At 58.4% G+C, this 57,671-nt stretch carries 53 protein-coding genes (2 of these 53 only partly in view); 19 read left to right on the plus strand and 34 right to left on the minus strand.

Features of this window, described 5'->3' with window-relative positions; all coding sequences use genetic code 11:
* From petA to add, 4 genes are all read left to right on the plus strand, one after another.
* Positions 1-472, plus strand: the 3' portion of a protein-coding gene (gene petA / locus OIM99_RS19865) for a ubiquinol-cytochrome c reductase iron-sulfur subunit (protein ID WP_311852290.1). 149 nt of this gene lie to the left of the window's left edge; the window shows 472 of its 621 coding nt (coding positions 150-621); the start codon falls outside the window, past its left edge; the stop codon is at positions 470-472.
* Positions 473-611: 139 nt separating this feature from the next.
* The gene (locus tag OIM99_RS19870) at positions 612-1,400 is read left to right on the plus strand and encodes a hypothetical protein (RefSeq protein ID WP_311852187.1); all 789 of its coding nucleotides are present in this window, start codon (positions 612-614) and stop codon (positions 1,398-1,400) included.
* A gap of 99 nt (positions 1,401-1,499) precedes the next feature.
* Positions 1,500-1,937 (plus strand): hypothetical protein, encoded by a 438-nt coding sequence (locus OIM99_RS19875; RefSeq protein WP_311852188.1) that lies wholly within the window; start codon positions 1,500-1,502, stop codon positions 1,935-1,937.
* An 88-nt stretch (positions 1,938-2,025) separates the two neighbouring features.
* A complete protein-coding gene (add, locus tag OIM99_RS19880) occupies positions 2,026-3,132 on the plus strand; it encodes an adenosine deaminase (RefSeq protein ID WP_311852189.1) in 1,107 nt (368 codons plus the stop codon).
* A 64-nt stretch (positions 3,133-3,196) separates the two neighbouring features.
* Here add and OIM99_RS19885 read toward each other — a convergent pair whose 3' ends face one another.
* On the minus strand, positions 3,197-3,613 hold the full coding sequence (locus OIM99_RS19885; protein ID WP_311852190.1) for a DUF3597 domain-containing protein: 417 nt from the start codon (positions 3,611-3,613) through the stop codon (positions 3,197-3,199).
* Positions 3,614-3,975: 362 nt separating this feature from the next.
* Here OIM99_RS19885 and OIM99_RS19890 point away from each other — a divergent pair, with 362 nt between their 5' ends.
* A complete protein-coding gene (locus OIM99_RS19890; RefSeq protein ID WP_311852191.1) occupies positions 3,976-4,230 on the plus strand; it encodes a GlsB/YeaQ/YmgE family stress response membrane protein in 255 nt (84 codons plus the stop codon).
* Positions 4,231-4,379: 149 nt separating this feature from the next.
* On the plus strand, positions 4,380-4,883 hold the full coding sequence (locus OIM99_RS19895; protein WP_311852192.1) for a YidB family protein: 504 nt from the start codon (positions 4,380-4,382) through the stop codon (positions 4,881-4,883).
* Positions 4,884-4,934: 51 nt separating this feature from the next.
* Here the strand turns inward: OIM99_RS19895 and OIM99_RS19900 are convergent, their stop codons facing one another.
* Positions 4,935-7,583 (minus strand): autotransporter domain-containing protein, encoded by a 2,649-nt coding sequence (locus OIM99_RS19900; protein ID WP_311852193.1) that lies wholly within the window; start codon positions 7,581-7,583, stop codon positions 4,935-4,937.
* Between the two features lie 377 nt (positions 7,584-7,960).
* On the opposite strand from OIM99_RS19900, the gene OIM99_RS19905 reads away from it, so the two are divergent.
* Positions 7,961-8,497: an invasion associated locus B family protein gene (locus OIM99_RS19905; protein ID WP_311852194.1), complete on the plus strand. Its 537-nt coding sequence runs from the start codon at positions 7,961-7,963 to the stop codon at positions 8,495-8,497.
* Positions 8,498-8,502: 5 nt separating this feature from the next.
* Here the strand turns inward: OIM99_RS19905 and OIM99_RS19910 are convergent, their stop codons facing one another.
* Both OIM99_RS19910 and OIM99_RS19915 read right to left on the minus strand, forming a co-directional pair.
* Positions 8,503-8,724: a hypothetical protein gene (locus tag OIM99_RS19910; protein WP_311852195.1), complete on the minus strand. Its 222-nt coding sequence runs from the start codon at positions 8,722-8,724 to the stop codon at positions 8,503-8,505.
* Between the two features lie 48 nt (positions 8,725-8,772).
* Positions 8,773-10,053, minus strand: a complete 1,281-nt coding sequence (locus tag OIM99_RS19915) for a DUF2235 domain-containing protein (RefSeq protein WP_311852196.1) — start codon at positions 10,051-10,053, stop codon at positions 8,773-8,775.
* Between the two features lie 153 nt (positions 10,054-10,206).
* On the opposite strand from OIM99_RS19915, the gene OIM99_RS19920 reads away from it, so the two are divergent.
* From OIM99_RS19920 to OIM99_RS19930, 3 genes are all read left to right on the plus strand, one after another.
* Positions 10,207-11,127 carry a LysR family transcriptional regulator gene (locus OIM99_RS19920; protein WP_311852197.1) on the plus strand — a complete coding sequence of 307 codons (921 nt, stop codon included), beginning with the start codon at positions 10,207-10,209 and terminating at the stop codon, positions 11,125-11,127.
* 161 nt (positions 11,128-11,288) lie between these two features.
* Entirely contained in the window at positions 11,289-12,494 is a 1,206-nt protein-coding gene (locus tag OIM99_RS19925) for a Rieske 2Fe-2S domain-containing protein (protein ID WP_311852198.1), read from the plus strand.
* A gap of 79 nt (positions 12,495-12,573) precedes the next feature.
* Positions 12,574-13,542, plus strand: coding sequence for a tripartite tricarboxylate transporter substrate-binding protein (locus OIM99_RS19930; protein WP_311852199.1), 969 nt, complete (start codon positions 12,574-12,576; stop codon positions 13,540-13,542).
* Positions 13,543-13,768: 226 nt separating this feature from the next.
* Here OIM99_RS19930 and OIM99_RS19935 read toward each other — a convergent pair whose 3' ends face one another.
* A complete protein-coding gene (locus OIM99_RS19935; protein ID WP_311852200.1) occupies positions 13,769-15,205 on the minus strand; it encodes a porin in 1,437 nt (478 codons plus the stop codon).
* A 329-nt stretch (positions 15,206-15,534) separates the two neighbouring features.
* On the opposite strand from OIM99_RS19935, the gene OIM99_RS19940 reads away from it, so the two are divergent.
* Entirely contained in the window at positions 15,535-17,259 is a 1,725-nt protein-coding gene (locus tag OIM99_RS19940; RefSeq protein WP_311852201.1) for a tetratricopeptide repeat protein, read from the plus strand.
* A gap of 14 nt (positions 17,260-17,273) precedes the next feature.
* Here OIM99_RS19940 and OIM99_RS19945 read toward each other — a convergent pair whose 3' ends face one another.
* From OIM99_RS19945 to OIM99_RS19955, 3 genes are all read right to left on the minus strand, one after another.
* Complete coding sequence (locus OIM99_RS19945) at positions 17,274-18,080, minus strand: SDR family oxidoreductase (protein ID WP_311852202.1); 807 nt, start codon at positions 18,078-18,080, stop codon at positions 17,274-17,276.
* A gap of 166 nt (positions 18,081-18,246) precedes the next feature.
* On the minus strand, positions 18,247-19,107 hold the full coding sequence (locus OIM99_RS19950; protein ID WP_311852203.1) for a hypothetical protein: 861 nt from the start codon (positions 19,105-19,107) through the stop codon (positions 18,247-18,249).
* 134 nt (positions 19,108-19,241) lie between these two features.
* Complete coding sequence (locus OIM99_RS19955; RefSeq protein WP_311852204.1) at positions 19,242-20,000, minus strand: GntR family transcriptional regulator; 759 nt, start codon at positions 19,998-20,000, stop codon at positions 19,242-19,244.
* Between the two features lie 239 nt (positions 20,001-20,239).
* Between OIM99_RS19955 and OIM99_RS19960 the strand changes: the two genes are divergently transcribed.
* Complete coding sequence (locus tag OIM99_RS19960; protein ID WP_311852205.1) at positions 20,240-21,325, plus strand: aromatic ring-hydroxylating dioxygenase subunit alpha; 1,086 nt, start codon at positions 20,240-20,242, stop codon at positions 21,323-21,325.
* 199 nt (positions 21,326-21,524) lie between these two features.
* On the opposite strand, the gene OIM99_RS19965 is transcribed toward OIM99_RS19960, so the two are convergent.
* From OIM99_RS19965 to OIM99_RS19990, 6 genes are all read right to left on the minus strand, one after another.
* The gene (locus OIM99_RS19965) at positions 21,525-22,319 is read right to left on the minus strand and encodes an ABC transporter ATP-binding protein (RefSeq protein ID WP_311852206.1); all 795 of its coding nucleotides are present in this window, start codon (positions 22,317-22,319) and stop codon (positions 21,525-21,527) included.
* Positions 22,280-23,023 carry an ABC transporter permease gene (locus OIM99_RS19970; RefSeq protein ID WP_311852207.1) on the minus strand — a complete coding sequence of 248 codons (744 nt, stop codon included), beginning with the start codon at positions 23,021-23,023 and terminating at the stop codon, positions 22,280-22,282. The genes OIM99_RS19965 and OIM99_RS19970 overlap by 40 nt, the downstream gene beginning before the upstream one ends.
* Positions 23,024-23,077: 54 nt before the next feature.
* Positions 23,078-23,941 (minus strand): ABC transporter permease, encoded by an 864-nt coding sequence (locus OIM99_RS19975; protein ID WP_311852208.1) that lies wholly within the window; start codon positions 23,939-23,941, stop codon positions 23,078-23,080.
* A 41-nt stretch (positions 23,942-23,982) separates the two neighbouring features.
* Positions 23,983-25,056: an ABC transporter substrate-binding protein gene (locus OIM99_RS19980; protein WP_311852209.1), complete on the minus strand. Its 1,074-nt coding sequence runs from the start codon at positions 25,054-25,056 to the stop codon at positions 23,983-23,985.
* Positions 25,057-25,121: 65 nt separating this feature from the next.
* Positions 25,122-25,388, minus strand: a complete 267-nt coding sequence (locus OIM99_RS19985) for a ferredoxin family protein (protein ID WP_311852210.1) — start codon at positions 25,386-25,388, stop codon at positions 25,122-25,124.
* Positions 25,385-27,019, minus strand: coding sequence for an FAD-binding protein (locus tag OIM99_RS19990; protein WP_311852211.1), 1,635 nt, complete (start codon positions 27,017-27,019; stop codon positions 25,385-25,387). The genes OIM99_RS19985 and OIM99_RS19990 overlap by 4 nt, the downstream gene beginning before the upstream one ends.
* A 296-nt stretch (positions 27,020-27,315) precedes the next feature.
* On the opposite strand from OIM99_RS19990, the gene OIM99_RS19995 reads away from it, so the two are divergent.
* Positions 27,316-28,095 (plus strand): phytanoyl-CoA dioxygenase family protein, encoded by a 780-nt coding sequence (locus tag OIM99_RS19995; RefSeq protein ID WP_311852212.1) that lies wholly within the window; start codon positions 27,316-27,318, stop codon positions 28,093-28,095.
* Between the two features lie 46 nt (positions 28,096-28,141).
* On the opposite strand, the gene OIM99_RS20000 is transcribed toward OIM99_RS19995, so the two are convergent.
* Both OIM99_RS20000 and OIM99_RS20005 read right to left on the minus strand, forming a co-directional pair.
* Complete coding sequence (locus OIM99_RS20000; RefSeq protein ID WP_311852213.1) at positions 28,142-29,368, minus strand: MFS transporter; 1,227 nt, start codon at positions 29,366-29,368, stop codon at positions 28,142-28,144.
* Between the two features lie 189 nt (positions 29,369-29,557).
* A complete protein-coding gene (locus tag OIM99_RS20005; protein ID WP_311852214.1) occupies positions 29,558-31,075 on the minus strand; it encodes a 4-hydroxyphenylacetate 3-hydroxylase N-terminal domain-containing protein in 1,518 nt (505 codons plus the stop codon).
* 188 nt (positions 31,076-31,263) lie between these two features.
* Between OIM99_RS20005 and OIM99_RS20010 the strand changes: the two genes are divergently transcribed.
* Positions 31,264-31,860 (plus strand): MarR family transcriptional regulator, encoded by a 597-nt coding sequence (locus OIM99_RS20010; protein WP_311852215.1) that lies wholly within the window; start codon positions 31,264-31,266, stop codon positions 31,858-31,860.
* Between the two features lie 23 nt (positions 31,861-31,883).
* On the opposite strand, the gene OIM99_RS20015 is transcribed toward OIM99_RS20010, so the two are convergent.
* On the minus strand, positions 31,884-32,408 hold the full coding sequence (locus tag OIM99_RS20015; RefSeq protein WP_311852216.1) for a flavin reductase family protein: 525 nt from the start codon (positions 32,406-32,408) through the stop codon (positions 31,884-31,886).
* A 297-nt stretch (positions 32,409-32,705) separates the two neighbouring features.
* Between OIM99_RS20015 and OIM99_RS20020 the strand changes: the two genes are divergently transcribed.
* From OIM99_RS20020 to OIM99_RS20030, 3 genes are read left to right on the plus strand one after another with little or no spacing between them, the layout of a single operon-like run.
* A complete protein-coding gene (locus OIM99_RS20020) occupies positions 32,706-34,013 on the plus strand; it encodes an HlyD family secretion protein (RefSeq protein ID WP_311852217.1) in 1,308 nt (435 codons plus the stop codon).
* Complete coding sequence (locus tag OIM99_RS20025) at positions 34,006-35,547, plus strand: DHA2 family efflux MFS transporter permease subunit (RefSeq protein ID WP_311852218.1); 1,542 nt, start codon at positions 34,006-34,008, stop codon at positions 35,545-35,547. The genes OIM99_RS20020 and OIM99_RS20025 overlap by 8 nt, the downstream gene beginning before the upstream one ends.
* A gap of 30 nt (positions 35,548-35,577) precedes the next feature.
* On the plus strand, positions 35,578-36,288 hold the full coding sequence (locus OIM99_RS20030) for a TetR/AcrR family transcriptional regulator (RefSeq protein WP_311852219.1): 711 nt from the start codon (positions 35,578-35,580) through the stop codon (positions 36,286-36,288).
* Between the two features lie 253 nt (positions 36,289-36,541).
* Here OIM99_RS20030 and OIM99_RS20035 read toward each other — a convergent pair whose 3' ends face one another.
* From OIM99_RS20035 to OIM99_RS20115, 17 genes are all read right to left on the minus strand, one after another.
* Positions 36,542-36,838 (minus strand): hypothetical protein, encoded by a 297-nt coding sequence (locus tag OIM99_RS20035; protein ID WP_311852220.1) that lies wholly within the window; start codon positions 36,836-36,838, stop codon positions 36,542-36,544.
* A 232-nt stretch (positions 36,839-37,070) separates the two neighbouring features.
* Positions 37,071-38,027 carry a tripartite tricarboxylate transporter substrate binding protein gene (locus tag OIM99_RS20040; RefSeq protein ID WP_311852221.1) on the minus strand — a complete coding sequence of 319 codons (957 nt, stop codon included), beginning with the start codon at positions 38,025-38,027 and terminating at the stop codon, positions 37,071-37,073.
* A gap of 33 nt (positions 38,028-38,060) precedes the next feature.
* Positions 38,061-38,882, minus strand: coding sequence for an alpha/beta fold hydrolase (locus OIM99_RS20045; protein ID WP_311852222.1), 822 nt, complete (start codon positions 38,880-38,882; stop codon positions 38,061-38,063).
* A gap of 136 nt (positions 38,883-39,018) precedes the next feature.
* Positions 39,019-41,133, minus strand: a complete 2,115-nt coding sequence (locus tag OIM99_RS20050) for an acetate--CoA ligase family protein (RefSeq protein ID WP_311852223.1) — start codon at positions 41,131-41,133, stop codon at positions 39,019-39,021.
* A 1-nt stretch (position 41,134) separates the two neighbouring features.
* Positions 41,135-42,259, minus strand: a complete 1,125-nt coding sequence (locus tag OIM99_RS20055; protein ID WP_311852224.1) for an acyl-CoA dehydrogenase family protein — start codon at positions 42,257-42,259, stop codon at positions 41,135-41,137.
* A gap of 9 nt (positions 42,260-42,268) precedes the next feature.
* Positions 42,269-43,423: an acyl-CoA dehydrogenase family protein gene (locus OIM99_RS20060; RefSeq protein ID WP_311852225.1), complete on the minus strand. Its 1,155-nt coding sequence runs from the start codon at positions 43,421-43,423 to the stop codon at positions 42,269-42,271.
* A 5-nt stretch (positions 43,424-43,428) separates the two neighbouring features.
* Positions 43,429-44,202 (minus strand): enoyl-CoA hydratase-related protein, encoded by a 774-nt coding sequence (locus OIM99_RS20065; RefSeq protein WP_311852226.1) that lies wholly within the window; start codon positions 44,200-44,202, stop codon positions 43,429-43,431.
* Entirely contained in the window at positions 44,202-45,206 is a 1,005-nt protein-coding gene (locus OIM99_RS20070; RefSeq protein WP_311852227.1) for a nitronate monooxygenase family protein, read from the minus strand. The genes OIM99_RS20065 and OIM99_RS20070 overlap by 1 nt, the downstream gene beginning before the upstream one ends.
* Positions 45,203-46,105, minus strand: coding sequence for a MaoC/PaaZ C-terminal domain-containing protein (locus tag OIM99_RS20075; protein WP_311852228.1), 903 nt, complete (start codon positions 46,103-46,105; stop codon positions 45,203-45,205). The genes OIM99_RS20070 and OIM99_RS20075 overlap by 4 nt, the downstream gene beginning before the upstream one ends.
* A gap of 13 nt (positions 46,106-46,118) precedes the next feature.
* Positions 46,119-47,042 (minus strand): SDR family oxidoreductase, encoded by a 924-nt coding sequence (locus OIM99_RS20080; protein ID WP_311852229.1) that lies wholly within the window; start codon positions 47,040-47,042, stop codon positions 46,119-46,121.
* Positions 47,043-47,058: 16 nt separating this feature from the next.
* Entirely contained in the window at positions 47,059-48,216 is a 1,158-nt protein-coding gene (locus OIM99_RS20085) for an acetyl-CoA acetyltransferase (protein WP_311852230.1), read from the minus strand.
* Positions 48,216-48,608, minus strand: a complete 393-nt coding sequence (locus OIM99_RS20090; protein WP_311852231.1) for an OB-fold domain-containing protein — start codon at positions 48,606-48,608, stop codon at positions 48,216-48,218. The genes OIM99_RS20085 and OIM99_RS20090 overlap by 1 nt, the downstream gene beginning before the upstream one ends.
* Before the next feature lie 135 nt (positions 48,609-48,743).
* Positions 48,744-49,523, minus strand: coding sequence for an alpha/beta hydrolase (locus OIM99_RS20095; protein ID WP_311852232.1), 780 nt, complete (start codon positions 49,521-49,523; stop codon positions 48,744-48,746).
* Positions 49,524-49,668: 145 nt separating this feature from the next.
* Positions 49,669-51,165, minus strand: a complete 1,497-nt coding sequence (locus tag OIM99_RS20100; protein ID WP_311852233.1) for a tripartite tricarboxylate transporter permease — start codon at positions 51,163-51,165, stop codon at positions 49,669-49,671.
* Between the two features lie 4 nt (positions 51,166-51,169).
* Positions 51,170-51,640, minus strand: coding sequence for a tripartite tricarboxylate transporter TctB family protein (locus OIM99_RS20105; RefSeq protein WP_311852234.1), 471 nt, complete (start codon positions 51,638-51,640; stop codon positions 51,170-51,172).
* 68 nt (positions 51,641-51,708) lie between these two features.
* Positions 51,709-53,826: an acetate--CoA ligase family protein gene (locus OIM99_RS20110; protein WP_311852235.1), complete on the minus strand. Its 2,118-nt coding sequence runs from the start codon at positions 53,824-53,826 to the stop codon at positions 51,709-51,711.
* The gene (locus tag OIM99_RS20115; protein ID WP_311852236.1) at positions 53,823-54,989 is read right to left on the minus strand and encodes an acyl-CoA dehydrogenase; all 1,167 of its coding nucleotides are present in this window, start codon (positions 54,987-54,989) and stop codon (positions 53,823-53,825) included. The genes OIM99_RS20110 and OIM99_RS20115 overlap by 4 nt, the downstream gene beginning before the upstream one ends.
* A 100-nt stretch (positions 54,990-55,089) precedes the next feature.
* Between OIM99_RS20115 and OIM99_RS20120 the strand changes: the two genes are divergently transcribed.
* Positions 55,090-56,010 carry a LysR substrate-binding domain-containing protein gene (locus OIM99_RS20120; RefSeq protein ID WP_311852237.1) on the plus strand — a complete coding sequence of 307 codons (921 nt, stop codon included), beginning with the start codon at positions 55,090-55,092 and terminating at the stop codon, positions 56,008-56,010.
* 96 nt (positions 56,011-56,106) lie between these two features.
* A protein-coding gene (locus OIM99_RS20125) for an FUSC family protein (RefSeq protein ID WP_311852238.1) crosses the window boundary here: on the plus strand, positions 56,107-57,671 show its 5' portion. It continues 526 nt past the right edge of the window; only the first 1,565 of its 2,091 coding nucleotides appear in the window; its start codon is at positions 56,107-56,109; its stop codon lies beyond the right edge, outside the window.

A 57,671-nucleotide genomic window follows, 5' to 3' on the forward strand; every position in this document is an offset into this window, starting at 1 on the left:
GCCGGACGCTTCCGTCATTGCTGCGGGCGTACCCATCGACATCGATATCAGTCAGCTTGAACCAGGACAGCAAATGCGAGCCATATGGCGTGGCATGGCACTCGCAAGTCTGCAAAACCCTCAGCTTCTCGCCATGCTGCGCGATCCTCAATCCAGCCAACTACAACAACCGCCCTACGCGGTGAATTGGCACCGATCGATCAAGCCTGAATTTCTCGTCCTGGTCGGCATCTGTACCCATCTTGGCTGCCTGCCCGAATTCAAGCCGGACGGCAGCGTCGGTGGTTACGACGGCTATTTCTGCCCGTGTCACGGCTCCAAATATGATCTCGCAGGCCGCGTCTTTTCCGGCGTTCCCGCGCCCTATAATCTGCCCGTGCCTCCACACCGCTACGTCAACGATAAAGTGCTGCGCATCGGCGAAAATCCGGACGGCCAGACCTTCGATTTCGGCACGATAGAACAGGTCTAGCGCGGCCTTAGCTAACCACTGATCGCGCAAAAATTGTGAACGTTGTATGCGCGCACGTTAAGGCCCGAGCGATCGGGCGGAACTTCATCGGCACTGGCACGTTTTTACATCGACATCCTGAGGTGACGGCCGGGTTGCGATGCTGATGAGACTGCTGCCATCAATGCTTAGCCAGCCCCTCTCTGGAGGATGGCTCGCAGCATGCTTGCTCTGTACGTCCGCTGTAGCTGGTGTCCCAGCCGACGCGAGCAAGAAGATCGACGCGCTTTACGAAAAATTTGAGCAGCGGATCAGGGCCCGGCAAGCCGAAGGCACCATGCCAACACTCGCAACGCCAGCCGATGCGGAACTTCTCAATACATTTTGGAATCCAGCTCTCGTCGGCGAAGCTCCTTATGGAGCGGCGGACAGCGAATCTCTGATGACCATTCTCGCCAGGCAACGCAGCGTACTCAGCGCCTATGTCTTCTTTTCTCACGGCTCGTCGGAACGCCCACCGCTCGCCAGTAATATTCTCACATTTCAGGACGAAATCGTTCGTGCTCAAATTGTACAATTGAAGATCGTTGGTGCCCTGGCGGCAGTCGCCACAGATGTCTCCGTCTTGATCCAAGATCGACAGATGGACGACGTCAAGCGCTTCGGCATCTCCTCATTCAAAGTTGCCTACGCACCATTTCTGCAGAACGTGAATGAAATTATCGCACTGCCAGGATTGCGGATGCCCAATCGTTCCGCTCTTGCAAAAACATTGGCTGAGAATCTGGCTCGGATTGCGCCGGCTTTGGCCCAACGCGACCGGCTAAAGATCGCCACGCAACTCAAGTCCTCGCAATCCCTCCTACCCGAGAGCGACCGGCCGGAAATCGATACCGCCCTCGAGCAATTCCTTGCCCAGCCCTGCACCGGCATTTGCGCCATGCGCTGATCAAAATTCAATCATATCTTGATAAATTAGTTGACATAATATCAAGTATTAATTAAATTCGCTCGTCTGCGAATATTCGCAGCTAGTGGGGAGCAGGCAGTGGCGGGTCCAAAAGGAAAGCCTATCAAATCTGCCGCTTTGAGCACTCGACATCCTCCACCTCCCATCCCGTCCGCCCCAAAACGAGACCTCGAGCGCTTCACCTTCGTCATTCAGGCGGATCGGCGCGGCTGTGTCAGTGTCACTGAATTCGATTGTCACGCCACTCAGGCCGAAATCGCCCAGGCGCTCTGCGATAGCAACCTCCCCGATTGCCCCGTTCTCCACATTCTGGAGGGCCATATCGGGGATATGCTGCGCGATGTGACTGAAGACGTCGCCCGTGAGATCGGCCGGATGGCCGAGCGCGCCGCGCAAGATCATTGGACGATCCAGACCTGTGCGGCCCAGCTTCTTCGGCGCTTCGACCTCTTCGACGCCTGCGAACACCACCTCATGATCGAATATCTGAACCAACCGCTCATGGATATCGGTTAAACTCGTCCCTTTGCACGGTTGCGTTTGCCCATTGATCGGACCAAATATCTTTCCAAACAGCGGTTGTCGAAGCGTTGAGTGAAGCATCATGAGAAGTCCAGGCAATGTCCCGCCGGCACAAACAGGCATCGTCATCACTGATGCGCATCGCGCATTTTTTAACGCGATCCCGAAAGTCGAACTGCATTGCCATCTGCTTGGCGCGGTGAGGCGGGATACATTTTTCGACCTTGCCAGACGCAAACCCATCCCCATCACCACCGAGGAGATGGAAGCGTTTTATACGCGGGACGAAAAGCCGGTCGGCGTTCTACGTGTTTTGCGTGCCCTCGATGAATACATTTTAACCGAGGCAGATGACCTGCATCGTCTGACCTATGAATATCTTGAGGATGCCGCGCGCCATAATGTGCGCCATGCGGAATTTTTCTGGAATCCGACCGGTACCGTACGTGTTTCTGGAATTCCTTATGCCAACGCCCAGCGCGCTATCGTCACCGCGATCGAAGATGCCGGCAGAGACTTCGGCCTTACCGCAAAACTCATTCCCAGTATCGACCGCGAGGCAGACCCTGACGAGGCCGTCGCGCTCGTCGAATGGATGAAGCAGAATCGCTCTGACCATGTCGCCGGCATTGGGATCGATTATCGCGAAAACGATCGCCCGCCCGAATTATTCTGGAAAGCCTATCGCGACGCCCGCAAAGCGGGTTTCCGAACGACTGCACATGCGGGCGAATTCGGCATGCCTTGGCGCAATGTCGAAACGGCGATCGATCTGCTAGAAGTCGATCGCATCGATCATGGCTACACGATTGTCGACAATCCCGAGTTGGCCGCACATTATGCCACTCGCGGCCTCGTCTTCACCGTCGTGCCCACCAATTCCTATTATATGCGTACGCTCCCGCCCGATCAGTGGGCGGAACGGCATCCGATCCGACGCATGCCGGCTCTCGGACTGAAGATCCACCCGAATACGGATGACCCCACGCTTCACAAAGTCAACCCAAGCGAAGCTTGGGAATTGATGTTCAGCCATTTGGGCTTCACCACCGAATATCTCAAGCATTTCATGATCAATGGCATCGATGGCGCATGGATTGACGAACAGACAAAGGCGCAATGGCGTAAGTCATGGCCAACCGAGTTTGACGCCTTAGCACAAACATTATCGGCCAGCTTACCTACCTGAAGGAAAACAGCCGGCGTTGAAAACGCCGGCCGCAAATTTTCCAAGTCGCAAGAGCGACGTTGGCTTATTTCAGGCTGTCAGGCACAACCCCGCCCGATGCCATCAGCTTTTCCATTACCTGCTTGTGCAGCCACAGGTTCATTTCGGCCGAACCATCAAGCGCCCCTTTGTAGCCGAGCTCCTGAGCCAGTTCCTTGCGCGCGCCGAGGCTTGAATCCAGGTTGAGCAGCTTCATCAGGTCGACGATGGACTGTTTCCAATTGTAGTTCGAGTGGCCAGAGCTTTCGGCGATCTTGGCGATCAGCGCCTCGACCTGCTCGCGCGTCATCGGCGTGGCCGCTGCGGCCGCGCCAGCGGCGGCACCACCAGCTTGAGCAACAGTCGTCGAGCCGGCGGATGCGCCTGCTGCGGCCGGAGCGGCTTCATCCGCTTTAGCGGGAGAACCGAAAATGGCGGAAGCGATACGGCTGAAGATACCCATGTCTTACTCCTTAAAAGGCATTGCATCATCGCAAGCGCCACGAGCGGCGGCAAGGGACGATAGGATTATCTCGCGGCCAGATCAATAAAACGCACAGGCATGGTCGCTGAATCCGCCCACACGATCAGCAAAACCCGTGACAAAGCCAAAACAAACTCGTGACGAAAGTCACATACCCATGGCTTCGGAACTATAATAACCATGTCACGTTGTTTCCGGCCGCTCAGCGCGTCTCGGTTGTCGCTTCGCCTTTACGGCAGCATTTTAGCTGCCGACTAGCGGGCCACTTTCGCAGGCGCAGCAAGCATGCCACCTTGTGATCGGCGCACCTGCCGCATCCGGGTGCCAAATGGGAGTCTCTTATGGGCATTATCTGGACCATCATCATCGGCTTCATCGCCGGCGTGATCGCCAAATTCATCGTCCCCGGCCCGAACGACCCGCAGGGCTTCATCCTGACCACCATCCTGGGCATTGTCGGCGCCTTCGCCGCCACCTTCATCGGACAAGCCATGGGCTATTATCAGGCAGGGCAAGGCGCCGGCCTCATCGGCGCCATTGTTGGCGCGATTATTGTTCTCTTCCTGTGGGGCATGATCGCCGGTCGGCGCGCCTGACCCAGTCACAGAAATGTCGCGCGACAGCGACATGTCTGCATGTCATGCGCCGAAGCTCGATCGATCTTCGCTGCGACAGGCGCAGGAATTATAGTTTCGGCAGAGCAGATCGAGCACGTAAACCGAGCACGTAAACAAGGAGTTTGACGATGGCGTCCCGTGGCTTTCCCTCCCTCACCGCTTTGCTCGGCCTGCTGGCCGTAGCCGGTTATCAAAACCGCGATAAGATCGCTGAAATCATCAACAGCCTCGGCAAGGGCGGCGCACCCGGTCAGCAGCCGCAAAGCCTCCCGTCCGGACAAACGGCGAGCGTGCCCGGCCAAACCAATGCCGGTCCTTTGTCGGGCCTCGATAAGTTGTTGGCCGGTCTCGGCGGCGCCGGCGCAGGCGGTCTCCTGACGGGTGGCCTCGGTGAACTGCTTGAGCAGTTCAAGAATAATGGTCAGGGCAAAGTGGCCGACTCGTGGGTCGGCTCAGGCCAGAACGAAGAAATTTCGACGCCCAGTCTGCAAAGCGCGCTGGGCCCGGAAATCCTCCAGGCCATTGCCCAAGCCACAGGCATGTCGGAACAGGAAATCTTGCAACGCCTGTCCAGCGTTCTGCCGTCCGCGGTCGATCAATACACCCCGGGCGGGCGCTTGCCGCAGAGCTGAACGCTCACATCATCTAAGATCGGAGGGCGGCAGCAAGGCCGCCCTTTTCTTTTACCAGCTGACGCGCAGCCCAATCGTACCGCCGTAGCTGCGGCGATAGGTGCCGCCACCGCCACCTCGATAATCGGCGGTCGCAAAAGCGCTGACCATTTTATTCATCCGTAGAACAAAGCCGCCACCAACCTCGGCCGAGGTACCACCACGCCGTGTCGGAATGGCATCCACGCCGTCGAACACCAGCATATCCGTGCCGCGGAAATCATGCCGCAAGCCGACACGCAGATAAGGCATGAGGAGGGCGGACCCGATGTTCCATTGTCCTTGCAGGCGCATCCCCAACCTACCCATGGCGGCATCGACCGGCTTCTGTGTGATGTAAGACACGGTATCGCGTGTTGCATCGAACTGCAGCCGTTGCCACACAAACTGCGCCTGCGGCTCGAGCGTCAGATTGCCAGGTAAAGCGATGGGATAGCCCGTCTCGATGGATGCTGTGAGGCCGCGCCCATTCGTATGAGCAGCCATACCGCGATAAGAGGACTGATCGCCGCTATACCATGATCCCATTAAGACGCCGTCGACATACCAACCGCCAGGACCGATATGGGTCCAATAGGCACCGACGCTGCTCATTTCGAGTCCAAGACGCCCCACCGGCAGGCCGACGAAGCCAGTCGCAAAACCGCGCACGCCGCCCGAAGCCCGTGCGTAACCAGCGAAAGCACCAAACACATCTCGATGGCCGCCATGATCGAAGCCGAGAAGCTGCAATCCGGTCTGAAAGCCACTGATCCGCCCGTCGAACTGCGGCAGCGTCGCTCCCGACCACCGCAGATTGGTGCGCTCACCGAAAACACGCGCCCATACGGTCGGTAGAGTGAGGCCCGTGCCCGTGACGGTGCCCGTACCCACCAAAGCCTGTTCGCCATGGCGCTGATGGAAAGTGCTGAGCATGGCGAGACCCATCTCCCGCGCCACTTGCGATACCGCCGAATAGAGCGCCACCTCAGGACGGTACAATGGAACAGGAGCCGAGCCAGGCGGCGGTGCCGGTGGTAATGGCGGGGTACCCGGAGCAGGTTCAGGCGCCGGCGTTGGAGGAATCGACGGATCTGGAGATGGCGGTGGTGCCACCAATGTCGAGCGCAAATACCAATTCTGCGCACTGCCAGCTGATACACCACCCCGGAAGAGGTAATATTCGTACGCACCGGCGGAGACCGATCCGCCATTCAGCGAGAAGGCGCCCGCCGCCGTCGAGCCACCGTTCGTCGCCTGCACCAGCATAATGCCGTCGCTGAGCGTTGCAGCGCCACCGCCGTTGAAGTTGGCCACGGATATACCGGTGGAACCAGACGCTGTGCCGCCCGAAATCATCAGCCGGTCCGATGCCGCCCCATCGCCGGCAAGAACGGTACGCAGGTTGAGCCTGCCGCCCTGTCCGACATAGTTGCCGTTGATGGTCAGGCTGTTGGCAGTCGGCGAACCGCCATTGGTCAGATCGATGGTGCCGGCGTTGGTCACCGTAATCGGTGGCGCGCCTGGCGCCGGCCCGATCGACGGATTGAAGCCGTTGCCGGCAAGAAGCTGCGTTCCGGCAGCGATGGTCATGTTGCCGGTGATATTGCTTTCCAAGGTGAGCGCACCGGAATTGATGAAGACATCACGGAAATCGCCGGTGCCAGCCCAAGTCCAGGCGCTGCCATTCATCCGCATCGTGCCAAAATTCGTGAAGGGATTGTCGACCCGGCCTGTCCCTTCCAGCTCCACCACATTGTTGCCGGTGCCACCATTGGCGGCGCCCACGACGCGCGAGCCGGTCTGCAAGCGGAACGTGATATTGCCATTGCCGCCGTGAATTGATTCCAAACCGCTGATCAGACCGGCATTGATGATGGTGGTAGGCCCGTTAAGAGTGCGGATTGCCGGCCCCAGCGCGCTGATGATCTGCGCACCTGAATTATTTTCGATCAGCGCCGAGAAATTAGAACCTGCGGTGTTGGAAAACACACCGTCGGCATTGGCACCGCGCGCTTCGATCGTCCCATTGTTGATGAGATGGTTCGCGCTGCCTTGCATGTAAACGGTGTTATTGACCGAACCGCCACCGTTCGAACCCGTCGTCAACAGCGTGCCATTGTTGGTGATCAAGGCCCGTGCGCCAGCCGAATAAATGGCGCGCGCGCCACCACCATTGGTGGTAATCGTACCATTATTGACGAAGACGCTGTCGTTACCACTCTGCACGTACATGCCGTGCGATTGCGTCCCCTGGGTCGTGATCGAATTATTATTCGTCAACGCATTACGATCACTACTGTCACCCGGGTTGAGGATCAACACGGCGAGACCACGCGATTGGCCGTTCTGCGTAGTGATCATGCCGCTGTTGACCAGCACATTGTCATTGCCGATCACCCCAACCGCATTGACATTCGCACTCGATGTCTGAATGAGGCCGCCGGCCGCATTCGTCAGTTGATTGCCGTTGCCTTCGGCGTAAATGCCGGTGCTGCCATTGCCGCTGATCGTCAACGTCCCGCTGTTCGTCGCGATGCTCGACGTAAACAGACCGATCGCATTGGCACCGTTCACCGTCAGTTGCGCGCCTGACAGCACATTGACCGTGACGTTGTTACTGCCAGCTGCGGCCTGAACGGGGGTGGTGGACGGATTGGGCGCCGACGTGTCGCAGGTCACCGTCGTCCCGCTGGTCGGAGCCGTCGAGCTACAGGCAGCTATCGCCTCGCCAGACCATACAAAGGACGCCCCCAGGAGAGGCATAGAAACGACACAGAGTCGCCATAGTCTCGAAAAGTGGCGCGCGTCCAACCTTGCCCCCAAGCTTGATTTTCAGCTTACGATCGATTCGGACGTGAGCGTAACAATAGCGCACGGTATCGATAAGTATACCCACACATCCCAAGGCCATGTGATTGCGCATTTGGTTTAACAACGGTAGCAATAGCAGCTAAAGCTCGAGTAATATTCGAATCATAAGCTAGAGAATGCGTAAACTCCCGATTTTATTCAAAAATTTATAAATGGAAGGCAAAAGACTACCAGGGGGACTACGCATGCAAACAAAAACACGAAACGTTATCCGTTCTGTATCGATCGCCGCGCTGTTGGCTGCGGGTGCAATGTCGCAGTCGTCGTCGACGATCTTCGCGGCTCTGGCCCAATCGCTCAACGAAACCTTCGACAATTGGCAGGTGGTTTGCTCCTCGCAGACTGGGCCCCGCCGTTGTGTCGCTTCCCAGCAACAAACCGCGCCCAACCGTCAGCGCCTCCTCGCCCTTGAGCTGATCCCAGCCCCCGGCAACTCTCTGACAGGCACTCTCGCCCTCCCCATTGGTCTGATCGCCGACGCCGGCGTGACCCTACTGGTCGACGAGCGGCCGGTTGGCCGCTCTCTCCGCCCGCGGAATTGTGGCCCCGCTGGTTGTCTCGTATCGCTGCAGCTGGATTCTGCCACCACGGATAAATTGCGGATGGGGACGACGTTGAAGATCCTCGTCACACGCGCCGAGAACGGCGTGCCACAGGTCTATTCCCTCTCGCTGGAGGGTCTCGCCGCCGCAATCAGCCGGGTTGGCGCTCTCACGCGATAGCCACTTCAACCAATCGACGCCCCACGAGCTGCGGGTCGCCAGCCAACAACCTTCGCATCGATGGGCAAGCCGGTTCTCTCGTTGATCCAGCGCCCCTCAACAAATACGCAGACGAACGGCAACATATAAGTACCGACGTGGTCTTCACAAAGCAGTTGGCATGGCACCGTGTCTGGCGGCGTGCCTTCTGTAATGAAGTCGGCTAGCCTTTGCTCGCGTGTTGCCATTCAGCTTTTATCTCCTGGGATCGCAATCAGCGCATTCCCGTGGCATCTTCAAGGCGTTTCTTCAGTCTCATCCGTTCCCGCCGTGAATGTGTCGGGAACGGGATCCTCCTCGATTTCATGACTGTCATTCCAGTTTTCCGGACGATAGTTTGGCATCAGGCGCCGCCTTTCAAGAACCGAGCGATGGATCAAGGCTCCATCGGGAATCACCCGCGGCTCAGCCTGCGGGAAATACAGCCCCGCGAACACCGAACGAAGCGGCCATTCCCGCCAGCGCACGTTCTTCGGCCAGTACTCCAGCAATCGCCATGCCAAAGTCATCGAATCGTGCAGAACACCGGTGGCGGATGGTGGAACATAAACGTGGTTGCTGCCCTTGCGTGGACGGCCCAACACCAGATGATTGACCATAGCGCGATTGATGATGACGCCCGCCGCCGCGCCCTGCTCGATCATCCATAGCAACGGAAATTTGGAAAGGCCGCTTTCGATCTCGCGATAACCGCCGCCAACATCCGCATGGACACCGGCGAACCAAACCTGACGGATATCTTGGGCAATTTCGGAATTTGCATCGAACGGATTAGGACGAAACATCTGCGGGCTGGTCCAGCTATTGAGACGAAACATACGCCGCCGCTCGTCGATCGCAATCGCCTGGCGGAAAGTCTTCACGCGAGGATTGGTGCGCGTATAGCGAAGAGCCTGCAAACCGAGCGACAGACGCTCCCAGCGCGGCACGATAATCGAGGCTACCGTGTCCCATACGCCGATAAATTCAATCGGCACCGCATAACCTCCTGCGACTCGGCTGAAGTGCCACGCGGCGGCGAGCGCTGGATCAACAGCAGGAGAAGACACATCACTCTGGGCATCATCGCTCGCATCACCATTCGGCCCAATGATGCTTTCGCGCGAACTGGAATTCTTATAAGCAGAGAAGGCATAGGTTGCGAGATTGAGTTGGTCGGAGCGCAGCAATCCAATGACGTTGATGAAACCCGCCAAAACCCGAATCGTATAAGCGCCGCGACTGAAACCAAAGAGGTAGATCTTGTCTCCGCTTTCGTAGTTCGCGCAGAGAAAGCGATAGGCCGCCAGCACGTCATCATCGAGCCCGTAACCTGTCGCGAGACCAAAAACACCGTGGGTCTGCTGCTTGAAGCGCTGCCAGGCGTTCTGCTGGCCAATCGTCCCGACACCAGGATTATAATAGACGCGTTGCTTCGCGCTCTTGGTCAGAATGCGAAATAACTTCAACACGTTTGACATCGTCTCACCGATCTCATTGCCGGTGCCGTCGCAACAGATGACGATGTTCTTACCCATAAGCTCTCCGCCGGTCGTAACGTATCGGTCACGACAAACAATGAAACACGGTTTTGCGGCATAACGTCAACGGCAGAACCGCAACCTGTCTTGACGACATCGACGGCAGACCGAAAGATTGAACTCGAAATGGTGGGCAAAGGGAGCATTACTGTGCATTTCAAGCAGCGGCTGACGATGAAACATCTCCGCCTGATCAGCGTTCTCGCCCAAGAACTCAGCATCGCTCGGTGCGCGACGATTCTCTATACATCCCAATCGGCGGTTTCTCGTGCTCTCGCGGAGATAGAAACCCTGCTGGGCGCAAAACTGTTCGAACGCACCACCAGGCAATTTAGACCGACGCCACTGGGGCAGAATCTAGCCCGGCATGCGGAGCAGGTTCTAAGCCAATTGGACAAGGCGGAAGCGGAGTTCAACGCCATCGCCAGCGGCGATCTGGGATCATTGAACGTCGGCATTATCGGCGCGTTTTCACCACGTATTCTTGCGAAAGCCACCAATCAGGCGCAGGCTATCGCACCTAAGCTCGTGGTTCATTTCCATAGTAACTTTGCCGATGCCCTCATCGTTGACCTCATGCGTGGCCGTTGCGATTTGGTCCTCACCCATCTGGACGTCAGACAGTTTGGCGAGGATCTTATCGCCGAATCTCTATACGAAGAACACATTTCAGTTCTTTCTGCCGCAAACCATCCGCTGGCACGCCGCAAACGACTTAGCTGGAAAGAACTTTCCAACTATCCATGGGTCGTAACTCCTGTCCAAACATCAACGCGCCGCACAGTCGAGCGCAATTTGCGTATCAGTGCCGGACAACTCAATCCCGTCGTCGTCGAAACAATGGAATTGCATTACGTCATCGAGTTTTTAAAAAGCGGAAAGTATCTCACAGCCATGTCTTCTCGATTGGCAAAGTGGTTCGAACAATCGACACGAGACATTAAGATACTGCCGGTCAGCGGCGACAATATTTCCTCGACTGTCTGCGTCGCACGGCTTGCTTCTCGAAAACTGTCGGAGCTCGAGACAGTCTTCATCGACAACCTCAAAGCAGCAGCCAAAAGCACCTGAGCGAACACCTCAACCCTCGATCTAGGGGTTCAGCCGTCAGCATTTAATTTATGACAATTCTGATAAGAATGACGCCATAAATAGCAAGGCGCTCTCGCTTCTCAAGGTCGCTCCTCTCCCTATACTTCGACCAATTCAAAACGCCGACACGGGAGCGGATCGTGCAAGCTGAGAGCCGACAACTGCGAGACGACAGTGGAACAAGTAAGCCCATCGGCCATAAGTCCAGATTGATGGACTTCGCTTCAGCCGGCCCAGGCACTCCTGGCGGCGAATTTCTTCGTCGCTTCTGGCAGCCCGTTTATGCGTCGCGCGATCTTCCGATCGGTACGGCCAAACCTATCCACATCATGGGCGAGCGTTTCACGCTCTATCGCGGTGAAGCCGGTAGTCCATATATCGTTGGGTATCGTTGCGCTCATCGCTGCACGCAAATGTCGACTGGCTGGGTGCGCGGCGAAGAGATTCAGTGCTTTTACCATGGCTGGAAATACAACGGCACAGGCGCATGCACCGAACGGCCGGCGGAGAATCCGCCAGGCCCGCACAAAGATATCAGCATCGGCGGCCATCCGGCCCGAGAATATCACGGTTTGATCTATGGCTATTTCGGCCCCGGTGATCCGCCGGCTTTCCCGCCCTATCCATTCTCAGACGGAGGTATCATCGAAAATCTTGTGACCGAATTTCCATGTAATTGGTTTCAGACCTATGAGAACTTCGCCGATGAAGTCCATCTCGCATTCGTCCATAGCGGCGGCGGCTCGCATGACGACCTCAAGCGCACACTCGAATTGCCGAAACTTTCCGCTCAGGAAACCGACTATGGCATGTCGCGTATCACGTCCATCTCGGGTGGCCCTGAGCGGGCAGCGCATCTCATTTTTCCCAATACCATGCGCATATTTCTCCCGCCCCAGCGTGCACCGAACGGCAAAGAAATTGGTGGTTGGCGCGACAGCTATCTAACGCTGGTGCCTACCGACGACGAAAATCACATCTTGTTTTCGACGCGCCAAGTGCATGTGCCGGCAAATCAGCTCGACGACTATTGGGCCACTCGTGAACGGATCCGACAATTCGTAAAATCGGCCCCCTCGATCCGTGAAGTGGCAGAAGCCGTCCTCGCTGGAAAGAAAACTTTGACGGATTACAAAGATCATCCCCGCTTCGTCTTCATCGAAGACGCCATCGCGCAGCTCGGGCAAGGTGCGATAGCCGATCGTAGTCAAGAACGCCTCGGGGCATCCGACGTCTGCATCGCGATTCTGCGCCGTCTCTTCACACGAGAGTTGACCGCCATCATGGAGAACAAGCCCGTCAAGGCGTGGTCCTATGATGGCAGGCCGCCGCAGCGCGGCTTCTAAAAGCAACGTCGCGAGCCGGTTGAGAGGGACCGGCTCGGCACGAACAATAAAACCAACATGCGAGAGAGGGAGTTTGATCATGATCGATCGCCGCACATTTTTAAAGGTTTCGACGTCGAGCACAATAGGACTTGCTGCATCTGCATGGGCGCAGGAAGCGCCCCCCTCACGCACAATCCGCTTCATCGTGCCTTTTGGCCCAGGCGGCCCGACGGACGTCTTGGCGCGAATTGTCGCCGATGCGATGCGAAGCAAATGGCCCGCGGGAACAATTGTCGAAAACCGAGCAGGTGCCGGCTCGATGATCGGCACCAGTGTGGTTGCTAGGTCTGAAGCAGATGGCACGACGATCGGGGTCGTGACCAGTTCCTATATGATCAATCCCGCCGTACGCGAGAAAATGCCCTTCGATACGACGACCGATCTCCGCGGCTTAACCCAAATCGCCTCATCTTATTTGGTCCTTGCCGCCCATCCCAGTTTCTCCGCCAGCGACATCCCTAGTCTTTTGAAGGTGGCACGGGCGACGTCAGAACCGTTGGCATACGCTACTCCGGGCATAGCCACCGCGCCTCATATGGCAGCGGAACTTTTACAGCGCGCCGGCCAGATCAAATTGCAGCATGTTCCGTATAACGGAGCGACCGAGGCCTTGAGCGACGTTCTGGCTGGCCGCATACCGCTGATGTTTGACCTATGGCATTCGGTTCGTGCTTACGTCGATGACAAAACTCTTAAAATTCTGGGTGTCATCAACGGACAGCGCATTCCAAGCGCGTCTCACTATCCTTGCATAGGCGAAACTCTACCGGGCTACGAAGTCAGCTCCATCCTCGGTCTCATTGTTCCCAAGCAGACGCCGGTTGCCCTGGTGGAAAGAATGGCAGCGGATGTCACCGCATTCGTCAAATCCGATGAATTCAAGAAGAAAGCCGAGCAGTTCGGAATGCAGCCGATCGGCTCATCTCCAAAAGAATTCGATCAGTTTATTACAGCCGATATTGTCAGATGGAAGCAAATTGCTTTGACGGCCGGCATTCGCTTGTAAAGCGGAAACATTTCCAAGCTACCTTTAAGGCGAAAACGCCGACAAAAAGAGCCCCGACGCTGCTTGTCGCCGGGGCTGAAGTCCCTCCCATTTCCTCATTTGTCCCGGATCTGCTGCTCAGAGGGAGCGGACTGACGGAGGCTAATCAATCTAGCCGATGTCCAGGTATCACGAGGAGAGGCCTGACCGGCCGGGCAATTGCGGAAAAGCCCGGCCGGAAAGTCGATCAGAACGTGCGTTGGACACGCATACGTCCAGTCCAGTTGTTCGGGCTCACCGAGGCTAAGGTGCCAAGACCAACAGGCACGGAAAGCGGCAGGCTCTGGTTCAAGCGGGCGTAAGAGAGTTCGACACCGATGTCGAAGTTACGCACCGGGGACCAAACCAGGCTACCCATGACATTCCAGACGGTCGCGCGCGACAGGCCGCCGTTAGCCCAAGCGGTCGATCGGGTCACGTTGCCCGGCGTGATCTGCACGTAAGAACCGATCAGGTGCGAACGCAGCGACGGTGTCCAGTAGTGGGTGAAAATACCCGCAAGGCTGAACGCGCGGGTCTGTTCGACGCCACCGACCGAGCAAGCCGCATTGACGCAGAACATCGTCAGATCACGATCCGCGCGCAGGAAGCCGCCCAGAAAACTGCCCGACACCGGCGGATTGGTATTGATACCCGAGTTGGTCACGTAGCTCAGCGCACCGACGCCATAAGCCGCCCACGCTTGAATGCTGTCTCCAGCAGCCAGCATCGGCAGATTAATGCGCAGACCACCGCTAACGGCCCAACCGGTACGACGCACCAGCGGCCCCGCATTGCCGACAACCGCCAAAGGCGCATTACCGAAGGTGGCCGTATTCTCGACGATGGCGCCCGAAACCATCGCGGAACCCCAAGGCTGGTCAACCCGCAGATTGGCGACGATCGCGGGCAGACGCTGCGGTCCACCCGCAGCGGTTGCCGCCGTCGCGGTAAACGGATTGGCGCCCAGCGTATTCGGCCGCTGCCCGTTGGAGAGTTCGGCCCGGTTTTCCAGCGCAAGCGTCGCTGAGAAACCACCGCCAAACGTCGCGGTATAAGCGAGCTGACGAATGCCGTTCGGGAAGCCTGCCGTCCACATCGTGTGATATTGGAAAGGCGGCAGGAACGTGAAATTCGACGCCGCCTGACCGACCGTGAATCCGGCAAAGCGAATATAAGCGGCTTCGATGCTGGCGCTGCTGGCATTCCCCGCCGCGAACACGCTGCCTGTATAGCCCGGTGGAGTATTTCCCAGGCCCGACGCGGACATCAAACGCAGAGCAAAAACCGTCTGTACTGTGCCCCAGGCGGATTGGGTGCGTGCATCCATATTGATGATGCCACGCGCATACCAGCCGTATTGGTCAACAGCATTCGAACTCACGAAGCTATTCGCCGCTATGCCCGCACCAGCCGTCGAGCGATGTACGACCGCATTCTTGGCCGGCGTGTACCAAGTATCGACTCGAACACGACCACCGACCTTCAGGCAGGTGTCCGTGCCGGGAATCCAATAGAAGCCTGCTCCATAGGTATCGCAAACCCGCACATATTCTACCGGCGCCGCTTTGCGCGACGGTAAATCTGCCGCCGTTGCGACACACACGCCCGCAATTGCGCATGCGAATGTAGCGGCGCCGCCCACCAGCGCCCTTTTAAATGAATCCACCTTGCTCTCCTCTGGCCCCCACCCGCTCCCACGCGGGCTTCGTTCGGCTTGTTGTCCGATCGCGTCACGCGCCCGGAGGCCCGTGGCCTTCGCCAACGGGTTGGTGGAGAGCTTGTGGAGGGGAGGTTCAGCGGCGGTAGGCTATAACTAGTTGTAACCTGCGTTGAAACCCGTTAGTCCCTTTTGTTTCAGTATGTTATTGGCTCACCTAAGCTATAGCCAAACTATCGTGCCACGCTGACCTCTGATACTGTTGGACGACTCCGGAACGACCTTCCCGAGCCAAATCGACGGGGGGATGGTTATTGGATTCGCGGGCAAGCTCAGAAAAAGCGCGCATTTATGATGCGCTCGATGAAGTTTTGAGCGACCCTGTCTTCACAGCCTCGGACAGCCTCTCGCGCTTTCTGCGATATGTCGTAACGGAAACGTTGGAGGGGCGTTCGGCCCGGCTGAAGGCCTACACGATCGCCCTCAGCGTTTTTGGTCGCAACGAGAATTTCAACCCGCAAACCAACTCCCTAGTGCGCGTGGAGGCTGCCCGCCTGCGCCGACTCCTCGCCCTCCATTACAACCGAAACCCCGGCGCCAGTCCGATCGAGATTCAACTTCCGAAGGGGTCTTACGTGCCCCAATTCACGCCCCGGCAAAGCCCCCCTCATCCTTCTCGAGATTCACCGCCGACAAATCGGCCGGCGATCCGCAACCGCTGGAAAGTTCCTCAATCGGCTTTCGCGGCCTTGGGAGCCGTTTTCCTGATAGGCATTGCCAGCTTAGCGATAGCGCCCCTGCTTTCCCGCTTACCGGCCGACGACGAAGCGGAAACGGGCACGATGGCCTGGGAGCGGCCACCATCGATTTCGATCACCCCCCTGCAGTACGACGCCAGACTCGTCCAGGCCGCTCAAGCCCGAGCACTGGATGTCGAAATCCTCGCCGCTCTCGCCGGATTTGACTTTCTGCGCGTCTATGATTTCGGCTCCGAAGCGCAGCAGCGACGTACCGATTATCGTCTCGAAGCCCATGCCAGCCAAGTGGATGGACAATTGGCGATCCATTATCGCCTGCTGCACACCGCAACTGACCAAGTCATCTGGTCGCAGGCTTTTCCGCATCTGCCGTTTGATTTCACCGGCAATGCCCGCCGTCCCCTCGTATCGAAGGTGGCCAGCATTCTCGGGCGCACATATGGCATTGTGTTCACGGATCGCTATGCGCGCATGCCCCCCTCCGATACGACCACCATCGGCTTTGCTTGCATTGTCGACGGCTATCAATACTTCAATACACCATCGCTCAAGACCTTCCAGCAGGTCCTCGATTGCGCCAATCGCACGGTCACCGCCACCCCTAAGTCAAGCCTGGGTCAAGCCCTCAAAGCGTCGATGCTGATTGACGGTCATCTCAAAGGTTATGCCATCGGCAGCATGAGCGAAGGCGCCCTGGAGGATGCCTTGCAGGCGGCCAGCTCCGCGGTCGAGCTCAACCAACATTCTTCGCAGGCCTATAGAGCCCTGTTTCTGGCCCGCTTCTACGATGGTCGATTTGATGAAGCCTTTGCAGCCGCGAAACATGCGTTAGCACTCAATCCTCATTCGATGGAAATCCGCAGCCGCGTTGGCAGCGCCTATATCCTGCGCGGCGATTTCAAATCCGGTATGAAGCTGCTGAATGAGGTCTCCACCATTGCTGACAACCACGCCGCTTGGCTCGAATTCTATTATTTCTTGAACGCCTATCACAGCGGCGACCAGTCCGAAGCCAAGCGTCACGCCTTTCGCGCCTCGGTCACTAAAACGCCTCTTGGTGCCATCGCGCGGATCATCGCTCTCCATCAACGCGGTAACGACCCTGCCGCCAAGAAATGGGTCAGCTATCTCGAAAGCGAATTCCCCGAATTCGCCATCGATGTACGTGCTGCTTTGGGTCGCATGCAAATGTTGCCAGCGGTAGCCGAACGCCTGACCGACGACCTTGAGGCCGCCGGTTTATCGGCGAAACGGCTGAACACCGCCCACGGTATCAGATGAGAGCCGAAGACCTCTCAGCCGGCCGGCACATAAGGATGATGGGCAACGCCAAGCAGACCACCATCGACTAAAATGTCCGTGCCGTTGATATAGGCGGCCATTGGAGACGCCAGAAAGACGGCAACGCTGGCGATTTCCTCGCATGACGCTTCTCTGCCCATGGGAATCTTACGTAGAAGCGCCTCGCCGACAGCCGTTTGTTGCGGGTCTTCTCCAGACCAGAAACGCGCCGTTGCCGGCGATCGAACAACGCCAGGGCTCAAGCTGATCGCACGAATGCCGTGGACCGCACCTTCGGCGGCCAGCATGCGCGTAAGGCCGAGCAGCCCGGCTTTGGTCGCCCCGTGAGCACAACTCCGCAATGGCATCAGTTCCACATGCGCCGAAATCGAGCCCGTATTGATGATAAGACCATGATGCTGCCGCACGAAATGCGGCCATGCCGCCCGGCTGCAGACAAAAGGCATGGTCAGCTCATACTGTAGGGTGAGATTCCAGTCCTCCATCGAGGTCTCGGCAAACGGTCCCTTGGCACGCATCTGACCGGCATTGTTATAGAGCACGTCAATCCTGCCCCATGTCTCCACAGCCCTATCGATCCAGCCCTTGGCCACTTCGGGTGCCGAGACATCGATCGGGTGAAAACTCTCCATCGTGCCCCCGGCCCGTCGCACCATATCGACAGTTTCCTCCGCCTCGATGGCTTTCACATCGCATCCCAGAACGCGAGCACCCGCTGCAGCGAACTGCAATGCTGCCGCTCGCCCCTGACCACCCGCCGTTCCCGAGATCAGCACAACAGTGCCATCCAAGCTTAACATCGCAGCGCTCCTCCATGTTCTTGTCTTCGATAATAACGGCCAGACTATAGCTTGTCCGCAAGCTCGGCTAGTTCCGCTCAAATGAGCGGGAAGCGCTCAACAAGAAGACGCCGCCTCGCGAGGGAGGCGGCGTCGTCCTTCTTCGATAACATACGAAATATTGGTGCTAGTTTTGCGCCAATTTCATCGCTTTGCCGGTCGCGACTTCCAGCACCGAGCCGTTTTCGAGGTCGATGCGATAGATTTCACGCAACACGTTACCGGCGAAAGCAAGCTCAACGATCGAAACCGTTGTAAAAGCCGTTTCGATACCCTCGGGCAGAACCTGATTGAAATTCTTGGCCGTTTCGTTCATCGCAGCTTGAATGGCAGGTGTGAAGGAGGCCATGCTATAAACGAGCGTGTTATGCGGATTATGCACTGACGTCACCTTACCATCCTGCATGATGTTGACGCCGCTCACGCCCATGGTCTTGACCAGGGACTTCGCCGCATCGCCCATCTTAGCATAGACAGGGCCCGTGACGCGCGGCAACGGACCGTCACGCAGCGGCGCCAGCGCCGCCGTCGCCGTCACATTAAACGCCATCATCTTCTCGTAGCCCTTGCCTTCCTTGACGATACCAAGATCGAGCCACCACGGCCGGCCAGCGTCCTTAGCCGCCTCCGTCGTGTAGAAAGTCTTTAGCGTCAGATCGATCCGGCCAGGCAGCGACGGCAACACCTTCAACATTTTCTCAGGCGTCGTCGGATCAGCGTTATGGATGTGCACGACGGTGACATGCGGAATGTTGAACATCAACGCTTCTGTCGCGAGACCTGCCTTCAGCAGATCCTCACGCAGCATGCCGCCAATCGTCGAAGCGAGCTTGTCGTTGACAGATTGCGGCAATGTATAGACCAGCCCGAACGTACGCGCATGAGCGCGGAAGTCGGACTTGTCGAGCGCGCTATTGTCGATGGCTTGCGCGCCGGCAACGAGAGTTCCGGCAACAAGAAACGCGCTCGTCAAAATAGCTTTCAGCATATGGCACCTTTCCTTTTGGTGGTGAATGTTCCGCACATGCCAAGGATTTGTGACGACCGAATTACGTATCACGCGGAGGCAGTCAGCATCGCACGGCACGATAATATCACGTAGGTAATATTACATACTCACTGCTACACTTCGGGCGCTTTGCTTTTACGGGACCCTCGCACAGGCTTCTCGTTCACCGGCGGCTCAAGCCTAGCCATCGGCGACCGACGATTGTCCTCACCGCGCAAGGACATGCTGTAGATCTGATTGTTGACGTGTTCGCGGAACAAATTTTCCGCTCGCGCGCCCTCACCAGCGGCAATTGCACCGACGATCTGATGATGCTGACGATGAGAATACCAAAGCGCATCGTACATTTCTTCAAGTCCAAGCCGATCGAACGCAATCATCTCAGGCGATGCGAACGGAATACGGTTTAGGGTTTCCAGCAGTCCTTTTACGATCGGCAGCCGCGCGGCCTCGACAATGGTGTCGTGAAAAGCACGATTCATCTCGCCGTAAGCACGCTCATCGGCAGCGACAAGATGACGTTTGGCAAAGATTACATCACCCTGTGCCAGCAGATCCTGCAAACGCCCTTTCGTCTCAGGATCCATGCCGCGTTGCGCCAGCACATGAGCCGCATACCCCTCCAGCAGGCCGCGCGCATCAACCCCTTCCGCGATCTCTGCCTTGGTGAAGGCTCGCACGGCAAAGCCCCGTGCTCCAGCGGGCACCAGCAGGCCTTCCTTCGCCAGCACAGGCAACGCCTGCCGCACGGGCGTGCGCGAAAGACCAAGCAAAGCCGCCACATGCGCCTCCGGCACCCGCTGCCCCGGAGCCAGATCGCCCTGCAGGATCATGTCTCGCAAGCGCTGCAACACATCCGCTTCGTGTTTCATGGTCCCTCGAATTGGATCCCAAACCTATATCCACGGCTCAGCGAGCCTCAACGGCCCGCTCCCAATTGGATACCGCATACCGCCTGAAAGAACCAATAAAACAGCCAAATAGCCTGCGGCTCACCGATTTTGGGATACAATTTTGGCTTAAAGTGCCTTTTAAATATAAAAAATCGCATTGACGGGATCCCAAAATCAATCTACATGGGATCCCAATTACTCGGTCAGGGAGCCCGATTATGAGCAGCGCCGCCACTTCGCAACGCCAGCACGCCGATCACACCACGCCTCTCGTGCGTAACGCCTGGTATGTCGCCGCCCTGTCCCATGAAATCGAGCGCAATCTGCTGCCGCGCACCCTGCTCGAGACCCGCGTCGTGTTCTTCCGCAAGAAGGACGGTTCGATCTCGGCCTTGCACGATCGCTGCCCGCATCGTTCCTTCCCCTTGTCCAAAAGCCAGCTTCAAGACGACACAATCGTGTGCGGCTATCACGGCATCACTTACGACGGCACTGGCCGTTGCTTGCACGTACCAAGCGCACCCAATGCCGGTGGCAATATCAAGATCCGCAACTTCCCCGTCGTTGAACGCGCCCCGCTGGTGTGGATCTGGATGGGCGATGCCGAACAAGCCGACGTCGCTTTGATTCCGGACTTCTCTTTTCTCTCCGCGCCCACCTGGAAGACCGTCTCAGGCTCGTTCCACATGCACACCAATTATGTGGCGATGCACGAGAACTTGCTCGATCAAACCCACTTCACTTTTCTGCATGCCGGTTCTGTCGGCACACCCGAATGGGCGACCTCGCCTCTGGACGTGAGCCAGAATGGCGACACCGTTTCCCTGCGTCGCGAACTCAAGAAGTCTCTCCCACCAGGCATCTATGCCGTGCCGATGAAGCTCGAAGGGCGCATGGTTGACCGCTTGTCCGAAGCCTCTTTCTTCGGCCCGGCCGGCCATCTGGCATTGGCCAAGATTACCGTCTCGGAACCCGTCGCCGATGAGCGAGAGGAATTCCGCGTCAATATTCTACATGTCTTTACGCCGGAAACGCAGAACACCCTGCACTACTGGTGGTTCAACAGCCGTGATTTCGGCCTCGATGACGAGGACGCAAGCAAGTTCCTCTATGAAGCCTCTCATGCGGCCTATGTCGAAGATGTCGACGCTCTGAGCTGGATTTCCGACATCGTCACCACGGAAAGCGAAGACTATCGCGAATTCAGTTTCCGCAGCGATCGCCCGGGTCTGATGATGCGCCAGATCCTAAGCCGGCTGGCGGTAGAGGAACAGGCACCTGTAACGGCTGTTGCGGCGGAATAAGATTGAAATCGCGCAGTAAGCGCAGAGCCTTTGAGCACCCGCGCGGCCGATGAACCAAAGGACGATGCAGCATAGTCCGCCGCGTCTTCTGGAAAGGTCAAGCGGATCTGGTGTTCCAATTCCCAGTCCGCTTGCAGCGCCTGCTTGTCCCACCACGCTTTCGCGCCTTCGCTCAGGCGACGCAGAAGATTCGAGACCATCATTCCAGGCTCGTCAAAATCTGCTCCCGCAACGTCACCAGGCGCACATCCGTGCGCTTGCGCGGGCGAGGTAAATCGATATCGATAATCGACTGAATTCGCCCCGGCCGCGGCTCCATCACCACGACACGGCTGGAGAGATAAACCGCCTCCTCGACGTCATGGGTCACCATCACCACAGTGATCCGCTCGGCTTCCCATAGGCGCACCAACTCATTCTGCAAACGCGTCCGCGTCAGGGAATCAAGAGCGCCGAGTGGTTCATCAAGCAAAAGGATACGCGGACGTGGCGCCAAAGCGCGAGCGATCGCCGCACGTTGCGACATACCGCCTGAAAGCTGATAGGGCTTTGCATTGTCGAATCCCGTGAGCCCCACGAGCGCAATCAGTTCGGAAACCCGCGCATCCTGTTCTTGCGGCGACAATCCAGATTTATGCAGGCTGAGGACTATATTCTCCCGCACGGTCAACCACGGCAGAAGCCGATGATCCTGAAAAACGATACCGCGCGACAACGAAGGCCGCTCGACGCGGACACCATAAACCGCGACATCGCCTTCATCGGGAACATCGAGCCCGGCGAGCATGCGCAGCAAAGTCGACTTACCGCAGCCGCTCGGACCAAGCAGCGTGAGGAATTCGCCATCTTTCACCGTAAGCGACACCCGATCGAGCGCCTGCACGCGATGCTTATCCACGGCAAACCATTTTGAAAGCTGGTCGATCTCGACGCCAGCGTCCGCCGCGCCAATAGCTATTGCCGGTGCCACGGGAAAACCTTTCTTGATGACCATGAGACGAAGCGATCGAGCGCCAAGCCAACGAGAGCCAGGGCGATCACGCCAATAAGAATACGATCCATGCGGGCATATTCCCGCGCTTGTGCCAGATAAGCGCCAAGCCCGTCGCCCATACCATTGATATAGCCAGTGCCGATCAGATATTCCGCGCCGATCGTGCCAAGCCAGGCAATGTTCAGCCCCAATTCCAAACCGGCAACGATGGCCGGTGCCGCGGCGGGCAGAATGATCTTGCTCACCTCTTGGCGACGCGACAGTTCCAGAACCTGACCAACTTCAAGGTAGTGACGGCTGACGTTGGCGCAGGCCACAGCTGTCGCTAGTGCCACGGGAAAAAAAGCGCCCAGCGAGATCAAGCTCACTTTCATGGCCTCGCCGTTGCCCAGCCAAGCACTGAGCAACGGGATCCAGGCGAAAAGAGCCACCTGGCGTGCGCTGTCGATCGTTGGCGACAACAGACGATCAACAGGCCGCCAAAGCCCGATAGCCAAACCGACGGTAAGCCCCGCGCCGGCGCCGATCAGAAAGCCCGCGATCGCACGCGCCAAAGTCGCGACGATGGCTCCAGGCAGAAAGCCGCTGGCCGTGTCCTTCGCGACGGCGATGGCAAAGGCATTCGGCGACGTGAATGTCGCCGAATCCCCTGCGTCGCGCACCAGACTATAGGCAAGCCAGGCCGCAACCAGCAGCAAAGGCACAACGAGAGGGCGCCAGGCAGATGGGGTCAAAATAGGCTGTTGCGCCGCCATGGCTCACACCGCTGCGTGCAACGACCATTGGGCCGTGCGGCGTTCGAACCAAAGAATGCCTCGATCGAACAACAGGCCCACCAGCCCGATGACGATGATCGTCGCAAAAACCACGTCGAGTTGAAAGGACTTGCGTCCCCACATCATCAGATAGCCGATACCCGCGGCCGACGAGATCATTTCAACGAGGATCAAAACTTTCCATCCCTTGCTCACCGCCTGGCGCAGGCCAGTGGCGATCGATGGCAGTAAAGCCGGCAGAAGAATTTTTCGAAGATAGTCGGAGCGTTTCAGCTCAAGGCAACGGGCAATGTCATCATATTTCGACGGCATCGTCCTGATAGCGTGATAAGGCCCAACCATGAGCGGCAGAAAGCAAGTCTTAGCGATGAGTACCACTTTCAATGTCTCATCGATGCCGAACATGAGCATGAAGAATGGCAACCAGCCCAACGATGGCACCAGAAAGATCGCCCGCACCGATGCACCGAAATAGGCATCGGCGCGACGAGACAAACCGAGGGCGATGCCGATCGCGAGCCCAAGCCCTGCACCAATGGCGATTCCGACGGCCAAACGCAGCATGCTGACGCCGAGCTCATAAGGCAGGTCGCCGCTCACCAGGAGATCGCTCAAGGTCGTCCAGACCAAGGATGGCGCGGGCAAGATCTGCGGCGCCAAGAGTTCCAGCTGAACGGCAAGGGACCAGAGCCCGAGAATGACAGCGGGCACAACCAACCCCGTTGCCACCGCGCGGAGCCGGCGGTTACCGTTATAGGAGTGGCGGATACGAGCGAAGCCCTCGTGTCCGACAAACGATAAGACGGAAGAAGATCGACGACGGCCCGCGTCGGCAAGGATTGTCATATCGCACCTTGTTCAATGCATAGAGTTCAGCATTGGCGAGATCAGCTCGCCGGCTTGCCGTTCGCATCATAAGCGGACCAAAATCCCTCGTAACCGAGCTGCTTGATCGCCTTGTCGATATAAGAACGATCGATCCAATCCTCAGGCCTGAAGCCGCGACGGACCAGTTTTGCATTGAGCGTAAAATCGACGCCGTCCTTGACGCTCGAAACAAAATACTCATCGAGAAGCGGATTCAGACGTTCACGCAGATCGTCTTTGTCGTAGTCCTTTACGAAAGCCGTTCGTGGCGTGCCCGTCAAAGCCCAGATATCGTAAAGCTCATTGCGATTGGCATCGTCAGAAGCAAAACGCGCCGAGCGAATGAAAGCTGTGGCAACACGCTGCGTCGTCTCCGGGTATTTCTTGGCGAAATCCTCGCTGACGGCAAATACTCCGAAGCTGGTGCCTGGATTGCGCGTGCCCTTGGTCGAATAGATCACCTTGCCGAAATCGCGGTCGACCAAATCGAGAATGGTGTTATTGCCGACAATCGCGTCGATATGGCCAGACGTGAAAGCCGATACCTGATCCGCGGTTTGCAGGTCGAAAATCTGCAGATCCCGCTCCTTCAGGCTCGTCGTCGACAGAATGCGATTGAGCGACCACTCGAAGATCGTGCCGCGTTGCAAGGAGATTTTCTTGTCCTTGAGATCGGCGATAGCAGTAATCGGCGCATCCTTGCGCGCGACCACATATACCGGCGAAACGCCGTAGGAGGCTATGGCCTTGGTCTTCAGCCCCGCACCACGACCTACGATGCTCGGCAAGCTGCCGTAAGCTGCGAAGTCGAGCTGACCATTGGCGAAAGCTTCATTAATGGCTGGCCCCGTGCCGCGCGGGAACTGCCACTCAATTTTCACGCCATCAGCCTTGAACTCTTCTTCCAAGACTTTCCTGGCACGCACAACACCCAAAACATTTGTACCGTAAGGTTGACCGGCCGCATTGCCGGGCCCTGCGAGACGAATGACGGAAGGTGGCGTTTCAGCCTTGACCGAGATGACAGAAACAATGGCGGCGATCAGAGCCAGACCGAGCGATCGGCCGAACGACCTACGGAATAAACTGCGCATATCAGACCTCAAAATTGGGAACCAAGCGCGGGACAGTCCATGTCCTCACAGTGAAAGGGATAGTGTCATGACCAGCCGATAGCGCGACGATAGCTGCCAATAACATCGCCAGCCTTGAGCGCGACGAGATCAACGGCAACGGACTTGTCCGCATTGGGCGCCACATAAAGCGCATCCTCTGGGCACCAGGCTTCACACATGTAACAGGTCTGGCAGTCCGCCTGACGCGCGATCACCGGGATATCCGCCGTGGTATCAAAAACGTTCGTCGGACAGGCGTGAACGCAAATATTGCAGCCCGTGCAGCGCTCCTTATCGATCACCTCGATCATTCGGCGGCCTCCAACACGCGCGCTTCAGGCTGCTGCAGATCGCGTCGCGTCCATACTTCGGAAAGGCCACCTGAACGAACGTAGTAACGAGGTCCCGGATCTTGTTGCGGCCGGTCGACACGACGTGCCATGCCGCGACTTTCGTCGCGTTCAAGCGCGCTGCGGTACATCCATCGCGCGGTCGCCACCATCGCCGCGGCCTGACGAGACTGCGCTACGTGCAAAACACTGGCCTTGTCGGCGCTCTCGACCTTGTGCCACAAGCGATCAAGCCGTTCGAGGGAATGTTTCAGACCAAGTTCGCTGCGGAAATAATTGCGATCGTAGGGGAAGACTTCGTCTTGCACCGCCTGGGTCACGGCCAAAGGATCATAGCTGCGCTGCGATTGTTCGGCGAGCGCCGCCTTACCGGACCGGATTACCTTCGATGGCTGCGCCAACGCCCGGCGCGTGCGCGCATAGCTCGCCGCTCCCGCGCCTGCCCAATAGCCAGACGACATCGCCCAAGCGGCATTGTGGCTACCGCCGCCGGTGAAAGCGCCGCAAACCAGTTCGCGCGTTGCTGCATCGCCCGCCGCGTAGAGGCCCTCAACGCTGGTGGCGCAGCTTTCATCGACAAGTCGAAGACCGCCCGTACCGCGCACCGTACCTTCAAGACGCAGGGTCACCGGAAATCGATCGGTGAACGGGTTAATACCGGAGCGATCGAGCGGCAGGAAAAAGTTCGGTTGCGCGCGACGCATGGCCTGCTGCGTTTCCGGATCGACGTTGACCAGACTGGCGTACACCGGCCCACTCATTAGCCAGCGTGCGATGACGGAACGCCCACCCTTCGACTGGGCGCCGGGAATCGGGTCGCCATTGGCATCGGTGAATTCGGCGAAATCATAGAAACGTGTTTTGGTCACCGAGCCTTCGGCAAGCGACATGGCATAAGCGTTGGAAAATTCCATGCCCGACAGTTCGGCACCAACTTCGGCCCCCATCAGCAAGCCGTCGCCGGTAAGCACATTGCAGCCAAGTGCCTTCGACAAGAAGGCGCAGCCGCCAGTCGCCAGGATCACCGCGCCGGCATGCACATTCCAACGTTCACCCGCCTGCTGGGAGAGACCGCTCGCACCGACAACGGCCCCGTTCTCATCCTGCAGCAATTCCAACGCCGGGCTGTGATCGAAAATCTTGACGCCTGCCTGCTTGGTCCGCTTGCGCATCAAGCGCATGTATTCCGGCCCCATCACCGAGCCATAGCGCTGAAACCCGACGCCATCGTCATGGAAGGGATAGCCCCATCGAGCGAGCTGATCGACATTTTCAAAAGTCTGATTGAGCGTCCGCGCCATCCAGCGCCGATCCTGCAAATAACCGCCGAGCACCTCGCGCGATGCCATGGCGGCCTCGCGCTTGGCGGGGTCGGGCTGCACATACCAAACGCCGGTACCCGACGGCGCCGTGGCACCCGATGTTCCGCAAAATCCCTTGTCTGCAAGAATGACACTGGCCCCACGCTGGGCGGCACTGATCGCCGCCCAGGTGCCCGCCGGCCCGCCGCCTAAAACGAGCACATCGGTACGGAACTCCCGCACCCCACCACCGCTTGTAATCTCTTCCGGCCGCCGAATTTGTCCCGACATGGCTTCACCTCATCTGCATGAGGTAAAATCTATTTAGTACATAAAAATTGTCAACTAATAATTGGTGGGATACTTTAGGCTGATATTTCAATACTTAACGGCAATTCGCGCCAAAAAGGAGCGACCGGCGGCCCTACAGATCGTTCATTGCCCAAGCCGAGTCTCCGGACTAAAGAAAATCCATCATGATGTTCACATTCTTCTTCCCGTTGCGCTGACGCCCTCACGAGCCCTGCTCGTAACGAGAGCCCTTGTCTGCCGTCGCTCAAAGCGACCGGCGCATCCGGAACAAAATCATGACCCATCAACATGCAGCCCCTGCCCTCACCGAGGCACAGATTGAGCAATTCATCACCACCGGCTTCATCCGCATCGACGACGCATTCGCGCGCGATGCCGCCGACGAAGCGCGAGCGCTTCTTTGGCACGACACTGGATGCAACCCCGAGAGGCCTGAAACATGGACGAAGCCTGTCATCCGTCTCGGCATGTACAGTGCGGAACCGTTTCTCCGGGCTGCCAACACGCCCCTTCTCCACGGTGCCTTCGATCAGCTCATTGGGAAAGACCGTTGGCTCCCCTGCCGAAGCATGGGAACTTTTCCAATCCGCTTTCCGTCACCCGATGATCCCGGCGATACGGGCTGGCATGTCGATGTGAGCTTCGGTTTCGAAGACAATGCCGATTTCATGTCCTGGCGTGTCAATCTCGCTTCGAAGGGGCGCGCGCTGCTGATGTTGTTCCTGTTCTCCGATGTGGGCGACGACGATGCGCCGACGCGTATCCGCGCCGGTTCTCATCATGATATCGCACGGCAACTGGCCTCGGCCGGAGAGGAAGGATTGACGTTACGCGATCTCGCCAGTGACGGCTTCGCATCCTCCGCTCACCGACCAGAAGTGCTCGCCACGGGAAGAGCTGGAACGGTCTACCTCTGCCATCCCTTTGTCGTTCACGCAGCCCAACCGCATCGCGGCCGCGAACCGCGTTTCCTGGCTCAGCCACCGTTATTGCCGCGCGGCGCCCTGGCGCCCGACTGTCCCGTCGCGCGCGCCATCAGGCAGGCGCTGATTTAGCATTTAATCGGTAGACGCGATCAAATGACCGCGCCTACCGATGTTTTCAATAGCGGCGCACCAGCGGCAGCATCGCTAGAGAACCGAGGAGTGTGGCACCAACCAGCACCATCAAGCCGGCACTGAACGCGCCCGTCGAAGCGATCAAGGCTCCCATGACCAACGGCGAAAGCGCGCCAATAATATTGCCGATGCCATTGAACATGCCCACACCTGCCGCGATGGCGCGGGGCGGCAGAATTTGCAGCGAAAGCGCGAAGAGCGGTGGCAATGCCGCGCCCCAGAAGAAAGCACTCACCGCAATCAGTAAAGCCGCCGTCTGCGCATCGGCGACAACCGAGACCGCATACATCGACAAACCCGCCATGAAGAGGCCGACGAAGCAGACGATGGCCCGGCGACCAAGACGATCCGACAAGGTCGCGGCCAGCACCTCACCGAGGAACATCATGAAGAATGGCAGGAAGGAATAGAAACTGGTCTGACGAGGATCAAAGCCACGCTCGCGCACCAGATAGCTCGGCAACCAACTGTTGAGCCCCCACAGATAGATCAGTGCCGCCGAATTAAAGATCACCAGCATCCAAAAGCGCCAGTCGCGGCAAAACAACCCAACCTGGGAGAGATAGGAAGATTGTGGTGCAGCCTGCGCCACTGGCTTCGGCGCCACTTCAGCCGGACCGTCGCGCAAGACAAACAGCACCAACGGCAGGATCACCGCGAGATTGAGAGCCGCGAGCAGAATGAAGGCTGTACGCCAGCCATAGACGGTTTCCAAATAAATCATCAGCGGAAAGCCGATCGCCGAGCCAAGCGGGCTGCCGACCATCCAGATCGAATTGGCGCGCGCCTGCTCGCGCCGGGGAAACCAGCGTTTCACGAGCGAGTTCGTGATGGAAAATTGCGGTCCTTCCGCGATGCCGAGCAGAACGCGCAGGGTCAGCATGGCCGTGAAAGACCCGGCACCACCCATGAGTGCCATCAGCACACCCCAACAAGCGGTTCCGATGGCCAGAGAACGACGCAAGCCATAGATGTCACCGACAAAGCTCAACAGAACGCCGGAACAACCATAGGCGAATACGAAGGATGTCATCAAAAGGCCAAGCAAAGTCGGGTTGAAGCCCGTGCCCATGGCGTTCTGGAAATCGGTGTTGGTGAAGAGGACCGCGACGCTGATGCGGTCGAAGAAAGCCGATAGAACGGCAAGAAAGAGAATGAAGGCGATCGCCCAACGTTTCTTCGTCGGTTGTACGTCCGATGCGTCGGTCATGGGAACTTCTGAGGAACGCATCGGACCGGACTGAATCGAATGATCAACACTCATCTACGCCCCCATTCAATTGTTGCGAAACATATCGACGCTCTCCGCTCGCCCCAAAAGCGGATCGCACCGGCGATGGCATCATGTGCCATCACCACCATTGCAAAGACCGGGCCATCAAAGAGGCCCATATCAACATCACGCTTCAATCGTCGGAAGCGCGAGCGCCGCATCAACCAAGCGTCCCGCGCGCGGAAAATCGTATGCGCGGAACATGTTCATCTTCACGAGATAAGACGCGCCACCGTAAAATTTTTCGTATTGCTGATGACGATTGCCGAATTCAGAACCGATGAAGTCCCATGCCAATCGCATCAGCCGAACGCGCTCACGCGCACTCATCTTGCCGGAAACGAAGTAACGTTCGAGATCCGGCCGTGCTTCCGGATTGTCGAAATCCTTGGCGGAAGACGGCAGCGTGATCATCGCCGCTCCGGTCAGCTCTCTGACGATGTCGATCATGTGTGGGTTGATCTGCGATTGCAGCGCCATCACCGCATAGAGTGCCGTCTTCGACGGCCACAAAATCCCGTCTTCGTCGATCGGCGCATCGGTTTCATGCGAGTGCAACATATGATCGACGATAGAGGCATAGGCCGCAAGCTCCCCCATTTCCGCCTGAACCGGCGGCGCCGCATCATTACCCGTCGCCTCGTTCATGCGCTTGGCAAGCCCCAACAGAAACCGCAATTTCGTTGCATAGCGCGCCTGCGCCTGATGATTGCCATAGGAATGCGACGGGGTCTGCCACCACTGGCCAAAGCAAAGCTCGGTGTTGCGATAGATGAACACGTGCTCCCAGGGGATGAACACGTCATCGAGCACGACAAAACAATCGGTCTCGTCGAATCGGCTGGTCAGAGGATAATCTTCGGCGCTCGTCGCCTGCAGCGGGAAGGCGCGGCGCGAAAATAATTTCACGCCCGGCGCGTCGAGGGGCAACGCCACACTGATTGCATAGTTCTCGTCACCTGCCCGCAACGGATGAATGCAGCTCAGTTGCAGATAGTCGGCAAAAACAGCGCCGGTGGCGAGCTGTTGGCCGCCGCGAACGATGATGCCCGCATCGGTCTCCTTGACCACACCGGCATAAAGCGTCGGATCACTCTGTTGATGCGCCGGTTTACTGCGGTCGATCTGTGGCGGTACAATCGCATAAGCCACATACTTATGCTCGTCGCGAATGTGCTTGTAGAAATTCACCACATTGTCGGCGAACTGCTGACCACCACGTGCGAAGAAGGCCGGCTTAGCTGCATACCCGGCGAAGAAATTGGCGACATGATCTGGCGTGCGCCCCATTAAGCCGAAGGTCTGTTCGGCCCACCCTTCCGCCGCCAAACGCTTGGCGCGCAAATCGGCATGGGTTTTGGGAATCTGAAAACAACGCCAAACCGGACCGCCGGTATCCGGCGAAGTAAAGGTCATGCGCTCAAGATTCTCTGGTGCAGCGGCGTAATCGAAGAGACGGGCGACGGTGCGAGCGCCGTTGCGGAAAGCCGGATGATTGGCCGGATCGCTGACCCGTTCGCCCTCGACGAAAATAGTGCGTTTGCTCGCCTTCAGATCCGAGAGGAAACTTTCACCGCTACGCAGCGGCGTGGCGGGGGCGAGCTTGGCCGGCTTTTTAAGCTGCCCGGCGGCGTTCGCATTCATGTCTCGTCTCCATGTAGCGTGTTGTTCGTTGGCCTCGCCCCCAAGAGAGACCGAGGCGATCGTCCCTTGAGCTTCGGCTCCGTCATAATAACTACAAAATATAGCTACATATTGTAGCTGTCAATCGGCATTGTGCGTTTCCCCAGAACTCCGCCATTGATCACGACGTACCTTGCTCTATGCGAGATATGATCGATTGCCGCCGGATTCGGTTGCGCCGTGCTGGAATGAAAAAAATGTCCGCCAAAGCCTACAAGCCGCCGCTCACGATTTCCCGTAGCGATTATTTGCGCAACGGCTCCGACAGGCTCTTCCGCGAGAGCATCTATGCGATGGTCCAATGCACCAGTCGCCTGCTCGCCTGTCGCGATGCCTTTGGCAATGATCTGTCGCTCACGGCAAGCCAGTTCGCCGTGCTGATGGGTGTCGCCTATCGGCAGAATTCCGAAGGTGTCACGATCAAGGAACTGGCGGAGCATGTGGCCCTCGCCTCCACGCATGTCACCACCGAAGTAGGACGTCTTGAGCGCAAAGGCCTGCTGCTTAAGCGACAAAATGCTGCCGACAGGCGCAGCGTGCATGTCTCGCTCTCGACGAAAGGCGAGGAAGCGATCGCTCATGTATCGCCTTTGGTCCGTATGGTGAATGATACGCTGTTTGAAGGCATCGATCCGGAAGCCCTTGAGACAGCGAGGCAAGTTGCTCGCCAGCTCATTCTCAATTCCGACGAAGCCTTGGCTAAAGTCCGCCGACGCAGACGCGAAGCTCGCAGCAGCACCGCGTAATACCAACTGCGAACTCTACGTTCTCACCACCCGTGGAGCCAGAGATCCGCATCAGCCGGCGTCTCGATCGGCTGATCGGATTGAAGCCGACGATAGCGACCGCTGAAAAAGAGAAGCGGTGCCCCTTCGTCGCGGCGAAAGGACGCCACGCGACCGACGACAATGTCATGATCGCCACCTTCATGAACCGCATGGGTGTCGCAGAAGAAACTCACCAAGCCACCCGCGATATAAGGTGTTCCCGTATCGCTCCGAGCCGGCGTCAGACCCACCCATTTGTCGGTGCCAGCCCGCGCGAAACGATTGGACAATTCGTTTTGCTCTTCCCGCAGCACGGTCACGGCGAAAGCCTCGGCCTTCGTCCACAGGCCATGCGCCAAGGCGGAGCGCGCCAAGCTGAACAGTACCAAAGGCGGCGACAAAGACACCGAATTGAACGAACTCACCGTCGTACCCAGCAATGTCCCATCGACCTCCGCGGTGACGATGGCGACCCCCGTGCCGAACAGACCCAGAGCATTGCGAAAATCACGATCCGAGAAACTCATCCGATGCTCCTGAGTACTGTTAAGACAAAGCTAAGAAATGGATATTCCGCGCTCCGCGCTTCGGGTCAAATCTGAAATTATTGTGAAATATCAGATTGGAGTCTGTCAAGCCGTCTAACTGGGGCCATTTAAGATTATGATATATAAGCCAAACATAGAAAATTCATGAACCACAACAGCCTAGCTTCTGCCTTGAAAAAAACAAAACGATACAGTATCGTTTCAAAATAGTTCTACGAGACGAGCATCGCGCCACCGGGCCATGTCCACGCCTTCGCAGGATGGGCGCCGGTCGATTTGGCATGGGCTGCTGAACGACCAGCGGAAAGAGCAATAAAGGGACTTGCCATGTCTACGACGGGCCTCGATTCCGACGACCAAACCACGACCGAGATCAGCAATGTTCGCCATCTGCGCACTGCACAGCAGGCCCATCTGCCGGCAGCCGATGAGGTTGCCCAGCCGGAAGCCAAGGCGCGGCCCGATGACTTGATGCCGGCTGCCCCGCCCCCTGCCGAGGAGCCCGCGGTGAAACACGGCGAAGCGCCCAAAGGCTCGACGACGCGGCGTCTGCTGTTTGCTCTTCTGCCTGTGATGCTTGTCGCTGGCGGTTATTTCTACGTCACCGGCGGCGCCGTGATGTCGACCGATAACGCCTATGTACAGGCCGATACGGTTGGCCTTTCCACCGATGTCTCGGGCATCGTCAGTCAAGTGACCGTGCACGATAATCAAAAGGTCGCCAAGGGCGACGTGCTCTTTAAGCTCGACGACCAGCAGTTCAAACTGGCGCTCGATCGCGCGCAAGCGCAACTCGACATGACGCGCAATACGCTTCGCGCGCAACAGACCAATTATCGCGATCTGCAAGTGCAGGTAGAACAAGCGCAGAAAGACGTTGAATTCAACACCGCCAACTTCAATCGTCAGCAACAGCTCCTCACCAATAGTTTTACGCCGCGCGCGACATATGACGCATCGCGCAATACGTTGCAGACGTCGCAGCAGAAGCTCGCGTCTCTGCAACAGCAACTCGCCGGTGTCTCCGCCAATTTGAACGACACGCCGAATGCGCCCGTCGAAACACTGCCCAGCTATAAGAATGCCCTGGCCGCGCGTGACGAAGCCGCCAGAGAACTGGCCCACACGGTCGTTCATGCGCCCTACAATGGCATTGTCACCAACGTTCCGGCGCTGCAGCCTGGCCAATATCTCACGGCCGCAAGCACAGCCTTCAACATCGTCTCCACCGACCATGTTTGGGTGCAGGCCAATCCGAAGGAAACCGAACTGACCTATGTTGAACCCGGCCAGAAGGTGACGATTGGCGTCGATACCTATCCTGGCAAGACCTGGACCGGTACGGTCGACAGCATTAGCCCGGCTTCGGCTTCCAGCTTCTCGCTACTGCCGGCCGAAAACACCAGCGGCAACTGGGTTAAGGTCGTCCAGCGCATTCCCATGCGTATTCGCGTGGAAACGCCAGCCGATGCGCCGCCGCTGCGCGTTGGCATGAGCGTCGAGGTCAACATCGAAACTGGTCACAGCCGTGGTCTGCCTAACTTCCTCACCGGCTGGTTCCATACGGGAGCGAACAATGGCTAGCGCTGCCGCCAGCGCGCCCATTGCCAATCGCGCGGCGATCACGGCGTGCTTGATCCTCTCGGTGGTCATGCAGGCGTTGGACACCACGATTGCCAACGTCGCCCTACCCTATATGCAAGGCAGCGTGTCGGCGAGCGCTGACCAGATCAACTGGGTGTTGACCTCTTATATCGTCGCGGCGGCGATCATGACCCCGCCATCGGGCTTTCTCGCCAGCCGGTTCGGCCGAAAATACGTTTTGATGGTGGCCATCGCCGGTTTCGTCATCGCGTCCATGCTGTGCGGCATGTCGCAATCTCTGTTTCAGATCGTCGGCGCCCGTCTTCTGCAAGGCTTTTTCGGTGCGGCGCTCGTTCCCCTGTCACAATCGATCCTGCTCGACATTTATTCGGCGGAAGAACGCGGCTCAGCTATGGCACTGTTCGGCGTCTCGGTCATGGTCGGCCCCGTGCTTGGCCCGGTGATCGGTGGCTGGCTGACCGAAAACATAAGCTGGCGTTGGGTGTTCTATATCAATCTGCCCATCGGCATTCTGGCGCTGGCTGGCGTCTGGTTCTTCATCAGCGAAACCAAGGCAAACGCGCAGACCAAACTCGACTGGATCGGCTTCGGCAGCCTGAGCATCGCCATTGCTGCCTTACAGGTGTTTCTGGATCGTGGCTCGCAACTCGACTGGTTCTCGTCTTTCGAAATCATTCTGGAAGCGACGGTCTGCGCGGCCGCCTTCTATGTCTTCCTCGTTCACACCTTTACGATGAAGACAGGCTCATTCGTCAATCCGCGCCTCTTCCTTGACCGCAATTTCACATTGGGCATGCTCTACATCTTCATCGTCGGCCTCACTTATTACGCCTCGATGTCGCTGATGACACCCTATTTGCAGACACTCATGGGCTACCCCGTCGTGACCGCCGGCCTCGTGATGGGTCCTCGTGGCCTGGGCACCATGTTCTGTATGTTTCTGGTCGGTCGGCTCGTTGGCAAAGTCGACGTCCGGCTTTTGCTCCTCACCGGCCTGCTGCTCACGGCCTGGGCGATGTACGACATGAGTGGGTGGACGCCAGCGGTTTCGCAATGGACAGTGATCGTGACCGGTTTCGTGCAAGGCGCTGGCCTTGGCTTTCTGTTCGTCCCACTCTCGGTGGTCACTTTTGCCACGATCTCGCCGGAACAGCGTGGCGATGCCACCGGTCTCTACAATCTGTCGCGCAATATCGGCTCCAGCATCGGCATATCGGTTCTGTCTTATCTGCTGGTTCGCAACGGCCAGATCAATCATGCGACCATCAGCGCCCATATCACCGCGACCAATCCGGCGTTCCACAACAGCACAATCCTGCATTATCTGAGCCCTTGGACGGCAGGCGGGCGCGCAGCCCTCAACCAGCTCGTTCAGCAACAAGCCTCCATCATCAGCTATATCGATGATTTCAAACTGATGATGGTCTTAACCCTGGCCGTTGCGCCCTTGCTCCTGCTGCTGCGCACGGCACAGAATGCCGGTGGCAGTGACCACGCGGCTGTGATGGACTAGGCTATCGGCCCAAAGAAACGGATCAGACCGATGAAAGAGATGACACTGACCAGACCGCCCCCCGAACAGGCCCGACGAGGCAGCGGTGGCCGACCGACCCGAGAGGAAGCAGCACGCCGCGATGCGCGTCTGCTTGAGGTCGCGGCTGCCATGTTCATGGAGCGAGGATTCGAGGGTACATCGATCGACGCCGTGGCCGAAAAGGCCGGGGTCGGCAAACCGACTATCTATGCACGCTATCGTGACAAATCCGAACTATTCACCGCGGTCATGCGGGAGCGCATCGAGACCTGGCTGGCGCCCATGGCTGCCGCCGCCGCCCCTTCGCACGAACATGATCCGGCGGATCTCTGTGCGACACTGCATATGATCAGCCGGCATCTACTGAGCCACTCCTTGAAACCTCAATCGGCTTTGGTGCAACGGATGCTAGCCGCCCAAGCCAAGCAGTTCCCTGAACTCGCCAAACTCGCTCACCAGGAAGCTTGGGCTCGAGCCGTGCAAACACTGGCCGTGCTGTTCCGGCGCTCGGCCGACCGATGCGGCATTCATATCGACGAACCAGAGCTGGCAGCCGGCCTCTTCCTCGACCTCATTGTCGGCAGCACCAAACGGAACGTTCTATATGGGATCCCTCTTGATCCTGAATTCGAGGAACGTCGCCGAAAGGTGGCTGTGGATTTGTTCGTGGCCGGCCTCAAGGCAAGTGGACAGCCCAAGGCACCTGCTGAGACCAGCTGACTCATCTATTTCGGGCCGCAAAACCTTCGGAACGCTGTTGCCGAATTAGTGAATTTGCGAGCCCGTGCCAGTTCCCAGGGCCGCTCGCATCGTTTGGTTTTTGGGCACCAATTGTAACCCGCCGAGGCTAAACAGCCGTGAGCATCGGCATCACCACCGACCTTTGGCGCAGCAACGCTCTCGCTAGCCAATATGCAAACCGCAACGACCGGCAGGACGAAGAACAAAAGCCGATCCATGAATAGCCTCTCCGTCAGTGCTTAAGGACAAACTCCGTCATGATCACGACATAGGCATAAATACCGATGGCGGCAGCCAATAATACGAGAAAGAAAATCATGGTCTTCCGCGCACCAATGTGCCGCGCCATGACCGGCCCCAGCAAGAGGCCGATCAGAACGATCATGAAAGCAGCCCAAACATAGGTCCCGATCGTGCGAGAAATTCCCACAGCCTCGCCATGAAGGCTCAGGAGAACCGCCGACCCAACGGCGACAACCGCCCAGAGCGCCACGCGCAGTTTGATCGATAAACTTTCTTTCAAGCTCACCGCCCGCTCCCGCCCAGCCCAAAACCGACCTTAACGATGGCGGGAGACCCGCCGCATCTCATCGACAAGCTTATAGAACGCTTAGTCGAATAATGCATCGTCGAGGCACGATCTCGAATGGCGCGGGACGACGCCGGTTCCCGAAGCATCTCCTCTCATTCTAGCCGCCGATCTTGTTCGGCCCGCTCATCCCCACGATTTTGGCCTACGACACCAAATCACAAGCCAATTTTCATTGCATGCCGGCGGCATAGAGCTTCTGCCAGGTGGCAAACTCGCGATCCATATAATCTTGGAAGCGTTTTGCATCCCAGTCTTCAAACCGGACGCTTTGATCGGCGACGACTTGCTTGCCTCGTTCGGACGTCATGATTTCCGATACCGCCCGATTCAGCATATTGACATCCGCATCGCTTAGGCCCGCAGGGGCGAAGAAGCCGAACCATTGCGATGCCTCGACCTGAGGGAAACCCTTTTCGGCCGCCGACGGTACGTCCGGGAATTCCGGGCGACGCCCTTCACCCAAATAGAGCACGGCCTTGCCACGTCCACCTTTCAGATAGGGAGCCGAGGAGCCAACTGAGCCCACATAATAGTCGGCTCGTCCCGCGATGACTTCCAACATCGCCTCGCCAGAAGACTTCATGTGCAGAATGCGCGGCTTCAACCCCAACTCTTTTGACACCATCTGGCCGACGAAATGCGTGGACGAACCGACGCCAGCCGTCGACATGACGACACGCCCGGCCTTGTTCTTCGCGAACAGATCATCGAGCGTGTTCACGCCCGAACCTGGAGCGCCAATGATCATGAATTCATTGAAGCCCAAAACCGAAATCGTCTTGAAGTCCTTGACCGGATTGTAGTTGGCCTTGGGATTGTAGGCCGCGCCCGTCAAAAAGGACGAGCTTGAGAAGAGCAGCGTCGAACCGGTGGCAGGCCCTCGTGCCACTTCGGCGGTGCCGACAATGCCCCCTGCACCGGGTTTATTGACGACGATGACAGGCTTTCCAAGCTTGCGCTGCAACTCCTCAGCCAGGAAACGCACGAAAGGATCGGTAGACCCGCCTGGATTGAACGGCACGACGATCTGGATCGTCGACTGTGAAGCAATATCCGCGCGCACCGAGCCCGCGCCCGCCATGGCCAGCCCGCAGGCCAGCAACAATGCCTTAAATCCAACCTTCATCTTATTCCCTCCCATTCGGCGCGACCCTGCGGATCACGCCTCCGTTAGTATCTTCGTCAGCCCTTCCGACTGATCGAGCATGACGTGATGACCGCAATCCACGGCATGAGCCTGCCAATCCGGTGTCTGGCGCGCCTGAGCGAGGTAGCCATCAAAACTAGAATTGGCGTAACGGGTGCCGCGCACGTAGATCTTGCGAGCAACCTTCTCACGTCCGCCACGCAACTGGATCGGCGCTACCGCCACCCCATTTGGCTGCGGCGTCATCCGCTCGTTCAACCACGGAACGTCTTTCGGGTTCGCCAGATTGAACACCGAGGCATCGGGCGCCGGACGCGCAATCTCACCTTTGGCCAGCGATTCATCGAGAATTTTGCGAATGCCCGGCGACGTCAGATCGCGTCCCGCCTGACCGCTTTCTGGAACGAAAGCGTCGACGAACACCACCGCGGTAGTACGATCATGCACCCTCTCCAAGGCGCCCGAAACCGGCCAGCCCCCATAGGAATGGCCAACCAGAACCACATTCGTCAGATCTTCCCACTGGTAGAGATTGACGATGTCGTCGATATGAGTCTGAAGCACAATCCGATCGCTCAAGAGATGCGACCGATCCGCCAGCCCGGTCAGTGTTGGCGTGAGGACACGATGGCCTAAGGCCTCCAGGCGCTCGCGCACCGGCTGCCAGCACCAGCCACCATGCCAGGCACCGTGAACCAGAACATAGGTACGCCGCGTGGCTTGGGCTTTCGCTATCGACGATGATCCCATCGCCAATGGTAAAGCTGATGCCAGGGTCGATTTGAGAAACAAGCGCCGGCCCGCTGCCGTTGCACTTCTGAAGCCAAAAGCCATCTCAGCTCTTCCTCCCAAAGCCGATTGAGCCGCAATCCGCAAAAGCGGACACGTTGCCCGATTTGGTACATGGCGGAACCAATCGGGCAACTGATCTGAAATTGCCAATAGGTGATTTCAGGTTATGGCGGAGCGTTTAAGCCTGACCGATATGGATGAGCGCATCGACGCCGAAACCGCCTTTTGACAAGGCAATGAACGGATTGATCTCGACGCTTTCGACTTCAGGACCTTGCGCAGCAATGAAGTGCGACACGGCGACGATAGCATCGGCGATGGCATCCAGATCCGCTTTTTCCTGGCCGCGCGCGCCATCCAGAATGGAAAATGTCCGGATCGAACGGATCATATCGAGCGCGGCCTCACGCGTGACGGGGGCCGTGCGCAAGACAGTATCCTTGAGGATCTCGGTATAGATACCGCCTAGACCGAACATCACCACCGGCCCAAAGGTCGAGTCACGATGGGCCCCGATAATGGTCTGGACGCCACCAACAATCATAGGCGCCACCGTCACGCCACGAATGTCGGCATCCGGTTCAGCCTGCCCTGCATTGCCTATGACGCGTGCAAAAGCCTCGCGCACGGCCGCTGCATCTTTTAGATTCAGAGCAACACCGCCGACCTCGGACTTATGCGCGATCTGCGCCGACAGCACCTTGATCACCGCCGGATAACCCACCGCTTCGGCAGCGGCAACCGCTTCGTCGGCAGTCGCTGCGACATGCTCCTCGGCGAACGGCAGGCGAGCTTTCGCAAGGATCGCTTTCGATTGCGCCTCGTCCGGGCTTTGGCGCAGCGAAATGGGTTCAATCTCTCGCACGTCAGGCAGCTCTAAAGGCAGGGCGCGCAGCAGCGAAAGCTTAGCAGCCGCCGCAAGCGCTTTCACGCAGAACGCCGGATCCTCGAAGATCAGATAACCCAAACCTTCGAGTTGCTGCTTGAATTCAGGCGTCGTCTGCACGCAAAGCGCGAGCTGCATTTGCGAGAATTCCGCCCGCAGCGCTGCCAGGGGCTCGGCCAAAATAGCCATATCTTTCGCGTTGCGACCAACGTTGGAGAAAAACAACATGGCCGAACCAAAAGGCCGATCGCGCAGCACGCGCTCGACCGTGCGGGTCAATATGGTGCGATCCCCGACGGTCTGCGCCGTTGTATCCACCGGATTGAGCCCAACGGCCAGAGGTAGTTCGGCTTGAATGGCGGCCAGCGTGGCTTTGGAGATCGGCGGCAATTCGATCCCCGCTTCCATTGCCGCATCGGTCGACATGACGCCGACACCGCCCGAGACTGTGATGATCGCCAAGGTCTTGTCCACCGGCAGACGACCCTGGGCACATGCATAGGTAACATCGACCATTTCGGTCAGCGTCTGGCAGGACCAGGCACCAGCTTCGCGCAACACCGTGTCGAATACTTGCACGGAACCCGCGAGCGCCCCCGTGTGTGAGGCAGCAACCGTCTGTCCAGCTTCCGTGCGTCCAGCCTTGAAGACGATGACCGGCTTTTTCATGCGGCGAGCCGTCCGCAAAGCGCGAACCAACGCCGGGCCATTGCGACAACCCTCCATATAGAGCATCAACACATCGGTATCGGCATCCTGTGCCATCCACTCCAGGCATTCGGCCGCTTGCACATCTGCTTCGTTGCCCGTCGCGACGAACTTTGAGATCGCCATGCCACGGCTGATGACAAGATTTTGCAGATAGGAACCCACCGCGCCGCTCTGGCTGACCATGCCAACACGCCCAACCGCTGGCGTGCCACGATCCATCGCCGTCGAGAAGGTCGAGAAAATACGATCGGCCGTATTGAACGAGCCCATCGCGTTCGGACCCAGAAGCCGCGCTCCGGAATCACGGATCATCTTGAGAATACGCGCCTGCGCCGCGGCCCCTTCCTCGCCGGCTTCAGCAAAACCCGCGGTGAACATGACGATGGAGCGAACGCCCGCCGCACAGGCGTCGGCGACCGCTTCCTCGGCCTGACGCGCCGGCACGGCGATGATCGCCTGGTCCACCGGCTCACCAATGACCGCCGCGCTCGAATAAGCTTTCAATCCCTGCACCTGCGGGCGCGTCGGATTGACTGGATAGACCTTCACGGCGGACTGGGCTTCTTGCATGTAACGAATGGGGCGGCCGCCAATCTTACGAGAGTCATCTGAGGCTCCGATGACCGCAATGCTGCGCGGGCGAAACAGCGCATCAAGACCGCCCGGATTGGCGTTGCGATTGGTTTGTGCATTCATTTCAAACTCTCCCATTCGGCCGTGCTCCTTGAGGAGCAGCCATATCCATGTAGTAGCCGCGCTGCTCGGCGCTATTGCCTAGCCAGCCGATCAAGCTGAGGCAGCGTTTTACATGCAGGCTCAAGTCGTTTTCATCGGTAATGCCCATCGCGCCAAAAAGCTGAATGCTTTCACGGACGATGTACTGGGCGGTGTCGTTGAGCCGTGCCCGCACGCGAGCCGCGAGCATGCCCCGAGCGGTAGCGTCATCAAGCCCATCCATGCGCGAGAGATTCGTATCGAGAACAGCGCGCGCCAAACGCTGTTGCACGAACATGTCGGCCGCACGATGCTGCAGTGCTTGAAACGAACCGATCGGTTTGCCAAATTGATGCCGTGTCTTCAGATGTTCGATGACCAGCGCCATCATCTGGTCAACATGCCCCATGAGTTCGGCTGCTATTACCACAGAGGTCTCATCGAGCGCCGCTCGTAGAGCAGCTTCCGCCTTCTCGCCTTCGCACAGAACGATCCCTGGCTTAGCAGCCAAGTGAAGCTGCCCCATAGGCGTGCCATCGGCACGAAAATCGTGATGGATAGAAAGGCCTGCTGCATCAGCTTTCGTCAGAACCAGCGCAAGCCCGGAAGAACTAGCTGCGCTGACGATGAAATGCGTCGCTCCAGCGGCGCCAGCAACATAAGTTTTCTTTCCGTTCAGCGTATAATCCGCCGATAGTGTCGTTGCCGGTGAGAGCAGGGAACGAATATTCTGTGACTGTTCCTGCCAGGCAAGAGCTGGCAAAATATCGCCCGCCGCAAACGCCGCCAGCAAATCCACATCTCCCTTGGCTTGAGACAGAATACGCCCCGCAAGAAAAAGCCCAAGAAATGGATCGGCGGTGAAACATCCAGCCAGACCTTCGGCGACAATCGCAGCGGCCGACACACCGAGACCAAGACCGCCAGCCTCCTCGGGCAGGCCAATGGCAAGCCAACCTTGCTCGGCCATGATTGTCAGTTCCGTCGGCGTATAGCCCGGTAGACTGTTGCGTCGCGCTCGAATTGCGCGGCCATCGGCCGTGCGCGCCGCGTGTTTCCCAACCGCGTCGCGTAAAAGAACAAGGGTATCGGCGTCGACCGATGTCATGACGGCTCTCTACGCAGATTTTGGAAGGCCCAGCACGGAGCGCGCCAGGATGTTGCGATGAACTTCGTTGGTTCCGGCAAAGATCGTCGGTGCACGGCTTTCGTAATAAGGCGCCAGCAGATCCTCAGCACCTTCTCCCGCCAACGTGGCGTCGGTTCCGGCGACCTCGAGCAATAGCTCCGATAAGCGCTGAAAGGTGCTTGTCGACCATATTTTCAGGGCCGAGATTTCAACGCCGACCGCACCATCAGTACGCACCAGATCGGCGAAGCCGGCATACATGTCCTGCGCATCCTGAGTATCGAAAATCGCTTGCGCCAGCCGGTCGCGCCAGTAGTCGCTGGTCAGCAATCCGCGCTCCTCCATCCGCTGGCGTAGAATTAGCAACACTTTGAAGGCACGCTTCGGCGACCCAGCCCAAATGCGTTCAAATCCCAAAAGTGAACGCGCGACCGCCCATCCCTTGTTCGGCTCGCCGAGGATGCACTCCACGCCAACCTTCACATTGTCGAAGAAAACCTCACAGAAATCCGGATGGCCTGAGAGGTTTTCGATCGGACGTACTGTGATCCCGGGCAAGCTCATGTCGATCAGAACAAAACTGATCCCCTCCTGCTTCTTCCCCGAGCGATCCGTGCGGATCAAAGCGAAGATATGGGTGGCGACATGAGCCGACGTGGTCCAGATCTTCTGCCCATTGATGATCAGGTTTTCGCCTTCGAAGCGGCCATCGCATTGCAGGCTGGCGAGGTCCGAACCCGCCGATGGCTCGGAATAGCCTTGGCACCAGATATGTTCGCCGGCATGCATTTTGGGCAGATAGAGGGCTTTCTGTGCTTCGTTGCCCCAGGCGATGATGGCAGGCCCAAGATTGCGTACACCCGCATCGTGCAGCCAAGGCGTTCCCGCCGCTTCCATCTCCTCAATGAAAATCAGATGCCGCTCGGGCCGAAGGCCCATACCGCCGTATTCCACGGGCCAGCCAGGCGCGATGAAGCCCCGTCGATGTAAAGCTTTATACCATGGCATGGAAACTTGAGCGGGAAAGCGGTGCGGATAGCCCCTTAGCTCAGGCGGGCATTCCGTCTCGATGAAATCGCGCAGCGTCTGGCGGAAATCCGTCTCCGCCATGGCGTTCCAATCAGCAATCGTCTCGGCCGGCATGTGTCTCAACGCCCGTGATAAACGCCGGGGCGCTTTTCCATGAACGCCTTGACCGCTTCTTTGTAGTCTTCGCTCTGGTTGAGGAAAGACTGGGTATAGGCTTCAGCATCGAGATAGGTGTCGAGATCGGTGGCGGTGGCCACTTCAAACAGATGCCGCGTCATGCCCAGCGCCAAGGTCGGCATGGAGAGAAGTTGCTTGCAATAGTTCTCAACCTCTGCCTCGAGGCGGTCATTGGCCACCACACGGCTGACGAGGCCGAGATCATAGGCTTCTACCGCCCCAACGATACGCGCGGAGAAGGCCAGATCCTTGGCCCGTAGCTGACCAAGATGCCGGATCAGAAAATGAATCGCGCCCCCATCGGGCGCCAGCCCGCGCTTGGCGAAAATCATCGAGAAACGTGCGGTCTCCGAGGCAATCACCACGTCGCAGCCCAGCGCCACCGACCAGCCGAAGCCAACCGCAACACCGCGCACCGCGGCAATGCAGGGCTTTTCCATCGCCGCCAGCTCGCGCGCGACGCTACCCACACCGCGCTGCATGCGGGCCCGGGCGCTGCTCTGCGTGTCCTTGCCCATGCGTGAGACATCGGCACCCGCACAAAAATCCTCGCCCGCTCCCTGCAGCAACACCACGCGTACGTCAGGATCGAAGCGCAGATCGCGCAGCATGTTCGCCATTTCATAGCGCTCTTCCGGCGATAGCGCGTTGCGGCGACAAGGTGTTTCAAAAATGATGCGACCGATGCCGCCCGATTTATCGAGATGAATGCCCATCAGTATCCTCCCTGCCGCAGCCAGGCAGCCCGCGCGGCGCGCGCCGCATCGTCAGCAACTCTTGCCTCGACCCATTCGCGTTCAAGTTGATCGGCGATCTCAGCCAAAGACTGGACTCGCTCGATCAGCCCAATGCCTTGTCCCGCGCCCCGGATATCGCGCCAGGCCTTGGCCGAAGTGCGAGCACCGGCCTGATAACGGCTTTTGTCCTTGTTGGCGCTCGCCACTTCCTCCGGATCCAGCCCGGAGGCGACAATGCTTTGCCGTAGATAATTCGCGGGAAGACCGCTGAAGAACGGCGTATAGACCACGTCCTTCAACGATGCCTCGACGATCATCTCTCGATAGTCGTCGGGCGCACGGCTTTCCTGCGCCGGAATGAAGCGGCTGCCTATATAAACCATGTCGGCGCCGAGACTGAGCGCCGCATGAATGCTACCGCCGGTGCCGATGGCGCCCGCCAGAACGATGATGCCGTCATAGAAGCGCCGCACCTCCGAATAGAAAGCGAACGGATTGGCCGTGCCTGCATGGCCACCTGCGCCATTGCAGACGAGGATCAAGCCGTCGACGCCCTGCTCCAGCGCCTTTTCAGCATGGCGCACGGTGGTTACATCGTGAAAGACCAATCCGTCGTAGCCATGCACCGCACGCACCAGATCGCCCGGCGGCGACAGCGATGTCAGCAACAGCGGCACTTTGTTTTCAACACAAACCGCCGCATCATGCTCAAACCGCGCGTTGGATTTGTTTGAAATCAGGTTCACCGCATAAGGCGCCGCGGGAGCCCGCGGATGACTGGCGTCATGCGCCGCTAAAGCCTCCTGGATCGTCGACAGCCAGACCTGCAATTCCGCTTCGGGCCGCGCATTGAGCGATGGAAACGAGCCGATGATGCCAGCCTTGCACTGAGCAATCACCAGTTCATGCCCCGAAACAAGGAACATCGGCGAAGCAACGATGGGAAGTCGCAAGCGGCCGCGAAAACTGTCGGGCAGGCTCATGGTGTTTCCTCAGTGAGCAAAGCGTAATCGGGAGCCGCATGACCCGTGCCTAAAAGCGCACGTCCTGCATCCAGTACGGTCACATCGCGGGCTTCGATACGGGCGCGGAAATGGGCACGCGTACCCTCGTTCCAGATCTGAAAACGCACCGTTTCGCCAGGAAAAACAGGCCGCGAGAAGCGGCATTCGACCGAACGGATCGCAGCAGGATCGTTGTCCGCTACCGTCGGCAACAGTGCCCGCACCGCCAGCCCGTAAATGCACAGACCGTGCAAGATTGGTCGATCGAAGCCAGCCTTGGCCGCATAGGCCGGATCGGCATGCAGCGGATTACGATCAATGTTCAACCGATAGAGCAAGGCTTGTTCCGGTCGCGTGACCACATCGATGATGAGATCAGGCTTACGGTTTGGGCAAGGCGTCGCCTCAGGCGCGTGACCAAAACTGCGGCCAAACCCGCCATCGACCCGACAGAAGGTCGAATGCAAAACCGAGGCAACCGGCTCATGAGTTTGCGCATCGAACATGGTGCGCGCCGCATGGATCACAGCGCCCTTCTCCCCTTTGTCTTCGACGGCGGTCACGCGGGCACGCGCGTACAGCTCACCTGATGGAGCCAAAGGGCGATGCAGGAACACGCGCTGCTCGCCATGCACCACCTTGCTCAGCGTCACACCCAATTCCGGGTCTGCCGTCCAACGACCAGGATGGCAGAGGATCGCCGCCATGGTCGGCACCGCTTTGAGATCGCGTTCATACACGAAGGGCAGTTGTGCCGGATCGATCGGATCCTGACCGAAGCCGAGCGAGACCGCGTAGAGCAGACTGTCCCTGTCGGTATAGTCTTGCGCCAGCCGGGGAAACGCCCAGGTTTCAAGCGCGTCGACATTCAATGCCATCGGCATCTTCTCCTTAGATAGGATCCCAGCCGATCACGTCCCGGGTGCGTTCAGCCGGCGTAAATGCCGAAGCCCAGGCATTGGGCAGCCGTTCGGCCAGGGCCTCGACCGTCCATCCATCGTCCTTGTGCATGGTGCGCACCGGACGCGGCTGACTGTAGAGATAGACCTCATTGCCGCGAGCGCCGAAAATCTGGCCGGTGATCCCGGAAGCGGCATCTGAGCACAGAAAGGCCGCCAGCGGCGCGATTTGATCGGCGCGCGTTTTCGTCCGGCGCTTTTCCATCTCGAGTTCCATCGCCGCCGGATCTTTGCCCGGAATCGTCTCGATCATGCGGCTGAAAGCGTGCGGCGCGATACAATTCGAACGCACTTTGAACTTCTCCATGTCAAAGGAGATGGCACGCGACAAGCCAACGATCCCCATTTTGGCGGCGGCATAATTGGCCTGGCCGAACGACCCGATCAGGCCGGACGTCGACGTCATATAAACGAAAGCGCCACCTTCCTGCGCCTTGAAGTGAGGCGCGCAGGCATGGGACAAGTTGAACGCTCCGAAGAGATGCACGCGCAACACCGCTTCGAAGTCATCTGGCGTCATACGATGAAAGATCACGTCGCGTAGAATGCCAGCACTGTGCACAGCGCCGTCGATGCGACCGAAATTCGAAGTCGCGGCTTTGACCATGCTCAGCGCGCCTTCAGCCGTGGCAACGCTGTCACCGTTGATGATCGCCTCACCTCCCTGCGCCTTGATCAGTTCGACGACTTCCTGAGCCGGGCTCGCATCTTGCCCTTCGCCGTTCAGCGAAGCGCCGAGATCATTGACGACGACTTTGGCGCCTTCGCGCGCAGCACACAGAGCGATTTCACGGCCGACGCCACGGCCGGCGCCGGTGACGAGGATGACTTTACCTTGCAAAAGTTTCGCGGTCATTTTGCTTTTCGTTCCGTCAGAGAGTTGATGAAGTACCGAAGATCAAGGTGGCCTGTCCGGCCAGAACGCCGCCATTGCCATGGGCAATGGCCGTCTGCGCATCGGCGACTTGTCTTTCACCACATTCGCCGCGCAACTGCCGTGCGGCTTCGACCATGGTGAACAAACCGAACATGCCCGGATGGCAATAGGACAGTCCGCCACCCGACGTGTTCACCGGCAACTTGCCGCCTGGTGCAATAGCGCCACCTTGCACGAACCGCCCCCCCTCGCCCTTGGGGCAGAAGCCAAGATCTTCGAGAAACAGAAGCGTCGTGATGGTGAAGGCGTCATAGACCTGCACCACGTCGATGTCTTTCGCCACGAGGCCCGCCATCGCATAGGCCTGCGCGCCAGAGCGCGCCGCACCCGTATCCGTGAGGTCAGCCATCTGCGAAATCGAGTGGTGCTCCTGAGCTTCCCCATAACCCAAGAGATAGACCGGCTTCTGGCGGAGGCCCTGCGCTCGATCGGCACGTACCATAACAACCGCGGCACCACCGTCCGTCACCAGGCAACAGTCCTTGACGCCCAGCGGCGAACTCACCATCGGTGCGTTGAGAACATCGTCAATGCTTAAGGGCCGACGATCGAAGGCCTTCGGATTGAGCTGCGCCCAGTTGCGGGCCGCTACGGCGATATCCGCCAAGTCGGAGCGGGTCGTGCCGTAAAGGTGCATATGGCGCGCCGCCGCCAGAGCATAACCTGTAACAGGCAGGCGCGGCCGGAAGGGTGCATCATATTCGTTGATATCGCGTTGCGGCACGAAGGAACCGCGCGCGCTTCGCTGCGTCGAGCCGTAGGCAATGACCGCGACAGAACAGAGCCCGGCTTCGAGTGCCAACGCCGCATGCGCCGCGAGACTCTGGAATGACGCACCGCCGATATAGCTCGAGTCCATATAGCGCGGCTGAATGCCGAGATATTCACACAGCGACAATGTCGGCATACGCAATTGGCTTGCCGCAGCGAAAAGCCCGTCGACATCACCCAACGTCAGACCGCAGTCGGCGAGTGCGCTTTGGATCGCCTGGCCCATCAGATCAAGCGGTGCCGTGCCTGGAGCGACAACACCAAGATCGCTTTCCGCCACGCCGACAATGGCGCTGCCGCCACGCTTAGGGAAATTCGTCATCATGCATCCTCCCAAACAAAGACTGGGAGGGGTGGCGGCAATTTGTCGGCTTCACCTGTCACGGCGCGGAAGGTGACGCGTACGCGACGGCCGATTTCTTCCGGCTCACCCGCTGCACCTTCGACCGTCGACATCATGCGGAAACCTTCGTCCAGATCGATCAGTGCGACCGGATAGGGCTCACCCTTGATCGGATAGACACGCGAGATCGAATAGACCGTGCCGCGCCCGGCGCTGATGCGCCATTCCAGCGGCGCTTTGCCGCCATGGGGGCAGACAAGACGCGGATAGAAAACCGCCTTGTTGGTATCAGGACTGAATTGATAGGCAAGTTCTTCGGCGCGCAAGTGATCTTGCCACACCTGAAGCGGCGACCTCTCGATCTTGTTCATGGGCCTCCTTGATCGGCAGGGCATCCAGAGCCCGGCCTCCCCTTTCCTCTGGTGGTGAAAAATAAAGCGCCCGCTAGGCGGTCTCAACTTGGCTGCTCTCACCCATGCCAAACGTTTGATTATGGCTGGATAGGACTACGACGGGTGACAGGCGAAGAAATCCAGCAGAGCCGCATCGAATCCGGCTGCATTTTCAATGTTGACCGAATGCCCCCCGTCGATATCGGCGATTTCCAAGCTCGGCCAAACCTTAGCCAACGTGGCACGGCAGGCCTGGAAGGCCCGTTCATGTCGGCCGTTGACCAACAATGTAGGCACTTTTGGCACGGACCCAGGCACACCATTCAAGGACAATGCAGGCCCAATGTCCCCGATCAGCCGGATATAACTCGACGGATCGATCCGATCGGCATCCCTGCTCAACGCCTCCCGCAGGTCGGCGGGAAAGCGTCTGGCGAAGCGCGGATGGAAATGCTCGGTTCGCAACGCCCGCGCCCCATCGCGGCGCAGCCGCGCCAGGCGTTCAGCACGCGCTTCCACCTCTTGTGGCGCATCGGCTTCGCGATAGACGGTTCGCGCGTTAGTAAAGGCCTGGGCGATCACGCGCTCGGGATGATCCAATGCATAACGCAGCGTCAGGCCCGCACCAAAACTCTGACCGCACAGATACCAGCGCGCGATGCCGAGTCCGCGACGCGTCTCGTCCAGCCGCTCTACAAGCCGCTCCACGGTGATATCTTCAGGATTGGCCGGAGCACCACTGCGACCATGACCCGGCAGATCAACCAAAACCAAATTGAATGCACGGCTCAAACGCTCGCGGTTGAGCGCCCAATGGCGAGCATTGGTCAGCATTCCATGCACCAGAATGAGCCATGGTTTCTCCGACGTCGAATATGAGACAGTGCAATGCATGCCTTTTCCTAGAACATTTTCCAGCGAAGAGAAGACCGCTAGTCATAAAGACAATGCGTCCACATAGTCTCGAATGCCTCTAAATGAAAATGGCGCGGCCAGGACAAACCAAGCCACACCATCGTCGTTCGATACACGCTTCTCATTATTCGTCCGCGAACATTTCCTCACGATTGGCGCGGAAACGCGGTAAGACCATGAGCAGCATCAGAACGACCGCCAAGCCTAGCATGATCGCCGGCAACGGACTGTTGATGAAGGTCATCAACGAGCCATCGGACAGAACGAGCGCCCGGTTGAAACTTTCTTCGAGCATCGGCCCTAGAACGAAACCCAATACGAGCGGTGCCGGCTCGAATTTGAGGATTTTCAGAAGCACGCCGAAGATGCCGAAAACGGCCGTCAGATAGAGATCGAACGAAGCGAAACCGGAGGCATAAACACCGATACAGCTAAACATCACAATGCCAGGAAACAGCAGACGATAGGGCACGCTGAGCAGCTTCACCCAAATGCCCACCAGCGGCAGGTTCAAAAGCACCAGCATCAAATTGCCGATCCACATGGATGCAATGAGCCCCCAAAACAGTTCCGGGCGTGAGGTCATCACATTCGGCCCTGGCTGGATGTTGTGGATCATCAAGGCTCCAAGAATTAGCGCCATTACCGGGCTACCGGGGATGCCCAAGGTCAAAGTCGGAATGAAAGCCGTCTGCGCAGCCGCATTGTTAGCCGATTCCGGTCCCGCCACGCCCTCGATGGCGCCCTTGCCGAATTGCTCAGGATGACGCGAAACACGCTTCTCGACGCTGTAGGCAATGAAGGACGACATCGAAATACCGGCACCGGGCAGTACACCCAGAAGCGACCCTATGCCCGTGCCACGCAGGATCGGCGCAGCCATCCGCTTGAAATCTTCCCGGCTCGGCCACAAGCCGTTTATTGGATTCGTCTTGGCATCCGGCACTTCGCGGCTCGCCAAGGTCGAATAGATTTCACCGAAAGCGAAGAGCCCCACCGCCAGAACGATAAAATCGATACCGTCCCACAATTGAACCAGCCCCAGGGTGAACCGCTGCGTGCCGGTGCTGGAGTCCGTGCCGGCCAGACCAAGCAGCAGGCCGAGCACCACCATGCCGACAGCCTTCAACATCGATCCCGATGCCAATGACACCGCGCCGATGAGCCCGAGCGTCATCAAAGCGAAATAGTCTCGCGGACCAAAGCCAATCGCCACGCGCGTGAGCGGTTCCGCAAAAGCGGCAAGAAGCAGCGTGCCGAAACTGCCGGCCACAAAAGAGCCGATCGCAGCGGTTGCAATCGCCACACCCGCCCGGCCCTTGCGCGCCATCTGATAGCCATCGAGAACCGTCACGGTCGACGAGGTCTCTCCCGGCAGGCTCATGAGAATGGCAGTGGTCGATCCACCATAGGCCGAGCCATAATAGATCCCCGCCAGCATGATCAGCGCCGAAAGCGGCTCCAATCCATAGGTGAAGGGCAAGAGGATCGCGATCGTCGCCAGCGGGCCAAGCCCAGGCAACACGCCGATCAGCGTACCCAGCAGGGCTCCTATAAGAGCATAGCCGAGATTGACGAGCGTTCCGGCCGCGCCGAAACCAAGGGCAATATTGTCCCACATTTACCTAGCCTCCCCAGGGCCAGGCCGGCACCTGAAGGTCCAGCAGATAACGAAACAGCACCACGGCCGTGATCGACAAGATGAAGGCGGTTGCAAGGGCGCCCTGCAGGCTCAGCAAGCGCGAGCCAAAACCGACCAACGTGATGGTGACAGCGCAGGAGACGAACAGCCCGACCAGCGGCAACAGCAGGCCGAATAAGGCGAAGCCACCGGCGATGACCACCAGACACCATAAATGCCAAGCATCGAAACGCAGGGGCTCACCCTTTGGAGCTTTGCCGGAAAAATCCAAACCCGAGACAGCCACGCCAAGCCCAATCAAGGTCAGAAGACTTGAAAGAATGACAGGAAAGAAGCCTGGTTCCGCAGCTGTCGGACTACCAATTCCATAACTCTTCGCCGCCAAACCGGCCATGACGCCGATGGCGATCAGCACCCCTCCGCCGAGCAAATCTCGGATATCTTTTACGACCATATTCGCCTCCCTCCATCTGCTGCGCGTTCAGATGTGTCCGGCCCGCTTCTTCGGACCGGCCGCGCGCTTCAGGAATCCCTTCCCACGTGCAAAAGGGCATCCAACATGACGACGCCCTCCCCCTCGGGCCGAACAAGGATCGGATTGATTTCCGCTTCTTCGATACGACCCGAATTCGCGAGCCGCGAGACCGCGGCAATGGCGCGCGTCAGCGCTTCGAGATCACCTTTCGGCCGATTGCGATAACCCGAAAGCAAAGCGAAGCCCTTGACCTCGGCGATCATGGCACGAGCCGTTGCAAGATCGATCGGTGCCGGACGAACGGCACTGTCGCGATAGATTTCCGTCATCACTCCGCCCATCGCGACGGTGATCATCGGGCCCGCCACCGGATCACGTGTGAGGCCGACAAGCGCTTCGCCCAATCCCGTACACATCTGTTGCACGAGGATGCCCGCGAGACGATAACCTGGCCGATGTACCTGTGCCGCGGCCTTCATCGCCGTGATCGCGGTGATCAACTCGGCTCGATCCTTGATACCCACGCGGATCGCACCGGCTTCAGTCTTGTGCGGCAGATCGGATGAAACCAGTTTAGCCACGACGGGAAACGGCACCACGATGCCTTCAGGCACGGGCAGTTTCGGATCGAGAACGACAGAGACCGGCGTCGCGACACCAAGCTCCTGCATCACACGCGCGGACGTGACCTCATCTTGAGTGCCAGGACCGAGCGTATCGATCAGCTTCGCTACTGACGGCGGCAACGTCATTTCGGCATTTGCGTTCGTTTTAGCCGGCGCATCGAACAGCATGGCGATCGTTTCCGCGCAGGTCTCGACACTGCGGAAAGCCGGCACGCCACCGGCATCCAGCATCGCGAGACTTTCCGGCGCATGCGGCAGCGGGAAAGCCAAGATCGGCGCGGCATCGGGCGCTGCTTCCGCACGGGCATCAATGATCGGCGCCACCGCCAATTCCGGATTGAATTGCGCCGACGATCCGATCACCACCAGCAACATTCCTGTGGCAGGATCGGCCGAAAGTGTGTCGATCACCGCCTTCATCGCGTCGTAGCGCGCACCGGCCAGCGTCACGTCCACCAATTTGCCGTGGCCGAGTGGGATGCCTTGAGCCGACAAAGAGGCACGAGATGATTCCGAAATGCCCGCGATAGGCACACCGCGCAAGGCCAGTTGATCGACCACCATGGCGCCGCCGCCACCTGTCGTCGAGACCACGGTCACCGCGCGCGGACGCGATGGCACAGGCGCGACACGCGACAAGGTTCGTGGTGCCGCGATCAGGGTTTCGAAGGCTTCAACCTCGCGAATACCAACCGAACGCAGGAAAGCCGATACCGAACGTGCTGAGCCGGTCAATGCGCCGGTATGGGAAACCGACAGTGCCTGTCCTTCGGCGCTGCGCCCAATCATATAAGCCACGATCGGCTTGCCGCGCGCCTGCGCACCACGGGCGAAATCGGTAAGCGCCGTCCGATCGCGAATGGTCTCAAGAAAGAGAATAAAACCATCCGTGTCAGGATCGTCCAGCAGCAACTGGCCCAAGCGACCAACGCCGGCTCCCGCTTCGTTGCCCGTCGAGATCAAGACAGAAAAGCCCGTGCCCTGTGCTTGCCCGCGCGACAGCATCGTGCCGATGACGCTACCGCTTTGCGAGAGGACGGCGAGCCGACCCTTAGCAATGTCACGAGCGCCGAAAGCGGCATTCGTCGTGCAGATGAAGTCCTGCGTGGTAGCGACGATGCCGGTCGAATTCGGCCCGACAATCAGCATGCCCGCCGCTTCGGCAATCTGCATCAATCGCTTTTGCCGCTCCAAGCCTTCCGCGCCGGACTCGGCGAAACCGTCGGCCAGAATGGAGACGACTTTGACACCGGCTTTGGCGCAATCCTCCAGCGCTTCAAGCGCCGGCTCGGCATTCACCAGAATATAGGCGTGATCGACGCCACCGGGAATGTCGCTGACACGTTTGTAAGCCTTCAGTCCTGCGATCTCATCACGGGTCGGATTGACCGGATAGATTTGCCCACGCCAGCCACTGCGTTGCAAAAACTCCAGCGGCCGAGCGGTCAGCTTTCCCGCCGATCCGGAAACGCCGACCAGCGCCACGCTATCTGGTGCGATCAGCGCCTTGCGCAGTGTTGCATCGTCGTAGCGCGTCACTTGTCGCCGCGCCTCCGCTGGTCAAAGCGACGGTCGAAAATACCTTCGGCAATACGATTGCGCAGGATTTCAAGCGAGCCACCGGCGATCATCCAGCCACGCGTGCGCCGCAGGCAATATTGCGCCGTACTTTCCTCGGAAAAGCCCAGGCCGCCCATGATCTGCACAGCTTCGTTGGCGGCGAAAAAGCCGGCTTCGTTACAGGCCAGTTTGGCCAAGGCCGTATCCTGAGCTGAAGGCAGACCATTCGGCGCGTCCTGCGCATTCACCGCCGCTCGCATCAGCAGCAGCTCCGCGCCACTCAGCTTCAGCTCCATATCGGCGAATTTCCACTGCAAGCCCTGGAATTCAGCCAAAGGACGGCCGAACTGCTTGCGCACCAAAGCGTGCTCGCGCGCCAGATTGAAAGCATGGCGCCCCACCGCCACGGCGCGCGCAGAATTGCCTAGACGTTCGACGTTGAAACCGCTGATCTGCTTCTTGAAACCGCCCTCGCCCAGCAGAATGTTTTTCTTCGGGATGAAGACATTGTCAAAGAAGAGCGTCGACCAAGACTCGCCGTTCATGAAATCCGACGCCTTGCCGATGGTAAAGCCTTCCATGCCACGCTCGACCAGAACCGAGCCGATCCCGTTCGTGCCAGGGCCGAAGCGTGCATAGACCAAATAGACCCCGGCCTCGACGCTGTTCGTGCCGAAAATCTTGGTGCCGTTGAGGCGCCAGCCATCGCCATCCGGGGTCAGCGACGTCATCAGCTCGGTCACTGCCGATCCGGCTTCTGGCTCGGACATGCCCAGCGAGATCAGCGCCTTTCCAGCCAGAATATCCGGCAGAAACCGCGCCTTCTGCTCAGCCGTCGCATATTCCACGAAGGTCCGGATCGGGCCGAAATTACCTGCCTGGATCACATCGCCAGACTTGGGGCACACCTCGGCCACAGCGCGAATGGCCAGGACCGAATCCACCAGAGACCCACCGGCGCCGCCGTCTTTTTCGGGAAAAGCGATCCCGAGCAACCCCATACCGGCAAATTTCCGCGCCACATCCCAGGGATATTCCTTAGCATTGGCCCGGGCTATCGCACCCTCGGCCAGTTCGGACAAGGCAAATTTCCTGATGGAATCATAAAAAATCTGCTGTTCCTGCGTGAGTTTGAAATCCATCCGCTCCCCGGCTCGCTCCCGATTGGTCTATGGTTGAGTCTGGCCGAAGAACGCGTGGACGATAACGCCGCCTCTAGTCTCGTATGGGAAACAAAAAATTATGGCTGAACAGTACAGGAACCTGCCGCTGAACCCGCTCAGGGCCTTTGCTATTGCAGCGCAATACAACACGTTCACGGCCGCTGCGAACCATATGGGCATCAGCCAGGTCGCCATCAGCCGACAGATTTCGATCCTGGAAAATTATCTGGGCGTCAAACTCTTCGAACGCCGGGCCCGCTCGGTGAAGCTCACCGATGTCGGTCGCTCGTTCAGCCGGGAGATCGTCGGCTTATTCCACGATCTGGAACTGGCGACCCAGCGCGTTTTGCACAACGAGAGCGAGACGATCGTGCATATGCGGATCTATCCGACCCTGGTGCATTATTGGCTGCTGCCCCGCTTGAAAGGATTCTACGATAGCTATCCGGGCTATTCGGTGCGGCTCGACACGAGTGTCCAGCCGCTCGATTTTCGCGGCACCCATCTCGATCTCGCCTTCCAGCTCGGCCAGGGTACATGGAGCGAAACGCGCTGCCGCAAGCTCTTCGACGAAACGATCGACGTGGTCTGCAGTCCGGAATATGCGGAACGCTTCGACGGCTTCCGCAAACCATCGGATCTGTCCCGAGCCATGCTGCTGCACGCCAAATATCGGCGGCGGGAATGGGATCTTTGGGCGGACGCGGCCGGGGTCTCCTTGCCCGATAGCGCCGGTATGAGCTTTGAAAGCTCATTGCTGGCCTACGGAGCTGCGCGCGATGGCCTTGGCCTTGCGATCGGACAAATCGACATATTGCAGGATGAGCTGGCCTCAGGGCGGCTTGTGCGCCCGTTCAAGCGGCCAGTGCAGACCGGCTCGTCCTTTTACCTCGTCTGGCCAACCTTGAAGTCGGTCTCAATTCCGACACGGCGCTTTATCGATTGGTTGCTGACACTCAGTGGCGAACCGAACGAGTTTATGAAACGCAAAGGCAATTGAAACACAGCACTTTGCCAATGGGAACATGATCGACGTGAATGCATTCATTCACATAGCGCACTGTTTGCGGCCGGTATCTTCAGATGGCGGCCGCCCATGCTGAAAATCATCCAGCAATTCACGTGGCGCGACGTCTTGTTTTCCGTCAAAACGTTCGCCGCCGCGATGCTGGCGCTGTTCATCGCCTTCCATCTCAATCTCTCCCAACCAAGCTGGGCACTGACGACGGTCTACATTGTCTCCCAGCCGTTGGCGGGGATGGTGTTGGCCAAATCCATCTTTCGGGTTCTCGGAACGCTGATCGGCGCCGTCATGTCGCTGGTTTTCGTGGCGCTTTTTTCCAATGCGCCAGAATTGTTCTGTCTGGTTCTAGCTCTTTGGATCGGCGCAGGCACGTTCATCACCATTTATCTACGCGACGCGCCGCAGGCCTATACCGGCATGCTAGCTGGCTATTCCGCCGCCATCATCGGCCTCCCCGCGGCGCTGGCGCCTGCCACCGCCTTTGACTTTGCCGTCGCGCGCTGCCTTGAGATTACTCTCGGCATCACCTGCGCCGCACTGATGCACCACGTCGTCTTTCCCCGCCGCGCCGGCGACGCATTGCGCAAGGCCCTCGCCACCACGCTCCCGACGATGGCGCAGTGGGTTTCCGACGCCCTGCGCGGACAGGAGGGCGAAACCAAGGGCCTGGCCGATCGACGCCAGATCATATCGTCGATCCTCGCTCTCGGTTCGCTGCGCATATTCGCGGCCCTCGATACACCAACAATCCGCGTGATCGATTCCGCCATTCGCCAATTTCAGGGCAAATTGCTGTCGCTGCTCGCTTTGCTCGTCGCGGTCTACGATCGGTTCGCCATCTTGCAGCGTGACCAGCCGGCAGCGGCGGAAAAACTGCGACCACTGCTGGAGCGCGTGGTCACCCATGTCACCGAAACAGCTAATGCTGCAACACCGGAACAATCCCAACGGGAAACCGATCTGGAAATCTCATTGGCGGCCGACATCCAAGCCCATCTGCCACCAGCCCATGCCCTGAGAAGCGATCCGCAAAGCTTTCTGACACGCAGCATTCTCCTGCGTCTCAACGACATCGTGGCGATGTGGCAGGAGATCGTTTGGATACGAACCCATATTGCCGCCAATGTTCGCCTCCCCGGCGATGGCGCGGCACCATCCTTTCAACCCTATCGCGATACGATGTTCGCGTTGATCGGTGGCGCCATCTCCACCATTACCGTCCTGATCGCCAGCGCATTCTGGATTCAAACCGCTTGGCCGAACGGCCCTGCGGCTGTCACTTTTGCCGGTGTCATGTGCGCGATCATGGGCGCGCGCGACGATCCTGCAGCAGCGGCCATGACTTTCCTGAAGGTCAGCGTGGTCGGCGCCATCATCGCCGCTTTCTATCTTTTTGTTCTGTTGCCGCCGCTCAGCACCTTTCCGGCGCTGGTCGTCGCATTGGCGCCCTTCTATCTCATTTGTGGCATCTTCCTCACTGCTCCAACCGCTATTCCCTTCATCATCCCCGCAATCTTCATCGGTGGCGGCCTAATGAGCGTGTCGAACCAGATGAGCTATGATTTCGCCGCTTTCCTGAACAACTTCTTCGGCTATATGGCCGGTATCGGTATCGGCGCTTTGGCATTGGCGCTGCT

The organism is Methylocella sp. CPCC 101449 (assembly GCF_031921685.1).
Lineage (GTDB): Bacteria > Pseudomonadota > Alphaproteobacteria > Rhizobiales > Beijerinckiaceae > Terripilifer.

Coding starts and splice junctions, on each gene's coding strand:
- OIM99_RS19870 (WP_311852187.1), top strand. CDS start 612: ATGCTGATGAGACTGCTGCCATCAATGCTTAGCCAGCCCCTCTCTGGA.
- add (WP_311852189.1), top strand. CDS start 2,026: ATGAGAAGTCCAGGCAATGTCCCGCCGGCACAAACAGGCATCGTCATC.
- OIM99_RS19885 (WP_311852190.1), bottom strand. CDS start 3,613: ATGGGTATCTTCAGCCGTATCGCTTCCGCCATTTTCGGTTCTCCCGCT.
- OIM99_RS19890 (WP_311852191.1), top strand. CDS start 3,976: ATGGGCATTATCTGGACCATCATCATCGGCTTCATCGCCGGCGTGATC.
- OIM99_RS19895 (WP_311852192.1), top strand. CDS start 4,380: ATGGCGTCCCGTGGCTTTCCCTCCCTCACCGCTTTGCTCGGCCTGCTG.
- OIM99_RS19905 (WP_311852194.1), top strand. CDS start 7,961: ATGCAAACAAAAACACGAAACGTTATCCGTTCTGTATCGATCGCCGCG.
- OIM99_RS19910 (WP_311852195.1), bottom strand. CDS start 8,724: ATGGCAACACGCGAGCAAAGGCTAGCCGACTTCATTACAGAAGGCACG.
- OIM99_RS19915 (WP_311852196.1), bottom strand. CDS start 10,053: ATGGGTAAGAACATCGTCATCTGTTGCGACGGCACCGGCAATGAGATC.
- OIM99_RS19930 (WP_311852199.1), top strand. CDS start 12,574: ATGATCGATCGCCGCACATTTTTAAAGGTTTCGACGTCGAGCACAATA.
- OIM99_RS19945 (WP_311852202.1), bottom strand. CDS start 18,080: ATGTTAAGCTTGGATGGCACTGTTGTGCTGATCTCGGGAACGGCGGGT.
- OIM99_RS19950 (WP_311852203.1), bottom strand. CDS start 19,107: ATGCTGAAAGCTATTTTGACGAGCGCGTTTCTTGTTGCCGGAACTCTC.
- OIM99_RS19955 (WP_311852204.1), bottom strand. CDS start 20,000: ATGAAACACGAAGCGGATGTGTTGCAGCGCTTGCGAGACATGATCCTG.
- OIM99_RS19960 (WP_311852205.1), top strand. CDS start 20,240: ATGAGCAGCGCCGCCACTTCGCAACGCCAGCACGCCGATCACACCACG.
- OIM99_RS19965 (WP_311852206.1), bottom strand. CDS start 22,319: ATGGTCATCAAGAAAGGTTTTCCCGTGGCACCGGCAATAGCTATTGGC.
- OIM99_RS19975 (WP_311852208.1), bottom strand. CDS start 23,941: ATGACAATCCTTGCCGACGCGGGCCGTCGTCGATCTTCTTCCGTCTTA.
- OIM99_RS19980 (WP_311852209.1), bottom strand. CDS start 25,056: ATGCGCAGTTTATTCCGTAGGTCGTTCGGCCGATCGCTCGGTCTGGCT.
- OIM99_RS19985 (WP_311852210.1), bottom strand. CDS start 25,388: ATGATCGAGGTGATCGATAAGGAGCGCTGCACGGGCTGCAATATTTGC.
- OIM99_RS19990 (WP_311852211.1), bottom strand. CDS start 27,019: ATGTCGGGACAAATTCGGCGGCCGGAAGAGATTACAAGCGGTGGTGGG.
- OIM99_RS19995 (WP_311852212.1), top strand. CDS start 27,316: ATGACCCATCAACATGCAGCCCCTGCCCTCACCGAGGCACAGATTGAG.
- OIM99_RS20000 (WP_311852213.1), bottom strand. CDS start 29,368: ATGACCGACGCATCGGACGTACAACCGACGAAGAAACGTTGGGCGATC.
- OIM99_RS20005 (WP_311852214.1), bottom strand. CDS start 31,075: ATGAATGCGAACGCCGCCGGGCAGCTTAAAAAGCCGGCCAAGCTCGCC.
- OIM99_RS20010 (WP_311852215.1), top strand. CDS start 31,264: ATGATCGATTGCCGCCGGATTCGGTTGCGCCGTGCTGGAATGAAAAAA.
- OIM99_RS20015 (WP_311852216.1), bottom strand. CDS start 32,408: ATGAGTTTCTCGGATCGTGATTTTCGCAATGCTCTGGGTCTGTTCGGC.
- OIM99_RS20025 (WP_311852218.1), top strand. CDS start 34,006: ATGGCTAGCGCTGCCGCCAGCGCGCCCATTGCCAATCGCGCGGCGATC.
- OIM99_RS20030 (WP_311852219.1), top strand. CDS start 35,578: ATGAAAGAGATGACACTGACCAGACCGCCCCCCGAACAGGCCCGACGA.
- OIM99_RS20040 (WP_311852221.1), bottom strand. CDS start 38,027: ATGAAGGTTGGATTTAAGGCATTGTTGCTGGCCTGCGGGCTGGCCATG.
- OIM99_RS20045 (WP_311852222.1), bottom strand. CDS start 38,882: ATGGCTTTTGGCTTCAGAAGTGCAACGGCAGCGGGCCGGCGCTTGTTT.
- OIM99_RS20050 (WP_311852223.1), bottom strand. CDS start 41,133: ATGAATGCACAAACCAATCGCAACGCCAATCCGGGCGGTCTTGATGCG.
- OIM99_RS20055 (WP_311852224.1), bottom strand. CDS start 42,259: ATGACATCGGTCGACGCCGATACCCTTGTTCTTTTACGCGACGCGGTT.
- OIM99_RS20060 (WP_311852225.1), bottom strand. CDS start 43,423: ATGCCGGCCGAGACGATTGCTGATTGGAACGCCATGGCGGAGACGGAT.
- OIM99_RS20065 (WP_311852226.1), bottom strand. CDS start 44,202: ATGGGCATTCATCTCGATAAATCGGGCGGCATCGGTCGCATCATTTTT.
- OIM99_RS20070 (WP_311852227.1), bottom strand. CDS start 45,206: ATGAGCCTGCCCGACAGTTTTCGCGGCCGCTTGCGACTTCCCATCGTT.
- OIM99_RS20075 (WP_311852228.1), bottom strand. CDS start 46,105: ATGGCATTGAATGTCGACGCGCTTGAAACCTGGGCGTTTCCCCGGCTG.
- OIM99_RS20080 (WP_311852229.1), bottom strand. CDS start 47,042: ATGACCGCGAAACTTTTGCAAGGTAAAGTCATCCTCGTCACCGGCGCC.
- OIM99_RS20085 (WP_311852230.1), bottom strand. CDS start 48,216: ATGACGAATTTCCCTAAGCGTGGCGGCAGCGCCATTGTCGGCGTGGCG.
- OIM99_RS20090 (WP_311852231.1), bottom strand. CDS start 48,608: ATGAACAAGATCGAGAGGTCGCCGCTTCAGGTGTGGCAAGATCACTTG.
- OIM99_RS20095 (WP_311852232.1), bottom strand. CDS start 49,523: ATGCATTGCACTGTCTCATATTCGACGTCGGAGAAACCATGGCTCATT.
- OIM99_RS20100 (WP_311852233.1), bottom strand. CDS start 51,165: ATGTGGGACAATATTGCCCTTGGTTTCGGCGCGGCCGGAACGCTCGTC.
- OIM99_RS20105 (WP_311852234.1), bottom strand. CDS start 51,640: ATGGTCGTAAAAGATATCCGAGATTTGCTCGGCGGAGGGGTGCTGATC.
- OIM99_RS20115 (WP_311852236.1), bottom strand. CDS start 54,989: ATGGATTTCAAACTCACGCAGGAACAGCAGATTTTTTATGATTCCATC.
- OIM99_RS20120 (WP_311852237.1), top strand. CDS start 55,090: ATGGCTGAACAGTACAGGAACCTGCCGCTGAACCCGCTCAGGGCCTTT.